This window comes from Pseudomonas sp. ASL8, assembly GCF_056680355.1.
This window is the reverse complement of record NZ_CM155278.1, coordinates 3,261,777-3,319,447: the sequence shown is the minus strand read 5'-3', so window position 1 is coordinate 3,319,447 and position 57,671 is coordinate 3,261,777. Positions and strand designations below refer to the sequence as shown.

The following is a 57,671-nucleotide window of genomic DNA, read 5'->3' as shown; positions in this document are numbered from 1 at the left end:
TCAACGGTGAAGATCGCATCCGCTACAGCGGCTCGCCGATCCCGCTATCGTTTTCGGAAATCGGCTATCAGCATCAGATTCTCGAAATCAATTGCGACGGCGATCAACTGATCAGCGTCGAACCCTGCCTGATTCCTCGCGCAGTCAATCTGCAACGCGTCGGTCCGGCACCGCTGGCCGAGTTATTGGTGCAACTGGCGTCCTTGCCAAATATCGATCTGCTGGCTGACATAGAACGCCAACCCTGGCTGGAAGTTCGGGTGCGCCTCGACGAGCCACAGCCCGATCTGCGCCAGCAAATCGAAACCGTCCTGCAAGGCAAGGCCGTACGTCTGGTGCGCATCGCCACCGAATATGCGGGCAACGGCGGTGCCGGGGGCGATGACAGCGGCAATGGCCTGATCGACCTTGACCAACTCAGCCCGCTGGAACTGTTCAGCCGCGCCTGGCAGGACAGCTATGGCAGCGAGGTCGACGAACAAACCCTCAAGGATTTCGCCACGCTCTTGCAGGACGTGCAACTGGAGAGCGAACAGCCATGAAAATTCTCGCCATTCGCCTGAAAAACCTCGCCTCCCTCGCCGGTCCGTTCGAGCTGGATTTCACCGCTGAACCGCTGGCCAGTGCTGGCTTGTTCGCCATCACCGGGCCGACCGGGGCCGGCAAAAGCACCTTGCTCGACGCGCTGTGCCTGGCGTTATTCGGCGCCATCCCACGGCTGAGCAATGTCGGTCAGTCCAAAGTGCCGGAGATCGATGGCGATATCAGCACCAACGACCCGCGCACCTTGCTGCGGCGTGGCACCGGCAGCGGTTATGCCGAAGTGGATTTCATCGGCATCGACAGCCGTCGTTACCGTGCCCGTTGGGAAACCAACCGCGCACGGGACAACGCCAGCAAAAAACTCCAGGCCAGCCGCCAGACCCTGACCGATCTGGACAGCGAACAGGTGTTGAGCAGCCAGAACAAAACCGAATACAAAGCCATGCTCGAAGCGCGCCTGGGCCTGAACTTCGAACAGTTCACCCGCGCCGTCATGCTGGCGCAAAGCGAGTTCAGCGCCTTCCTCAAGGCCGATGACAAAGAGCGCAGCGAACTGCTGGAAAAGCTCACTGATACCGCGATCTACAGCCAACTGGGCCGCCGCGCGTACAGCAAGAGCAAGGAAGCGGAAAAGGTCCATGAAGATCTGAAAGCACTGGCCACCGGCGTAACACCGCTAACGCCAGAGGCCCGCGCCGAACTCGACCAGCGTTTCAACGAAGCCCAACAACAGCTGAAGACTCAGCAAGCGCAACTCAAGCAACTTGAGCTTCAGCAGCAATGGCTCAACGTCCTGCGTCAGTTGCAGGACGAACAGCAAAGCGCTGCCGAACAGGTGCAACAGGCCCAATTGCAGTGGGACGACCAGAGCGCCGAACGTCTGAAGCTGGCCCGGCTGGAACACCTGGCGCCGCAACGTCACCAGTTCGCTCGTCAGGCCGAGCTGAATGCCCAGCTCAGCCCGCTGGCGGCGCAGATTCAGCAACATCAACAGCAGCAGATCGAACGTCAGGCCCAGCAGGCGCAGCTCGAGAAAACCCAGGTCGATGCCCACGCAGCGTTGCTCAACGCTCAGCAGCAGCAGGCCGACGCCACGCCGCTGTTGCGTCAAGCCTTCGAAATCCAAAGCACTGTCGCACGCTTGATCGACGAGCTGAGCCAGGCGGCTGAACTCAAACAACAGGCCGAGCAACAATGCGCGCAGGGCCAAAGCGCCCTGCAAGGCCTGCTCGACCAGCAACGCCAGGTGGCCGAGCGGCTGGAACGAATTGCCGGACAGCTTGAGCAGAGCAGCACATTGGCCCCGCTCAGCGAAGCCTGGAATGCCTACCGCGAACGTCTGAAGCAAGTGATGCAGATCGGCAGCCGCTTGAAACAGGGCCAAATCGAGTTGCCACAGCTTGAGCAGCGTGCCGCCAGCGCCAGCCAACACCTCACCGAGCAACGCAACGCCCTGGAATTGCTGTACAGCGAAGCCGGTGCTGAAGCGCATGCCGTCGGTGAGCAAATCCAGATCCTTGGCAGCCTGCTGCAAGACAATCGAAAACAGCAACGCGCCTTCGAAGACCTTGCGCGCTTATGGACGGAGCAGCAGGAACTCGACACCCGTTCGCTGGCGCTTGCCCAGAAACAGCAGCATGCCCAACAACAGCGCGAGCACCTCAACCGTGAGGGGATTCAGGCCAAGGATGAACTCAAGGTCGCCGAGCAAACCCTGGCAGTCACCCAGCAACTGCTGGAGCGCCAACGCCTCGCCCGCAGCGCGAGTGTCGAGGAATTGCGCGAACAGTTGCAGGACGACCAACCGTGCCCGGTGTGTGGCAGTCACGAGCATCCGTACCATCAGCCTGAAGCCCTGCTGCAAAGCCTGACCCGGCATGACGAAAGCGAAGAAGCCAACGCCCTGAAAGCCGTAAATGTCCTGCGGGAAAAGCTGGTCGACCTGCGCGCCAGCGTCAGTGGGTTGATCGCTCAGCAAAAAGAATTCCTGCACCAACAGGAACAACTGTCCACACAGCAACACGCCTTGACCCCAAGTATCGAGGCTCATCCGCTCAGCGCCCGACTCCTGGAGCAGGACGTAGCCAAGCGCGATGGTTGGTTGAGCCAGCAGTTAAGTCAACTGTCTCAAAACATCACCCAGGATGAGCAACGCCAGAGCGCATTGCTTAAACTGCAACAAGACGCCGGGCGCCTGCAGCAACAACTGCAAAGCGCCACCGAGGCCAGCCAGACCGCCACGCAACATGTGGCCGAACAGCAGCGGCAACTGGCCAGCGACCATGAGCGCCTGGAAGAAGAACTGGCGGCGTTCACCCCACTGCTGCTCGCCGAGATTATCAATGGCTTGCGCAACGAAGCAGCAGCGACGGTCATGCAGCTCGATCAGCAAGTGACCCAGCGCCTGGACCAGTTGGAGCAGCAACGCGATGAGCTGCTTGAACAGAGTGGACGTCAGCAAAAAATCGAGCAGGAGCAGTTCCAGCAACACGCCCGCGCCAAGCACCTGGAAGACCTGCAACAACGTTTCGCCGCCCTCACGCAGCAGCAGCACACCAGCCAGCAAACGCTCGCTGAACTGCTGGGTGGCCAAGCCGGTGAACAGCGCAGCGCTGAACGCTGGCAGCAACAACTGGAACACGCCGTCGAGCAGGCGCGCCACGTCGAAAGCACTGCAGGCCAAGCGTTGCAGGACGTACGCAGCCAACTGATCCAACTCGCCGCCGAACTCAAAGCCAGGCAGGAACGCCTGCAAAGCCTGGAGCAAGAACGCAGCGAGCTGAGCGCCAGGATTGCCGAATGGCGCAGCCGCCATAGCGAGCTGGATGACAGTGCTCTGGAACAGTTACTGAGCATCGACGATGAACACGTCAGCCAACTGCGCCAACGCCTGCAGCACAGTGAAAAAGCCATCGAGCAAGCCAAGGTCCTGCTGCACGAGCGCGAACAGCGTCTGCAAAGCCATCAAGCGCAACACAACGGCAACCTTGACCCCGAGCAACTGGACAGCGCATTGAGCGAGCTGCAAGGTCTGTTCGCCGCCAATGAACACCTCAATGCCGACCTGCGCGCCCAAAAAGCCGACGATCAACGCCGCCAAGACGCCAATCAGGCGTTGGCGCAACAGATTGCCGACGCCTATGCTCAGTATCAACGCTGGGCGCGTCTGGCCACGCTGATCGGTTCGGCCGAAGGCGACAAATTTCGCAAGATCGCTCAGGCCTACAACCTTGACCTGCTGGTTCACCATGCCAACGCGCAACTGCGCCAACTGGTGCGCCGTTATCGCCTGAAGCGCGGCGGCAGCATGTTGGGCTTGCTGGTAATGGATACCGAAATGGGCGATGAACTGCGCTCGGTGCATTCGTTGTCCGGCGGCGAGACCTTCCTTGTGTCGTTGGCCCTGGCCCTGGGCCTGGCCTCAATGGCCTCGAGCACGCTGAAAATCGAATCCCTGTTCATCGACGAAGGCTTCGGCAGCCTCGACCCCGAATCCCTGCAACTGGCCATGGATGCCCTCGATGGCCTGCAAGCCCAAGGGCGTAAAGTGGGGGTGATTTCCCATGTGCAGGAAATGCACGAGCGAATCCCCGTACAGATTCAGGTACGGCGCCAGGGCAATGGTTTGAGTACGATTGAGGTCAGCAATTGATAAACCGACAGGCAGCCCCCATTTTCTGTGTCAGACAGAACTGCCAAGCGGAATTTCTGTACCCTACACACCCACGGCGCGACCCGTTGCGCCACCTCAAATGAGAAGGTAACTACCCGTGTCCAATTCAAAAGTATTTTTCGACATCACCGCAAACGACGAGCCAATGGGTCGCATCGTGATGGAACTTCGCGAAGACGTGGCACCGAAAACCGCTGAGAACTTCCGTGCCCTGTGCACCGGCGAGAAAGGCGACGGCCTGCACTACAAGGGCTCTTCGTTCCACCGCGTGATTAAAGACTTCATGCTGCAAGGCGGTGACTTCACCAACCACAACGGCACCGGCGGCAAGTCGATCTACGGCGAAAAGTTCAAGGACGAGAACTTCACCCTGAAGCACACCGAGCCAGGCGACCTGTCCATGGCCAACGCCGGCCCGAACACCAACGGCAGCCAGTTCTTCATCACCACCATCGTCACCAGTTGGCTGGATGGCAAGCACGTGGTATTCGGTAAAGTCATCGAAGGCATGGACGTCGTGCGAGCCATCGAAGCACTGGGCTCGCAATCAGGCAAAACCAGCAAAAAAGTCGTGATCGCCGACTGCGGTCAACTGACTGCCGAAGCGTAAAGAGACCCGTTGTCGAGCGCAGTGAACACCGCGACGCCGATTCTTTACTCTTTCCGGCGCTGCCCCTACGCCATGCGTGCGCGCATGGCGTTGTTTTACGCGGGCTGCGCACTGGACATTCGCGAAGTCAGCCTCAAAGAAAAGCAGCCGCACATGCTCGCCTGTTCACCCAAAGGCACTGTGCCCGTCCTGATCTGTGAGGGAGGACGCGTGATCGACGAGAGTCTGGGCATCATGCGCTGGGCACTGGCGCTCAACGACCCCGATGACTGGCTGCTGGCAAACGACCCGCAGGCCCAGAGAGACATCGGGGCATTGATCGAAGAAAACGATCACGTCTTCAAACGCCATCTGGATCACTACAAATACGCGGTCCGCCATCCTGAACACTCGCAGGAACACTACCGCGACCTGGGTGCGGTGTTTTTGCAAATGCTTGAAGAGCGCCTGCAACAACGGACCTTCCTCACCGCTGAGCACGTGACGCTGGCCGACATCGCTCTGGCGCCCTTTGTGCGGCAATTCTGCTACGTCGACCCCGACTGGTTCTGGCAAAGCCCCTACCCTCGCCTACGGGCCTGGTTACAGCGCTTTCTCGAGTCGGCGTTATTCATGAGCGTGATGACCAAGCCCTTACTTGGCCGATAAATAACGTTTCATGGTCTTCTGGGTAGTGACCTTTGCCATATAAGAGCACTCAGGGCACCAATGGCCATTACGTATGATTGCCAGGCTGGTATGCCAGCCATGCCCTCGTCCGCACAGCCAATGCATTTTTGTGTAGCAGTTCTCGTATTCGGTGGACAGGCATTCCCCGCCTCTCGCTCGCGCGGCCTGATGGGCATCGTCGAGGCTTAGCCTGCTCTTTGGGCACCGCTTGCACCAACCACCTTGTCGGATACCCCCCATCCGGGCAAGCCAGCGATGCCCGTTCTGGCATTGCCATTGAAGATTGATTTGGGCATTTACATACTCAGTGGACAGGCATTGTCCCCCTTTCGCCGCCGCGGCCCGATGCGCGTCATCAAGAGTGAGCGTCTTCGCCTTCAGGTGGCATTTCACACACCAGCTGCCATGCAAGGCGCTCGATCCCAACCTCGTCCACTCATGCCCGGCATCGCAACGAAAGCGATAGTGATGCTTTACGCCCAGGTATTCCTGGTCAAGGCAGACCCCGCCATGGCGTTCAGCCACTTCACGCAAACGTGCCAGTCCATCCACCCCCTTTTCATGGATAAGTCTGGGTTGAATCGCGCACTCATGGCACCACGCACCGCCCATGATATTGACGCCTAGAGACTCCCAGACGTGCCCTTGGGCACAGCGAAAACCATACCGTTGACGGGTACTGGTGTAAGCATCAGCCAAACATACCCCGCCGTGCTGCGCAGCGATCTGCTGCAAACGGGTCAGGCCGTTGGAGAACCCCTTGAGGTTTCTGGCCTTGTCGCGTTTGCAGACGCTGCAATCCGGGTGCAAGCCCATGGTCGAAGATTTACGCTGCCACGTGTGCCCCTGCGAACAACGAAAGTTATGGGGCACGCCATAACCCCGCCACTGCTCATCCAGCCAGGTCACCCCGGCTTCCAGGGCAATGGCGCGGACCCGCTCCGTAAAGCGATCCTGAATGCACTCCTGACAACTCTCCTGGCTTCGGCTCATCCGCCTCGGGGTCTTGAGAAAAACATGCCCTTTAGAACAGACAAAACGATGCAGCTCGTTCCAGCCCAGCCACGTACTTTCCAGGCACCCCAACTGCTGTCGGTTAGCGGCGGCACACAAGGGTTCGGTTTGATCGAGTACAGGGTGTTTGGCCGTTGACATGGCAGTGTGTCGCCCACAAAAAAGTTCGGAAGAACTGCAAGATGCGGCGACACAGGAGTGGTTTCAATAAGGTGGGCGCAGGTAGGGAGTTGTCTTGCGAAGTTTAAGGATGGGTCCTACGTGCGTTGACGTGGGAGTGTCCAGCGACCATTAATATCCGTACTTAGGCGGAAATCTCGACAGCGGCGGATGGGTTTTCGCCCACTCTTTGGCGTACGCCTTGCCGGCTTCGATTTGTTCGGAGGTCATTTTGGCTGCGACCCTTGGCAGTACTTGCCCTCCGTAGCCAGGCGATGACGGCCCTCTGCCGGGGTCCGCTTCTGCCATAAGCAGTGTCAGACCGTAGGCTTTTACCAGATCAAGCGGGTAGCCGACTTCGTCGGGCATATGCGCCGTCCACGCGGCATAGTCGGACATGGCGCCAAAGTCTCCGGCTTTGGCCGATTTCTCAATCCAATAAGCAAAACCTTGACGGTCTCCGCGCTTATTCAGCAGATCGGCGTAACTGTTCATACCGGGTGGATAGCCACTTTCCGCCGAGGCCTTGTACCATTTCTCTATTTCTTTTTTCCGGTTGCCGGGGATCAGAAAAGTGCCAACACCTTCTTTATATAAAGAGCCGAGCCATTCCTGCGCATCAGGGAAGCCGGACTCCGCTGCTTTGACTAACCAATCAAAATGACCGGTTATCATGAAAAGTTGCTGCATGGCCTCACCATCCCCCTGAGCGACTCTTTCTTTGGCCAGTGAGCGAGCGCTTTCCAGCCACTCTTGAGGTGTTTTTATATCCGCCGGGCAGTTCTCCATGATGTGGCAAAGGTCATCACCTTTATTGGACAATCGCATCATGGCGTAAATATCGCCTTTTTCGGCGGCGGCTTCGTACAGCTCCTGAGCTCTCGGCGTTATAATTTTTTGGTTCCGCCTAAGAATTTCAGCCAAGTAATACTGTGACTCCGTGTCCCCAGCCTCGGCTGATATTTCAAGAAAAGGGCTTGCCTTTGCACTCTTGATCATATTTAAGAAAAATAGACCTTGGCTGCGCGCCTCTTCTTGCTCTGGTGTTAATTGAGCCCATGCACAATTACTTAACAGAAATAATAGACCGGCTATTTTCACTGCGACAGTCAATATTTTGGCCATGGTGCCAGCTCCGTTCCTGCATCTGGGTCCCAGAATTTTGTCTGTGATGAAAAATCACAGACAGTGTCCATCGCCTCGCCCAATCGACGCCTCGCTTTTCTATAACGTTCTTGCATATTCCTATCTTGTTGTCGCTCACCAGCATTTGCCGCCATGAAATTACTCATCCGGTATACATTTTCACAGTAAATAAACTTGGGATTATCCGGCTTATTAAAGGATGAAAAACGCAGCACTGCTTTGCCAAACCGCTCTTGCGCCGAGGCCAGGCTTTCATAGCCGATCGTGTTATATGCGCTTGCCGTGGCAAGCTCATAGATGGAAGTTAAAATGATTTCGATCGCGTGCTGCTGCAATAAATGGCATTGCTGCGCTGTATACCTCACCGTCCTTGTGCCACCCATATCGCCCTGCGCTTCTACTTCAAACGCCCTTGGCCTTTGAAGTAGCGTATCCAGCAGCGACCCCAACCCCTCTGGCGTCAAGGTTGAATACCACCTTTTCAATTCCTGATCGTCTTGTTTATCAAAAATCTCATGAGCCATCGGCCCCGCCCGCCCCCCAGCCTTTATCGCGTCATACACCCGACTCACAACGTTATACCCCCGCAAGAACGCCCACTGCATGTCCACACCCAGCGCGCTAAGCAGTTGCAGTTTGCTGAAGTACGCGAAGGCCTCCGGTTGTACCCAGACCATTTTCTTATAGTTGTTTTCAACCAGGGCTTTATTGAAGATATCCAGGATCTGGATAATCGCCTTGTAGCCCACGACGAAGTTGAAAGCGCCTTGCACGCCAACACCGGCGACAGCGGAGGCGTTCATGCGCAGGATCACGTAGCCGTTTTGCAGGGACAGGTTAAGCCCGGCCTTGGTGCCGACACCTAATGCGGCGGAGGCGTCGATGCCCAGGGTGGCGAGTTCCAGCCAACCGTCGTTGTCGACGTGTTTCTTGAAGATCGGGTGGCGCAGGGTCAGCAGGTCGTCGGGCGGCGCCCAGAGCAGTGAGCCATTGATTTTGACCCCACCCTGTACGCCAGCGAACAGGTTGAACTGTCCGCCGAGGAGGTCGTCGTGGCGGATGTAGGGTCTCAGGCCGGTTTCTGCGCGGCTGAGGCGGCGCTCCGCGTCGCGGCCGGTGTCCAGGCCTAGGTCGTCGTTTTCCTGTTTGTTCGGGCCCACACGCAGGTTGGCGCTGAGCATCATTGAGGCGCCGGCGAAGCCCCAGGCCTTGATGCTGCCGGTCAGGCAAACCTTTCCGAACTTGACGATACCGTCTGCGACTTTCTGGCCCTGGTCGTCGTTCTCGTTTTTGTAGCTCAGTGTCATGTTTTCCGCGTCAGCCCGCCCAGGCAACTCAAACGAGGCCACCTCAATTTCGCCCTGCGCCAGATTGACATCCATTGTCACGTTGGCCGACGCGCCCAGGCCTTTTTTCAGGCTGACGCTGGGGGCGAGGACTTGGCTGGCGAGTTGCACGCTGCTTGGGGCCGGGGTCAAGCAGCGGATCAAGCGCGCTTGCGGGCTGTTATCGAACAAGCGCAACGGGCCGAGGGTGCTTTGCTTGAACAGTATCTGGCGCAGGTCTTCACCCCACGCGTCGAAGGTGGCGTCGTCGCGCAGGTTCTCGATGTAGATCTGTTCGTTCTTGATGTAGCGCTTGAACGTTTCAGGCTGGAAAAAGCCGTTGCGGTCGAACCAGCCGTCCTGGATTTCAATGGGCCGAGCGTCGTTCATTTTCAGCCAGGAGGTGAACAGGTCCGGGTCGGCACTCGTATTGCCCGCAGTCACTTTGACGGTGGGGTCTTTGGCTTGGGCCAGTGCTTTGTTCAGGTCTTCCTTGAGCAGGTCACGGGTGCGTTGGTTGAGGTGGTTGAGTACGTCGGTGAGGCTCAAGTGGCGCAGGCGTGTGCGCTCGGTAGGCACGCTGATTTCTCGCAACGGAAAGTGGGTACGCACCAGCCGTTGTTGCGGTTGTGGCGCGAAGGTCTCGGGGTTCCAGAGCAGATGACGCAGGGGTTTGGAATGTTTGACGAACGCTTCGGCCTTTTTCTTCAGCGCCTGCTCTTGGGCTTCAAGTGCCTGCCACTGCACGGCTTCCGTGGAGAACAGGCTGCTCGGAGGCTGTTGTTTGGCAACATTGACCCAATTGTCGAATGATTTTTCGACGTGTTGATCCAAGGCTGCTTTTTGCCTGAGCAAGGCGTGGTATTTCTCGTACGCCTCAAACCCTTGCTGAATCTCCCCGCTGTCGCCTTGCAGGGCGTACTCGGGCAAGGCCAGGCCGTAGGCGGCGGCTTCGAGAAGGGTTTTTGTGAATTCGGAATAGTGAAATTGCTTTCTATGTGTCAACAGCCACTGCTCGGCATCCAAACGTAGCGGCGCGTTTCGGTTGTAGGTGTATTTCAGATCGGCTTTTAGCGTGTCGTATTCCTTTTGAAACTCAGCTATTTGCTCCTGACTAAAGTGCGGCTTACCAAGATCCACCAGAATCTGGCGCTGTTTGAGGTAGCGCTGGATGATCTCGCGAGCGTTCATCGCCTCGGCGCTGTACAGATGACCGTCTTCAAAACTGTAGCCGCGTTCGCGGGCGATTTTATGGCCCTTGGCATCGAGTGCAGCGTGTTGCTGACGCAATGGCTGATAAGCACGCTGCCGTTCACCTACGTACTTGCGCTGTTCGCCCGACATGTTCGGCGTGTTATCGATATTCAGGCCGTTCTGCGCTTTGGCCTCTGCTTGTGTGCGTTCAATCTCGCCCCTGATCGTCGACAGCTCATGCTCGATTTCCAGATACCGCTGACTGTCCTGAGCATCGAGAAAGCTGCTGGTTTTGGGTTCAAGAAAGGGCTCCAGCAGACCCGCGTCATTCAGGGCGTTGATGCGTGAGTCGGGATCGGTGGTCAGCAGTTTTTTTTGCAGACCATCGGCAGCGGCGACCAGCGTATTCAGGGTGTGTTCGCGCAACAGCCAGAAGCGCTCCTGGCCGACTTCGTAAATAACGTCGGCGTAATGGGTGTCTCGCGTGCACGGCTGCTCGCCGCAGAAATTGACGGTGCAGTGTTCCGGCGGCGCGGCAACGGGATCGAGGTGCAACACCTCCAGGGCGCGGGTGTCTGGTGCGGGCGGCGGGCTGTCCGCCATGGGTGCGTCGGCGGTGTCCGGCACGTTCAGTGTCCAACCCGTGCGGATGTAGTTCGGGTTGTTGATAAAGGGATTGAGGCGCCGTAATTCGTCGACACTGCTGTTCAATCGCTGCGCGAGACCGCTGAGGGTGTCGTCTTCCTGGACGGTATAAATGTGAGTGGTCATGGCTGTAATCCCTGTAGCAACTGCTCGACCCGACGGTGTGGCCGCTCGCGCGAGGTAAGGATCGGGAGCAGGTCTTCGCGCTCACGCATGTCGCCGTGGGTGAGCAGCCCGGGATAGTTTAGAAACCGGATGATCGCGTCAGACATAAGCCATCCTTTGATAGGTCTGCCAGAAAGGGCGAAACATGCCGTGGATGACGAACGGGTTCAATGCGGGGAGATACGAAGGAGACGTTTCCGGGGTGGTTTGAGGATGAGTCCTACACATACGACGAGAGGGTAGGTAGCACCCGTAGCATTTGCTACCAGTCCGGAGGACTCTGCCGGGGACGGTTTGAACGGTGAAAGCGCCCGCCGGGGCGCTTCCTCAAGCCAGCCTTAAAAACCGCTTCAACTGGTCACTCTGGGCCAGGGCATCGCGTCGGCCCAGTTCGATCAACTCACTGCAATACCCGGTTTCGAACAGCAGGTAACTCAGCACGCCGGCGCCGCTGGTTTTAGTTGCGCCCGGCCCGCGCAAGAACATGCGCAAGGCGGCTGGCAACTCGTGCCGATGACGTGCAGCGATTTCGTCCAGCGGCTGACTGGGCGCAATCACCAGCACGTCGACCGGTGCCAGACCCAACGTGCGCACAGGCTGTTGCAGAGACAATAAATGACTCAACTCATTGAGCCGTTCCAGCAATTCAATGTCGCTTTCCAGGCTGTCGATAAAGGTGCTGTTGAGCATATGCCCGCCAATCTGAGCCAGACTCGGCTGCGCGCCCCGTGTTGGCCGGTGCAGCGGACCTTTTACTTCGACACTGCGCGGATTGCCGCTGACCCCAACCACCAGCACCCGATTCGCGCCCAAGTGCAGCGCCGGGCTGATAGGCGCTGATTGACGTACAGCTCCGTCGCCGAAATATTCCTGCTCGATCTTGATCGGTGCGAACAGCAAGGGGATCGCTGAGCTGGCCAGTAAATGATCGACCGTCAGTTGCGCCGGCAAGCCGATACGCCGATGACGCAGCCAGGAGTCGATGGAGTCCTTGCCTTGATAAAAGGTTACCGCTTGTCCAGACTCATAACCAAACGCTGTTACCGCCACGGCACGCAGGTGCCGGGCTTCGATGGCGTGGTCGATACCGCCAAGGTCCAGACGGGCGTTGAGCAGGTCGCGCAAGGGCGAGCTGTTGAGCAACGCCACGGGGACTCGCGAGCCAATGCCCATCAGATGGTGGCCGACGAAGCGGCCGGCTTGATGGACCACCCCCGCCCAATCGCTACGCAGCACCTGATGACTGCGAAAGCCCTGCCAGAATTCGGTCAATTGGTGAACGGCGGCGCAGAAGTGCGAAGCACCGCTGGCCAACTTCACGGCATTGATGGCGCCAGCCGAGGTGCCGACGATCACCGGGAACGGATTTGGAGCACCGGCAGGCAACAAATCAGCTATCCCGGCCAGTACGCCGACCTGATAAGCCGCCCGTGCACCGCCCCCGGAAAGAATCAGCCCGGTGATCGGCTCTGCGGAAGAGATCTCAGCGGCACTCATGACCGCCCTTCTATGACGCGTGAACGCATTTTTATTATTCAGCCTGTTTAGTGTCAGCCACGCTTCTTATACAGCTTCGGCTCGCCCGCTGGTCGGCTTTTAAAGCGTCGATGCGCCCATAAGTACTGAGACGGACACTCGATGATGGCGCGTTCGACCCACTGATTGATCCGCAGACAATCCGCCTCGTCGCTTTCGCCGGGGAAATCGCTCAGCGGTGGATGAATTACCAGTCGATAACCACTGCCGTCGGCAAGGCGTTGCTGGGTAAACGGCACCACTTGAGCACGACCCAGCTTAGCGAACTTGCTGGTGGCGGTCACGGTCGCCGCCTGAATCCCGAACAGCGGCACGAACACGCTCTGCTTGGCGCCATAATCCTGATCAGGCGCGTACCAGATGGCCCGGCCAGCGCGCAGCAGCTTGAGCATGCCACGCACGTCTTCACGCTCGATGGCGAGGGAATCCAGATTATGGCGTTCACGGCCGCGACGCTGAATGAAGTCGAACAGCGGGTTTTTGTGCTCGCGGTACATGCCATCAATGGTGTGCTGCTGGCCGAGCAAGGCCGCGCCGATTTCCAGCGTGGTGAAGTGCAGCGCCATGAGAATCACACCCTGCCCCTCCAACTGCGCCTGTTTGAGGTGCTGTAGGCCTTCGATATGGGCCAGTTTGGCCAACCGCTGGCGCGACCACCACCAACTCATGGCCATCTCGAAAAAAGCGATCCCGGTGGAAGCGAAATTTTCCTTGAGCAGCTGTTTGCGCTCGGCTTTCGACAGATGAGGGAAGCACAATTCCAGATTGCGCGACGCAATACGCCGACGGTCACCGGCAAAACGATACATCACCGCACCCAGCGTCCGACCAACGGCTATGAGTGTGCGAAACGGCAACTGAACGATCAGCCAGAGCAGCCCCAGCCCCAGCCATAGCGGCCAGAAACGTGGTAGAAGAAAACAAGCTCGAAAACGCGGGCGATCCATTACAGCTTCCGTAAAGATAAGGGCCGCGCATTCTACATCGGTTCGGCGACATCGGTTCGGCTTGGCTTGCGACAAGCGAGCGTTCTCGTTATAAGTCTCGGCACTTTTAGCGACAAGCTGCTTTGTGCCGACCATGAGCCAAATCGAATTGCAAGACCAGGATCCTGTGTTCCAGCTGAAGGGCAGCATGCTTGCCATTACCGTGCTTGAGCTGGCCCGAAACAATCTTGAAAGCCTTGATCGCCAGTTGGCGGCCAAGGTTGCCCTGGCACCGAACTTCTTCAGCAACACCCCGCTGGTGCTGGCCCTGGACAAGCTGCCCGCTGGCGAAGGCGCGGTCGATCTGCCTGCGTTGATGCGTGTGTGCCGGCAACACGGCCTGCGCACCCTGGCGATTCGTGCCAACCGCATCGAAGACATCGCTGCCGCCATCGCTATTGACCTGCCCGTCCTGCCCCCTTCGGGTGCACGGGAACGTCCGCTGGAACCGGTCGAAGGCGAAGCCGCGAAGAAAAAAGCGGAAAAGCCGCCTGAGCCGACCCTCAAACCGACCAAAATCATCACCTCCCCCGTGCGTGGTGGTCAGCAGATTTATGCCCAGGGCTGCGACCTGGTGGTCATCGCCCCGGTCAGTCCCGGTGCGGAACTTCTGGCCGATGGCAACATCCATGTATATGGCCCTATGCGCGGAAGAGCATTGGCCGGGATCAAAGGTGATACCAAGGCACGGATTTTTTGCCAGCAGTTGGGCGCCGAACTGGTCTCGATCGCCGGGCAATACAAGGTTTCCGAAGACCTGCGCAGAGATCCGCTGTGGGGGGCCGGGGTACAGGTCAGCCTGTCCGGTGAAGTGTTGAACATCACCCGTCTTTAACGGATACTGCCGCCATTTTAAAGCATCCCTGATTCGTCGCGAAAACGTAGCAAAAGAAGTCGGAAGTCGGAAAAGCCAAGGTTTCCCAACGGTTAAACCTCTGATTCAGGGGTTCTCGATTTCCAGTATTGCTCGACTGTTGTCGTTTCAAGGGATGCCCTTCAGGGACTAACCGTCCTTTTCCTCTAGGGGTGAAACACCTTGGCCAAGATTCTCGTGGTTACATCCGGCAAGGGTGGTGTGGGTAAGACCACCACCAGCGCCGCTATCGGTACCGGTCTCGCTTTGCGCGGCCACAGAACAGTGATCGTCGACTTCGACGTCGGCTTGCGTAATCTTGACTTGATCATGGGCTGCGAACGCCGCGTGGTTTACGACTTCGTCAACGTCGTGAACGGTGAAGCAACCCTCACCCAGGCACTGATCAAAGACAAACGCCTGGAAAATCTTTACGTGCTGGCCGCAAGCCAGACCCGTGATAAAGACGCCCTGACTCAGGACGGCGTTGAAAAGATTTTGATGGAACTCAAGGAAACCTTCGAATACGTGGTCTGCGATTCCCCTGCGGGCATCGAGAAAGGCGCGCATCTGGCGATGTATTTCGCCGACGAAGCGATCGTTGTGACCAACCCGGAAGTGTCTTCGGTACGTGACTCGGACCGCATGCTCGGCTTGCTGGCGAGCAAGTCCCGTCGTGCCGAGAAGGGTGAAGACCCGATCAAGGAACACCTGTTGCTGACCCGCTACAACCCAGAGCGTGTCACCAAGGGCGAAATGCTTGGCGTCGAAGACGTCGAAGAGATTCTTGCGATCCGTCTGCTGGGCGTGATTCCTGAGTCGCAGGCAGTCTTGAAAGCCTCTAACCAGGGTATCCCGGTCATCCTTGATGACCAGAGCGACGCCGGTCAGGCGTACAGCGATGCCGTGGATCGCTTGCTGGGCAAGGAAGTTGCACACCGTTTCATCGATGTGCAGAAAAAGGGATGGTTTCAGCGAGTCTTTGGAGGCCGTGAATGAATATTTTTGACTTCTTTCGTGACCGTAAGAAGGAAAGTACAGCTTCGGTAGCGAAAGAGCGTCTACAGATCATCGTGGCGCACGAACGCGGCCAACGCAGCACCCCGGATTACCTGCCGGCTTTGCAAAAAGAGCTGGTTGAAGTCATCCGTAAATACGTCAACATCGAGTCTGAACAAGTGCATGTCGCTCTGGAAAACCAGGGCAGCTGCTCGATCCTCGAACTCAATATCACCCTGCCAGATCGTTGATCCGGCGGGTGCCTGCGGCGGTATTTCGGACCTTTTGAACAGAAGGGTCTGAATACCGCCGTTGGCGTTTCCAGCGTTTCGAGGCCCGTTGCACATGCCGTTGTCGAACATCCGCATCATTCATCAGGACGCTGGCGTTCTGGTGGTCGATAAACCGACCCTGCTGCTTTCCGTTCCCGGCCGTGCCGAGGACAACAAGGATTGCCTGATTACCCGCCTGCAGGAAAACGGTTACCCCGAGGCCCGCATTGTCCATCGCCTGGACTGGGAAACCTCCGGCATCATCCTGCTGGCCCGCGACGCAGACACACACCGCGAGCTGTCACGGCAGTTTCACGACCGTGAAACTGAAAAAGCCTACACCGCCCTGTGCTGGGGCCAGCCGGAACTGGACAGTGGCAGCATCGATTTGCCTCTGCGCTATGACCCGCCTACCAAACCCCGGCACGTGGTCGATCACGAATTCGGCAAGCACGCACTGACATTCTGGAAAGTGCTGGAGCGCTGCGGTGATTACTCCCGTGTCGAGTTGACGCCGATTACCGGTCGCTCACACCAACTGCGCGTACACATGCTGTCCATCGGCCATCCGCTGTTGGGCGACGGGCTGTATGCACACCCGCAAGCGCTGGCTGCTTACCCACGCCTGTGTCTGCACGCCAGCATGCTCAGCTTCACTCACCCACAAACGGGTGAGCGGATGCGCTTCGAGTGCCCTGCGCCGTTTTGATTGCACGCAATCCGGACCGGACGCACATGCAAATCCCCACAAGGTCGGCGTCAGTCACAAGATACGGTAAACTCGCGCCACTGCTGTCTGGAGTAACCTAATGCGCGAAGAGTTGAACCAAGGCCTGATCGATTTCCTCAAGGCCTCCCCCACCCCCTTTCATGCCACCGCCAGCCTTGTTCAACGCCTGGAAGCGGCGGGTTATCTACGTTTGGATGAACGCGAAACATGGGCCACCGAGGCTGGCGGGCGCTATTACGTCACCCGCAATGATTCGTCGATTGTCGCCTTCAAGCTGGGCCGCCTATCGCCCTTGAACGGCGGCATCCGCCTGGTCGGTGCCCATACCGATAGCCCGTGCCTGCGGGTCAAGCCGCAGCCCGAGCTACAGCGCCAGGGTTTCTGGCAACTGGGTGTCGAGGTCTACGGCGGGGCATTGCTAGCGCCGTGGTTCGACCGTGATTTATCGTTGGCCGGGCGCGTGACCTTCCGCCGTGATGGCAAGGTCGAAAGCCAGCTGATCGATTTCAAACTGCCCATCGCCGTGATCCCGAATCTGGCGATCCACTTGAACCGCACGGCCAATGAAGGCTGGGCGATCAACGCCCAGAACGAGTTACCGCCCATTCTGGCGCAGGTGGCAGGCGATGAGCGTGTAGATTTCCGCGCCCTGCTGACTGATCAATTGGCCCGCGAACACGGCTTGAATGCTGATGTGGTGCTCGACTACGAGCTGAGCTTTTACGACACTCAAAGTGCTGCGATCGTCGGCCTGCACGGTGATTTCATCGCTGGCGCACGCCTCGATAACCTGCTGTCGTGCTTTGCCGGCGTACAAGCCCTGCTCACCGCCGAAACCGACGAAACCTGCCTGCTGATCTGCACTGATCACGAAGAAGTTGGCTCCAGCTCCGCGTGTGGTGCAGACGGTCCGATGCTGGAACAAATTCTTCAACGCCTGCTGCCTGAAGGCGATGACTATGTGCGCACCATTCAAAAATCGTTGCTGATCTCGGCCGACAACGCCCACGGCGTCCACCCGAACTACGCTGACAAGCACGACGCCAATCACGGTCCGAAACTCAACGCCGGCCCGGTGATCAAGGTCAACAGCAACCAGCGCTACGCGACCAACAGCGAAACCGCCGGTTTCTTCCGCCATCTGTGCATGGCCGAAGAAGTCCCGGTACAAAGTTTTGTGGTACGCAGCGACATGGCCTGTGGCTCGACCACCGGCCCGATTACAGCCAGCCACTTGGGTGTGCGCACCGTCGATATCGGCCTGCCTACCTTCGCCATGCACTCGATTCGCGAGCTGGCAGGCAGCCAGGATCTGGCGCATTTGGTGAAAGTGCTTACCGCGTTCTACGCCAGCCACGAACTGCCTTGATCCGGCAAATCGTCTTCGCGGGCTGGCCTGCGAAGACGATCACTTGGTCCGTCTGCAAAAACCCACCTAGACTGAGACTATCGAACCAGACAGGTGCAGTGCTCATGGATCCGTTCCACTCGATGCTAATACCGATAGTCACCGGCATGCTCATGCTGTGTGTGGGCTTCTCTTACCAGGAGCGCGGTGTCGGTGTGCTCTTGCTCTGGCTGGGCATGGTCTGCATCCTCGGGACGGTGGTTTACAAACTCCTCGACAAACTGGTGTAAGCCGCGAGGCGTGTGGCGTGCATCGCCACACGCCGTCTATACAATGCGCTCGCCAAGCCTAAGCGTCACTCGTACACTCGCCAGTCATTGCCTGATGACACCGGGCATTTTTGTGTTGATTTGAGGTTCACCGCCCAGTGCCTGTTTTTGTCCGACTGTTCGCTCTCCCGCGCCTGTTTCTGATCTGTCTGCTGGCCTTGATACCCATTGGTGCCGCTCAAGCCCTAAGCCTGCCGGGGTCGCTGGGTGGCTCGCAGAAAGGCCAGCCGCAAGCGCAGGAACCTCTTGGGCAATCGCTTGATGAAGTGATCAAAACGCTGGAAAACGATCAACAGCGCACCAAACTCCTCGACGACCTGAAAAAACTCCGCGACACCACCAAAAAAGCTCAACCAACCGCCGAAGAAGGCGTGCTCGGGCTAATCGGAAGCACCCTGTCCGGTTTCGAGAAGCAGTTCAGCGGGGATGACAGCCCGATTCAACGGTGGTCCGACGAGCTGAGCCTGGCGCAGGAAGAGCTGCGGGGGCTGATGCTGCCCGCCAACCAATGGCTGCCGGTCATCTTCGGTTTCGCCCTGGTGATACTGCTCTGGAGCCTGCTGGCTGCCGCGCTGATCTGGCTCAGCCATCGGGTGCGCCTGCGCTTTGGTCTGCCTGAAGAGCTGCCACAACACCCTCGCACCTGGGACATGCTGCGCTTTGCCCTGCGCAAACTGGGGCCGTGGCTGGTGGCCCTGGTGATCACGGTGTACTTGAGCTATTCCCTGCCCTCTTCGCTGGGCAAGGATTTGGCCATGGTGCTGGCGTATGCCTTGGTGGTCGGCACGCTGTTCTCGGCCATTTGCGTGATTGCCTTTTCCGTTGTCGATGGCCCTCATCGCCGCCGAGCCCTGTATATCCTGCGTCATCAGGCGTTTCGCCCGCTGTGGTTGATCGGCAGCTTTGCCGCCTTCGGCCAGGCGTTGAGCGACCCGCGCCTGATCGCCAGTCTGGGCGAGCACCTGGCGCACACCGCAGCAACCCTGGCCAACGTGCTGGCCGCGATCTCCACGGGGCTGTTCATCCTGCGATTCCGCCGCCCCATCGGCCACTTGATCCGCAACCAGCCGCTGTCCCGTCGCCTGACCCGTCGCGCCTTGAGCGACAGCCTCTATATCCTGGGTTCGTTCTGGTATGTACCGGCATTGATGCTGGTGGCGGTGTCACTGTTCGCCACGTTCTTCTCTGCTGGCGATACCAGTACTGCGCTGCGTCAGGCCTTGATCTGCGCGGTATTGCTGGTGCTGTGCATGGTCATCAATGGCCTGGTGCGCCGTCATGCGCAACGGCCATACCATGGGCAAAAACGTCATGCGCTGTATTCGGACAGACTGAGAAACTTCTTCTATACCCTGGCGCATCTGTTGGTCTGGTTGCTGTTCATCGAGCTCGGCCTTCGCGTGTGGGGCTTGTCGCTGATTCGTTTCGCCGAGGGTGACGGCCACGAAGTCAGCGTCAAGCTGTTCAGCCTGGGCGCGACATTGCTGTTCGCCTGGCTGGTGTGGATCCTCAGTGACACCGCCGTGCATCATGCCTTGACCCGGTCACGCAAAGGCCTGGCCAATGCCAGGGCGCAAACCATGATGCCGCTGATCCGCAACGTGCTGTTCGTGGCGATTTTCATCATCGCCTTGATCGTCGCACTGGCGAACATGGGCATGAACGTGACCCCTCTGCTGGCCGGTGCCGGGGTTATCGGCCTGGCCATCGGTTTCGGCGCACAGTCGTTGGTGGCGGATCTGATCACCGGCCTGTTCATCATCATCGAGGACTCATTGGCCATCGACGACTACGTGGACGTCGGCGGGCATTTGGGCACGGTCGAGGGTTTGACCATCCGCACGGTGCGCTTGAGGGATATCGATGGCATCGTCCACACCATTCCGTTCAGCGAGATCAAAAGCATCCAGAACTACTCGCGGGAATTCGGCTATGCGATTTTCCGCATTGCGATTCCGTTCAGCATGAACATCGACAACGCGATCAAACTGGTTCGTGAGGTCGGGCATAAAATGCACAGTGACCCGTTGGAGCGGCGCAACATATGGTCGCCGCTGGAGATTCAGGGGGTCGAAAGTTTCGAATCCGGCAGCGCAGTCCTGCGGGCGCGCTTCAAGACGGCGCCGATCAAACAGTGGGAAGTCTCGCGCGCCTTCAACTTGTCGCTTAAACGCCATCTGGATGAAGCCGGACTCGATTTGGCAACCCCACGCCTAAGCGTGCAGGTGAGCACCGGCGGCGGTAGCGTGATTGGCGTTGGAGCGGTCAAGGAAAGGCAATGATCGCTACCAGGCAAGGCGTGACGACATAATCGCGCCCTACCCCGGCACCACCGCGCTCACATGAATCGCATCATGGCGCCAATACTCAAGGTCGCAGTCGATCAAACGGCCTTGCTGATCATAGTTGACCCGGGCAATGCGCAAGCCCGGGCTGCCAACAGACACTTTCAATGCTGCTGCCGCCTCGACCTGCAAGGCCGTCGGCACCATCTCGAAACGCACCTGGCCATACCGCAAGCCGTAACGGCTGGCGTATAACTCGGTCAGCGACTGGCTCAAATCGACATCAAGTATCTGGGGAAAGAACTCCGGGTTGAGGTAGTGCTCAACGTACAACACCAGTCGTTGATCAATGCGCCGCGCGCGACATATCTGGATCACGCTGGATAACGCTGGCAGTTGCAACCAGGCACATACCGCCGCCGACGCGGGCTGCAGACGCGCTGAAATCACCTCCGTCGAAGGCACTCGTCCCTGAGCACTGACCATGGCGTGAAAATGGCTGCGGCGCATCAAGTCGTAAGCCAGACGCGGCGGCGAGATAAACCAGCCTCGTCGCTCCTCGCGATAAACCAGCCCCTGGGCCTCCAGCTGCAACAGCGCTTCACGCACGGTGATCCGCGTGGTGCCAAACAACTCGCTGAGTTTGCGCTCGGCAGGCAGCTTGCTACTGGCCGGCAACAAGCCATGCTCAATCTGTTCCTGCAAGGCCAGACCGATGGCTGTCACCGCCTTTGGTGCATCTTCGCGCATCAACGTTACCTATCTGGACTAGTCCAGCGCTGTTTATGAGCAGGACCGAGCATGAATATCGCTCCTGTGAGTATCGGTCAGCCTAGACAAAGCACATGACTGATCAATGACAAAGCTGCTGAGCCGCAGCCTGAGACGGTTGTTCCAGATTAACAAAACCGATGAATATCAATATTTTAGCCATGGTCTACGCTTACCTAGCACTGACCTGCCTTAGCTGATGGATACCCTTGCAGGAGTGATGCCGACATCAAAGTGTCATTCAGCAGGCTTAAATTGGCTCAGGTATTGCTGACCTAGACCAACCCAACCGCACTAACGTCGATAAAAACGTAGCGTTGAAAACGCCCAAAAGGAGCTTCGGATGAAACATCTTTTCCTGGCATCACTGTTAGGTTCGACCATTGCCCTGTGCACAGCAGCCATGGCTGCTGATACCGACTTGAAAACCCTGGAGGCCGCGGCTAAAGCGGAAGGTGCGGTCAACAGCGTCGGCATGCCCGATAACTGGGCCAACTGGAAAGGCACCTGGGACGACCTGCTGAAAAACTACGGCCTCACCCATATCGACACCGACATGAGTTCGGCCCAGGAAGTCGCTAAATTCGCTGCGGAGAAAGACAACGCCAGCGCGGACATCGGCGATGTGGGTGCAGCCTTCGGTCCTATCGCGGTAAAACAGGGCGTGACCCAGCCGTACAAGCCAAGCACCTGGGCTCAAATCCCGGATTGGGCGAAAGACAAAGACGGTAACTGGGCACTGGCCTATACCGGCACCATCGCGTTCATCATCAACAAGAAATTGCTCCATGGCTCCGACGCCCCCAAAACCTGGGCTGACCTGGAGAAAGGCAAGTACAAGGTCTCCATCGGTGACGTGAGCACCGCCGCCCAGGCCGCCAACGGCGTGCTGGCTGCTGCCATTTCCAAAGGTGGCGATGAAAAGAATATTGAACCAGCACTGTTGATGTTCGCTGAAATCGCCAAGCAGGGGCGCCTGTCGCTGTCCAACCCGACAATCGCCACAATGGAAAAAGGCGAAATCGAAGTGGGCGTGGTCTGGGACTTCAACGGCCTGAGCTACCGCGACAAGATGGTCAATCCTGACGATTATGAAGTGCTGATCCCCTCCGATGGCTCGGTGATTTCCGGCTATACCACCATCATCAACAAATACGCCAAACACCCGAACGCCGCCAAACTGGCGCGCGAATACATCTTCAGCGATGCCGGCCAGACCAACCTGGCGCGGGGCAATGCCCGTCCGATTCGTGCTGAGCACCTCACGCTGCCGGCTGAAGTACAAGCCAAGCTGCTGCCTAACGAGCAGTACAAACACGTGAAGCCGATTGCCGACGCAGATGCCTGGGAAAAAACCTCGAAAAGCCTGCCGAAAAAGTGGAACGAGCAAGTCATCATTGAAATGAAATAAGACGTCTGTTCGCAGGCAGGCCCGCCCCCACACGTGTAGGAGCGCGCTTGCCCGCGATGGCGGTTTGTCAGACGCAGAAGGTCCTACGGCCCTTATCGCGGGCAAGCGCGCTCCTACAGACAGCTGCATTCATGCGCTAATACACCCGCGAACCCGGAGCCTTGCCCATGAAACACAACGTCATCCTGGTCGTGCTCGATGGTCTTAACTACCAGGTCGCCCGACATGCCATGGGACACCTTCAGGCATACGCAGGTGCAGAACGCGCCGCCCTGTACAGACTGGAATGCGAACTACCGTCGCTGTCCCGACCGCTGTACGAGTGCATCCTTACCGGCGTGAAACCGATCGACAGCGGTATCGTGCACAACAACGTCTCACGCCTGTCGAATCAGCGCAGTGTGTTCCACTATGCCACCGACGCCGGCCTCAGCACTGCCGCCGCTGCTTATCACTGGGTCAGCGAACTGTATAACCGCTCACCGTTCGTTGCCGCTCGCGACCGCCACACTGACGACACACACCTGCCGATCCAGCACGGGCACTTCTACTACGCCGATCACTATCCGGATTCACACCTGTTCGCCGATGCCGAAAGCCTGCGCCTGCGCCACGCGCCGAACTTCATGCTGGTACACCCTATGAACATTGACGACGCCGGGCACAAGCACGGCCTCGATACCCCGCAATACCGCAACAGTGCGCGCTCTGCCGACATCATCCTCGCCGACTACCTGCAAGGCTGGCTAGACGCCGGCTACCAGGTGCTGGTGACCGCTGATCACGGCATGAACAACGACCGCTCGCACAATGGCCTGCTCCCGGAAGAACGCGAAGTCCCCCTGTTCATGCTCGGCGATGCCTTCAGTTTCGATAGCAATGCCCAACCGAAACAGACTGATCTGTGTGGCACGGTCTGCGAACTGCTCGGCGTCCCTCATGACAAGCCTGTATGCCGGGAGTTGTTAAAATGAACTCAATCACCCGAGGCAAATGGCTGGCGGCCCTGTGTCTGGTGCCCTTCGCCGTGTTTTTCATCGTATTCCAGATCGCCCCGCTGGCCTGGGTCGTGATCCACAGCCTGCAATCGGAAGACAACGGCTGGGGCCTGGCTAATTTTACTGAAGTGTTCAGCTCTAGGTTCTACCTGCAAGCGATCCAGCACAGCCTGGAGATCAGCTTCTGGTCCAGCGTGTTCGGGATCATCATCGCCGTGCTCGGCAGTTACTCGCTGCGCCGGGTCGACTCGCGACTGCGTAACTTCGTCAACGCCTTCGCCAACATGACCAGCAACTTCGCGGGTGTGCCGCTGGCCTTCGCCTTCATCATCCTGCTGGGGTTCAACGGCAGTATCACGATCATGCTCAAGCAAGCCGGAATCATCGAGGACTTCAACCTGTATTCCAAAACCGGGCTGATCATCCTCTACACCTACTTCCAGATTCCATTGGGAGTGCTGCTGCTCTACCCGGCCTTCGACGCCCTGCGCGAAGACTGGCGCGAATCCGCGGCCTTGCTCGGGGCCGACAGCTGGCAGTTCTGGCGGTATATCGGCCTGCCCGTGCTGACACCGGCGCTGATCGGTACTTTCGTGATTCTGCTGGCCAATGCCCTCGGCGCCTACGCCACCGTGTACGCCCTGACCACAGGCAACTTCAACGTGCTGCCCATCCGTATTGCCGCCATGGTTTCAGGCGACATCAGCCTCGATCCGAATATGGCCAGCGCCCTGGCCGTAGTGCTGGTGGGCCTGATGACCCTGGTGACCCTCGTGCATCAGTGGCTTTTGAAGAGGAGTTACCATGTCTCGCGCTGAACCGGGCTCCGCCGTCCTCTACCACCGCGTCGTGGTGTACCTGCTGTTCATCATTCTGTTGCTGCCCTTGGCAGGGACACTGATTTACTCGATTGCCACCAGTTGGTCGGCAACTATTCTGCCCAGCGGCTTTACCGTCAAATGGTATGTAGAGCTGTGGAGCGACCCGCGTTTCCTCCATGCATTCGGCCAGTCGCTGCTGGTATGTGTCGGCTCCCTGGTGCTGTCAGTGGTCCTGATCCTGCCGCTGCTGTTCGTCGTGCATTACCACTTCCCCAAGCTTGATGCGCTGATGAATATCCTGATCCTGCTGCCCTTCGCCGTGCCTCCCGTGGTGTCCTCCGTTGGCCTGTTGCAGCTCTATGGGTCCGGGCCTTTTGCGATGGTTGGCACGCCGTGGATTCTGATCGGCTGCTATTTCACCGTGGCGCTGCCGTTTATGTACCGGGCGATTACCAACAACCTGCAAGCGATTAACCTGCGCGACCTGATGGACGCCGCGCAACTGCTCGGTGCCAGCACCTGGCAGGCCGCGTTCCTGGTGGTGCTGCCAAACTTGCGCAAAGGCCTGATGGTCGCGTTGTTGCTGTCGTTCTCCTTCCTGTTCGGTGAGTTCGTGTTCGCCAACATCCTGGTCGGTACGCGCTACGAAACCCTGCAGGTCTACCTGAACAACATGCGCAACAGCAGCGGTCACTTCACCAGTGCGCTGGTGGTTTCCTACTTCTTCTTTGTGCTGGTGCTGACCTGGGCGGCCAATCTAATGAACAAGGACAAAAGCCAATGAGCTTCGTCAGCGTCGATCACCTGCAAAAGAGCTACGCCGGCACCGCCGTGTTCAGCGACATCAACTGCGACATCAAGAAAGGCGAGTTCGTGACCCTGCTCGGCCCTTCCGGGTGCGGCAAATCGACCCTGCTGCGCTGTATCGCCGGTCTGACGGCAGTTGATGGCGGCAAGATCCTGCTCGACGGCCAGGACATTGTCCCGCTCAGCCCGCAGAAGCGCGGCATCGGCATGGTGTTTCAGAGCTATGCGCTGTTCCCCAACATGACCGTCGAGCAAAACATCGCATTCGGTCTGCGCATGCAAAAGGTCAACGCCGACGACAGCCGCACGCGAGTCGCCGAAGTACTGAAACTGGTCGAACTGAACGACTTCGCCGCACGCTACCCGCACCAACTGTCAGGCGGCCAGTGCCAACGGGTTGCGCTGGCGCGTTCACTGGTGACCCGACCACGCCTGCTGCTGCTCGATGAGCCGCTGTCGGCGCTGGATGCACGGATTCGTAAACACCTGCGCGAACAAATTCGTCAGATCCAGCGTGAATTGGGGCTGACGACGATTTTCGTGACCCACGATCAGGAAGAGGCGCTGACCATGTCAGACCGGATTTTCCTGATGAACCAGGGCCGGATCGTGCAAAGCGGCGATGCTGAAACGCTGTACACCGCGCCGATCGACGTGTTTGCCGCCGGTTTTATAGGCAACTACAACCTGCTCGACGCCGACAGCGCCAGCCGCCTGCTGCAACGGCCGATCAACAGTCGACTGGCGATTCGCCCGGAAGCCATCGAGCTGAGCCTGACCGGCGACCTGGACGGCGAAGTGCGCAGCCACAGCCTGTTGGGCAACGTGATCCGGTACCGGATCGAAGCCCGAGGTGTAGAACTGGTGGTCGACGTACTGAACCGTTCAGCCGCCGACTTGCACCCAAATGGCCAACGAGTAGCCTTGGCTATCGATCCGTCGGCGCTGTGTGAAGTAGCCTAGCCAAAATATTCAGAGGACAGCAGTAATGGCTTTAGCGATTTTTGATTTGGACGAAACCTTGATCCACGGCGACTGTGCCAGCTTGTGGAGCGAACAAATGGGTCGCCTCGGCTGGGTGGACGCTGAGTCGTTCATGCGCCGTAACGATGAGCTGATGGCCGCGTACAGCGCAGGCGAACTGGCGATGGAGGAGTACATGACCTTCAGCCTGGAGCCCATGGCCGGGCGCACGCCGGAAGAGGTCGCGCACCTGGTAGGCCCTTGGGTCGAAGACGTGATCGAGCCGATCATCTTCAGCGAGGCCTGCCGGGCCATCGCCGCCCATCGAGCGGCCGGTGACCGGATTTTAGTGATCTCAGCGTCAGGCACGCACCTGGTCAAACCCATCGCCGAACGGCTGGGCATTGACGAAATACTGGGGATCGAACTGGAGGTCAAACATGGCGTCTACAGCGGTGCAACATTGGGCGTACTGACCTACCGCGAAGGCAAGGTCACGCGCTTGCTGGAGTGGCTGCAAAACGAAGGCGAGACGCTGGAAGGCGCCAGTTTCTACTCTGACTCACGCAACGACATGGCGCTGCTGCTCAAGGTCCAATACCCCCGTGTCGTCAACCCGGACCCTGTACTGCGCGAGCATGCAGAAAAGGCCGGCTGGCCGATTCATAGCTGGAAGTGATAGCTGAATAAGCGGCCTGGCAGGCAGGCCGCTTAAGCGAATGACTTCACACGCTGTATCAGACCAGACTTTCGTCGATCACCAACACCAGTTTGCCTGACACCTGATTGGTCGCCAGCTCGGCGAAGGCCGCTTCGGCGTCTTTGATCGGGAACGTCCTGGCCAGTTGCGGCTTGAGGCGTCCTTCGACAAACAACGGCCACACGTGCTGACTCAGATCACTGAGCAAATCCGCTTTGAATTGATCATCACGGCTACGCAGGGTCGATCCCAGTATCTGCACACGCTTGACCAGCACTTGCGCCAGGTCCAGTTGCGCTTCGCGCCCGCCCATCAGACCGATCAGTACCAATCGCCCGTCAAGGTTCAGCACTTTGATGTTCAAGGCCGCGTAGTTGGCGCCCACCGGATCGAGAATGACGTCGAACGGGCCGAGGTCTTTCAAGCTTTCCAGGTTGTCGCTGCGCACGACCCCGCCCTGGGCCCCCAACGCTTCGCAATACGCCAGACGCTCGGCAGAGCCGACGCTCACCCAGACCGGGTTGCCGAATGCCTTGCAAAGCTGAATGCCAGCTGAACCAACACCACTTGCTCCGGCGTGCAGCAATACCTTTTCACCCGGCTTCAATGCAGCCAGTTGAAACAGATTCAGCCACGCAGTGGCATACACCTCGGGGATACCCGCCGCTTCCGGCAACGACATGCCCTCGGGAACCGGCAGCACATGCCGTCCGTCGACTACGACCTCTTCAGCCATGCCTCCGCCTGCGAGCAGCGCGCAGACTCTGTCCCCCACGTGCCAGGACGAACCCGAGCCGACTTCGCTGATCACCCCGGAGCACTCCATCCCGAGGGTTTTACTGGCTCCCGGCGGTGGCGGATACAGCCCGGCCCGCTGCAATAGATCCGCGCGATTGAGACCCGCCGCAGCGATCCGAATGCGTACTTGCCCTACATCACATGTCAGGTCGGGTTGTTCTACCCATTCCACATGTCCGTCAACGCCTTGCAATGCCTTCACAGTGCCTCCATAGTAAGTCTGGACTGAGCCGGTGCTATAGACGCACGGGCTTTTTGCATTATGCGACCGGATCCGACGGAACCGGCGACTTCAAAGACGGCCTAATATGCGTTATCAATTGTCCCCGCGTCGAATCAGCATGAAGCATTTTTTCCCCAGCACAGCGCTTGCCTTTTTCATTGGCCTCAGCGTGTTGCCGCTGTCCGCCAATACGTTCGCAGCCAATAGCTGGGATAACCTTCAGCCAGATCGCGAAGAGGTCATTGCCAGTCTTAACGTTGTAGAGTTGCTCAAAAGGCATCACTACAGCAAGCCGCCGCTGGACGATAAGCGTTCGGTCATCATCTACGAGAGCTATCTGAAGCTGCTGGATCCGTCCCGTAGCTACTTCATGGCCGGTGATATTACCGAATTCGACAAATGGCGCACGCAGTTCGACGACTTTCTCAAGAGCGGCGACCTGAATCCCGGCTTCACCATCTACAAGCGCTATCTGGATCGCGTCAAATCGCGCCTGAATTTTGCCTTGGCGGAACTGGACAAGGGCGTCGGCAAGTTCGACTTCACTGCTCAGGAAACCTTGCTCGTAGAACGCAAAGATGCCCCGTGGGCCAAAAATACTGCCGAGCTGGACGATCTGTGGCGCAAACGCGTCAAGGATGAAGTCCTGCGGTTGAGGATTGCCGGCAAGGAACCCAAAGCGATTCAAGAGCTGCTGACCAAGCGCTACAAGAATCAGCTGTCGCGTCTGGAGCAGACCCGCAGCGAAGATGTGTTCCAGGCCTACATCAACACCTTCGCCATGTCTTACGATCCGCACACCAACTACCTGTCGCCCGACAGCGCGGAAAACTTCGACATCAACATGAGCCTGTCGCTGGAAGGCATCGGCGCCGTGTTGCAGAGCGATAACGACAACGTCAAGATCGTGCGCCTGGTTCCGGCTGGCCCTGCCGCCAAAACCAAGCAAGTCGCCCCGGCGGACAAGATAATCGGCGTTGCCCAGGCCGACAAAGAGATGGTCGACGTGATCGGCTGGCGTCTGGACGAAGTGGTCAAACTGATTCGCGGGCCTAAAGGCTCGGTCGTGCGCCTGGAAGTGATTCCAGCCAGCAATGCACCGAATGACCAGACCAGCAAAATCGTCGCGATCACCCGCGAAGCGGTCAAGCTTGAAGAACAGGCGGCGAAGAAGTCGATCCTCAACCTCAAGCAGGATGGCCACGACTACAAACTCGGCGTCATCGAAATTCCGGCGTTCTATCTGGACTTCAAGGCCTATCGTGCTGGCGATCCGGAATACAAGAGCACCACGCGTGACGTGAAAAAACTGCTGACTGAACTGCAAGCCGACAAAGTCGATGGCGTGGTCATCGACCTGCGTAACAACGGCGGCGGCTCGTTGCAGGAAGCCACGGAATTGACCAGCCTGTTCATCGACAAGGGCCCTACCGTGCTGGTTCGCAACAGCGACGGCAAGGTCGATGTCCTTGAAGACGAAGCCAAAGGCGCGTTCTACAAAGGCCCGATGGCGTTGCTGGTCAACCGTCTGTCTGCCTCGGCCTCGGAGATTTTCGCCGGCGCCATGCAGGACTATCACCGCGCATTGATCATCGGCGGCCAGACCTTCGGTAAAGGCACCGTGCAAACCATTCAGCCGCTCAACCATGGCGAACTGAAACTGACGCTGGCCAAGTTCTACCGGGTTTCCGGCCAGAGCACCCAGCACCAGGGTGTACTGCCAGACATCGCGTACCCGTCGATCATCGACACCAAGGAAATCGGCGAGAGCGCCCTGCCCGAGGCCATGTCGTACGACACCATCAGACCGGCCATCAAGCCTGTTGTCGATCCGTTCAAACCGTTCCTTGCACAACTCAAGACGCGGCATGATGAGCGCTCGTCCAAGGACCCTGAGTTCATCTTTATCGAGAACCGTCTGGACCTGGCGCAGAAGCTGATGGCAGAGAAAACGGTTAGCCTCAACGAAGCTGAACGTCGCGCTCAACACGCCGACATCGAAGGCAAGCAGCTGGTTCTGGAAAACACCCGCCGCAAGGCCAAAGGTGAAGAGCCGCTCAAAGAGCTGAAGAAAGAAGATGAAGACGCGCTGCCGGTAGAAGACAAGACCAAACCCGAGGATGACGCCTACCTGGCCGAAACCGGGCGCATCCTGCTCGACTACCTGAGTTTGAACGCCGCTATCGCAAAGAAGTAAAAAGACAGGATGGGTGATCGTAAAATGCTGGCCATTTAGTTTTCTCTAGTGGCGTTCAGTCATCAAACAGTCATCAATCTGTCGTGAAATAGAGGGGCTGAGCGCTAGTGCGCTCAGCCCCTTTTTTTTTGCGCAGAGATCACCATGACCGTCACTGAACAGCTGAGCGCACTGAGTTCAATCCTGGCTCACCGCGATTTGCACAGCTTGTTCCAACCGATACTGTCGCTATCGGACCGCCGGATTCTCGGCTATGAAGCCTTGACCCGAGGCCCGTCCAACAGTCCCCTGCATTCGCCCATCAGCCTGTTCGCAGTGGCCCGCCAAGCTGGGCGGCTCAGCGAGCTGGAGCTGGCCGCGCGCGAATGTGCCTGTCGGCGTTTCAGCGAGCAGAAACTTGAAGGCAAGCTGTTCCTCAACGTTTCGCCTGAGTCGCTGCTGGAACCGGCTCACCCGCCAGGTCGCACCTTGGAATTGCTGAACGCCTACGGCATTTCTCCCAGCCAGGTGGTGATCGAGCTGACCGAGCAGACACCCACTGAAGATTTCGAGCTGCTGTACAACGCACTGCATCACTATCGGGATATGGGTTTTTCCATCGCTATGGACGACTTGGGCGCGGGATATTCCAGCCTGCGCCTATGGTCGGAACTGCGCCCGGACTACGTAAAAATCGATCGACACTTTATCGACGGCATTCATCAGGATGCGGTCAAGCGCGAGTTCGTCGGTTCCATGCTGCAAATGGCCAGGGCCTCCAGAGCGATTGTGATCGCCGAAGGCATTGAGCTGCCGGAAGAGCTCGCGGTGCTGATCGACATGGGCGTGGATCTGGTTCAGGGCTATCTGCTCTGCCGTCCGCAAGAACATCCGCCGCGTGATGCCCGCGCTCTGCTGCCCAAGCTCGATCCAACGGCACCGGCGCTGAACGAAGACGCCTGCGACCTAAGCGCCCTGCTCAACGAACAACCCGCAGTCAATCAGTCCACACCGACTGCCGCCGTCCTCGAATACTTTCGCAAGCAAGCCAACCTCAACTCCTTGGCGGTGCTGGACGAGCACTCGCAACCTTGCGGCATCGTGCATCGGCACTCGCTGTCCGAGGCCCTGCTAAAGCCTTTCGCTACAGACCTGTTCGCACGCAAACCGATCAGCCGCCTGATGAGCGACGACTTTCTTGCTGTCGAGCTGAACCAGTCCTTGCAGCAAGTCAGCCGCCTGCTGACCAGTCGCGCCCGGCAGCGTATCGAAGAGGATTTCATCATCACCCTCAATGGCTGCTACCTGGGTCTGGGGCGGGTGATTGATGTGCTGAAACTGATCACTGAACTGAAAATACAGCAAGCCCGCTACGCCAACCCGCTGACCTTGTTGCCCGGAAACGTGCCGATCCAGCAGTGCCTGACCCGCCTGCTGCAACAGGGCCATGAGTCAATGATCTGCTACGTGGATATCGACAGTTTCAAGCCGTTCAACGATATCTATGGCTACGGACGTGGCGACGAAGTATTGCTCTGCCTGGCGCAGTGCCTGAACGACCGGATCGACCCGAGCCGCGACTTTGTCGGACACATCGGCGGAGATGACTTCTTGATGGTGCTGGGCTCCGAAGACTGGCGCAAACGCCTGAATCTTTTGCTCGAAGATTTTCAGAATCAGTGTCGGCGCTTCTACCGGGCCGAGCATCTGGAGTCGGGCTGTTTCACGGCCCTCAATCGTCAGGGCCAGCGTCAGGACTTCGCACTGTTATCACTGTCCATTGGCGTCGTCCACTTGCACCCCGGTGCCTGTGCGAATCTGGATGCCAGTCAACTCGCGGAAATGGCGTCACAAGCCAAGCACCACGCAAAGAACGTGGCGGGTGCCAGCGTGCACGTTATCGACACAATGGACTGCGGCGCACTCCTGGCAAGCTAAAGACCCAACTGCCGGGTATGGGCCTGAACCGCTTTGGCGCGCTCCAGATCAGGGGGTAAGCCGGGGCCGCCCTGTTGGTACAACTGCGACAGTTTGATGGCCGCCAGTGGATGCCTGGCCTCGACTGCCATGCCCCACCATTGGGCGGCATCGACAGCATCAGGGGCCTTGCGTGTGTCACCCGCCAGGCTCAACACGCCGAGCTGGTAAGCCGACTTGCCATCTCCCCCCAACGCCGCCAGACGCAACAGACGCACGCCTTCCTCGCGAGCACCCAAACCTTGACCGCGAAACGTCAGGATATGGCCGTAGAAGCTCTGAGCGCCAACATCTCCCAGATTCGCCATACGCGAGAATTGACCTTCGAGCCATTGCCAGCCTCGAGGTTGTTGCACGAACCACGACCAATGGAATAACCGTCGAGCCAGCAAGTAGCTCAATCGTGCTCGTAAACGCCACAGACTTGGTTTCACACGCTCTCCGGATAGCTGTACTCAAAGACCCGCGCCACTTCAGACGCATGCCATGACGCTGCGGCCACGCCGTCGGAAGGGCCCGAGAATCGTCCAAGCCGTTCGACGCATTCAAAGAAGCCGGTACGCGGCAAACGACTCGCACCCTGACTGATGACCAATGAACTGCGCAACGGCTGTTCGGCGCGAGCATCCAGCGCTGCCAAGTGCTCAAGTGCGGCAGTGAGGGTGAGCATCGCGGGACTGGGAAGTTGCAACCGCTCAAGTAAAGCACGGTAGGTCAACAGGTGCCGTTGCCGGCGCGCCTGGTCCAACTCAGTCAGCAGCCCTTCCCAGTGCAGACGACTGATGCGCACACTCATGACTCACCTCCCCAGCCAGGGACACCCAATTCCCAGGCCAGGCTTCGGCGAATGGCCGCATCCGGCAGTCGCTCGCCACTTTCGATCAAGTCCAGGTACGACGGACTGATCCCCACTGCACGCGCCAACTGCGCAACCTCCAGGCCTTTGGCGGCGCGCAAGGCACCCAGTTGATCAAAGCCGGGATGATCGACAGGCGCGGCCTCAGGCGGTTGCGGCGGGTGTTGAGTGATTGTGTCCGAGATCCCGGCCGCTTTGAGCAGAGCCTGATACTGAGCCCAAGGCAAAACTGCGTACTCTGGCTCTCCATCACGTGTAATTATCTGAAGATCCATACAACCCCCTGTAGGACTACAACACTTTGCGAGTAGGCTTTTTCCCTGTGTTGATATCTTAACAGCGGACAGAGGCACCTTGCGTCCTCTGAATCGACAGACGATCACTCAAAACGACGATTACGCCAATAAATCCGGGTGTTTCAGGGTTTCTGATGCTCTAGCGCAAGGAGCTCCGGTGTTGCTGGCAATCGTTCGACGACGGCAAGTTTCTCCGGTGCCTGCCTGGCTCGCCACGCCCGAAAGGCATTCAGCTCACTTTCCAGGCTTTTCATGACCCAGGCCAGCACTGCGATGTCGTCGAGCATGCCGATCCCGGGTATCCAGTCCGGCACGGCATCGAACGGGCTGAGGAAATACATCAACCCCGCCACCACCGAGAGCATCGTCTTGGTGCTGACGGCTCGGTACTCACCGCGCCAATAGGCCAGGCACAGAGCCTGCAGCAAGCGCAGGTCATCCTTGAGCTTGCCCAAACGGTCACCCTGCCCGGCGCCCTTGCGTGCGACAGCAAAGATCAAGGCTGGCAAACGCCCACGGCTTAGCAAGCGCTGAGCCATGGGCAAAAAACGAATCAAATTCCACGGTGTTTTCATGATCGCTCCCAACGGAGGTTGCAACAGGTGTCACCACTATGCTGTACAAAATGTTATCCACACAAGTTGTGGATAACCTTGTGAACAGAGCCTGTTTTCAGGCCTGAGACGCCCGCCCTATAGGGCTTTGGCTCAAATCGGGCGTTTTTTACTCACATTAAAAATACGACAAATTCGTTGACTTGGGGCCTGACTGAAGTTACCCCCACCCTATTGCAGTGGGTCGCAATCGATCGTCCTACAATCTACCCGCGATTGCCAATCAGCCAACGGTATTACGACTGCGTCAAAGGGGATCCGTTCGTTTCCAAACGCCACAAACAACAACGCCCCGTCAATGCGGGGCGTTGTGCTCAAACCAGTGCGCTCAATTACTTGGCGGCTGGCTCTTCAGGAGCTTCTGCAGCTGCAGCGGCAGGATCCTTGATCGCCAACAGTTCCAGATCGAAGACCAGAACGGAGTTGGCAGGGATCGTCGGGCTTGGGCTTTGCGCGCCGTAGGCCAGGTCGCTAGGGATGTAGAGTTTGATTTTCTCGCCAACGTGCATCAGTTGCAGGCCTTCAACCCAGCCAGGGATCACGCCGCTTACCGGCAGATCAATCGGGCTGCCGCGTTCAACGGAGCTGTCGAAGACTTTGCCGTCAGTCAGCTTGCCTTCGTAGTGAACAGTCACTACGTCGGTCGGCTTAGGCTGAGGGCCATCGGCTTTCTTGATGATTTCGTATTGCAGGCCAGAAGCGGTGGTGGTCACTTCTTTACGCTTGCCGTTCTCAGCGAGGAATTTCTTGCCGGCGGCTGCCGACTCTTCGCTCATTTTGGCCATACGCTCTTCAGCGCGCTTTTGCAGGGCAGCAAAGGCTTCGACCAGCTCATCATCCTTGAGCTTCTGTTCTTTCTTGCCGACGGCGTCTTCGATGCCTTGGGCTACCGCTTTGGAGTCCAGATCATCCATACCTTCCTGAGCCAGGCTTTTGCCCATGTTCAAGCCGATACCGTAAGAAGCTTTTTGCGCCGGGGTTTTCAGCTCTACGTTGGTATGCGAGTCACAACCCGCGAGTACCAGACCTACCAGGGCTACCGCCGCCGCCAACCGATGCTGTTTCATACTAATTCCTTGTTCATGCGCCAATAGGGCAAACGAGTAAAGCCGCGAGCTTATCAGGCTGCCGCGATCAGTGGCTACCGGCATGAGAGGCAGAAAAGTCAGATAAGTTCAGGTATCCAAACGTTTTCTTGCGCCGCATGCATGTCGTACAGCGTTGGTTCAGCTGCGTAACAAGAGCCCATACGGCCAGGCTGATTATTTCGTGATCTACAGCGTAGACGATGCTGTAAACCAGACTTTGTTGATTCCAGGCTTTATTCAAACGAGATCGCCCCTGACTCGCACTGTTTCAGACCCTCTTGAGCCCCCCTTGAACAACCCTCAACACTAACCAGGTCAACGCTCTCTCTAAATTTTCACATCTTTTTCACAGGCCACCTACCTGGCCTGCTCTAGATTTCTCCGATCATGAAGGCGCTAACCCGTCTCGCAGTTGTTTCGCATCGAATACTAATAATCCCGGAGCAACAAGATGCAGGAAAGCACAACCACGCCTGTCGTTACACCCACGCCAGCAAAGCCCAAGGCTAAAACCCGGCGAAAGAAGCAGGTGCTGTGGGCTGTGGTCGCCCTCGCGGTGCTGCTGATTGCAGGCTTTGGAGTGTGGCAAAAATCGCCCACTAACCTGGGCAAAGGCGACAACATGAAAGCCGCCGGGGTCTATGCCCGCTGGGATGCAGGCGACGTGGTGGTGTTGGTTCGGCATGCCGAGCGCTGCGACAGGTCCAGCAACCCGTGCCTCGGGCCTGCAGACGGGATCACCCGATTGGGTAGCGATACCGCTGCCGAGCTGGGTAAAGCGTTCATGACCATGGGCATGAGCAACGCTGACGTATTCAGCAGCCCATTGACCCGCACGGCACAGACTTCACTTTATATGTTCGGTAAAGCCAGTGCCGAACAGGACTGGCTGGTCAACTGCGAGACATCCATGCTTCAGGATGTGATCGCGCACAAAACGCCCCATCGCAACCTGGTATTGGTTACCCATAGCGGATGCATCAGCAAATTTGAACATCAACTGGGGTTTAAGCATGCCGCGACCAGTGAATACAGCAGTGCGCTGTTTGTGTCGGTCGGCACTGATGGCAAGCCCAACGTGCTAGGCATTGTGAATGTTCAGGACTGGCCATCTGTACTGAACAAAAAACCGTAACGCCCACATCACTTCATTGCGGTATCTAGAGTGCCGGCGGCGCACTCATAGATACTTGGAGCCGTGACCTCAGTCAGATGAGGCCACTAAATTTTGAACAAAAAAAAGCGACCCTAAGGTCGCTTTCTGTTGCTTCAAGGAGTTCAAGGGCCTTGGAGCTTAATATGGCGCAGCGGACGGGACTCGAACCCGCGACCCCCGGCGTGACAGGCCGGTATTCTAACCGACTGAACTACCGCTGCGCGTAACACTGAGAAGGATTGGTGGGTGATGACGGGATCGAACCGCCGACCCGCTGCTTGTAAGGCAGCTGCTCTCCCAGCTGAGCTAATCACCCTTCACTCTCGGTGTGGCGCGCATTCTATATAGCGACCCTATCTCTGGCAAGCACTTTTTTAAATAATTTTTATAATCCTGCCAAAGGCTTAGCACAGGGTTGGCCGCAGAGGCCGAGGAGCGAATAATGCCCCCACTTTGTACAAAGGAGAGATTCACCCCATGTGGTTCAAAAACCTGCTTATCTATCGCCTGACCCAAGATCTGCCTTTTGATGCCGAGGCGCTGGAAACCGCATTGGCGACCAAACAGGCGCGCCCTTGTGCCAGCCAGGAGTTGACCACTTACGGTTTCGTCGCACCGTTCGGTAAAGGTGAGGACGCTCCTCTGGTTCACGTCAGTCAGGACTTCCTGCTGATTGCCGCACGCAAGGAAGAACGCATTCTGCCTGGCAGCGTGGTGCGTGATGCATTAAAGGAAAAGATCGAAGAGATCGAAGCCGAACAAATGCGCAAGGTCTATAAGAAGGAACGTGATCAGATCAAGGATGAAATCATCCAGGCCTTTCTGCCCCGCGCCTTTATTCGTCGCTCGGCGACCTTTGCTGCCATCGCGCCGAAACAGGGCCTGATCCTGGTTAACGCCTCCAGCCCGAAACGCGCCGAAGACCTGCTCTCCACCCTGCGCGAAGTGATCGGTTCGCTGCCGGTACGCCCTCTGACGGTGAAAGTCGCGCCAAGCGCAACCATGACCGAATGGGTCAAGTCCCAGAAAGCAGCTGACCACTTCTTCGTCCTCGACGAGTGCGAGCTGCGTGACACCCATGAAGACGGCGGCATCGTGCGCTGCAAGCGTCAGGATTTGACCAGCGATGAAATCCAGCTGCACTTGAGCACCGGCAAGGTGGTCACTCAGCTGTCATTGGCCTGGCAGGACAAACTGTCCTTCGTGCTGGACGACAAGATGGTGGTCAAACGCCTGAAGTTCGAAGACCTGCTGCAAGATCAGGCCGAACAGGACGGTGGCGAGGAAGCCCTCGGCCAACTGGACGCCAGCTTCACCTTGATGATGCTGACCTTCGGCGAATTCCTGCCTGAGTTGTTTGAAGCGCTGGGCGGCGAAGAGCTGCCACAGGGCATCTAAGCCATCTGCTGTTATGCGCTACCGGCTGCGGTAGCGCATTTCTCCTCTAATAAAAAAGGAACAAGCCATGCGTGCGCTGGCTGCGTTGAGTCGTTTTGTCGGGAATACCTTCGCCTATTGGGTGCTGCTGTTTGCAGTGTTGGCGTTTGCGCTGCCCGATTGGTTTATCGGTTTGAAAAGCGCCATCGTGCCGCTCTTGGGCCTGGTGATGTTCGGCATGGGCCTGACGCTCAAGCTCGATGATTTTTCTGAAGTCGCTCGCCATCCTTGGCGTGTGGCCTTAGGGGTGGTCGCGCATTTCGTGATCATGCCCGGCGTCGCCTGGCTGCTGTGCCAGGCGTTTCATCTGCCCGCGGAGATCGCTGTGGGCGTGATTCTGGTGGGTTGCTGCCCGAGCGGCACGTCCTCCAACGTCATGACCTGGCTGGCCCGTGGCGACCTGGCGTTGTCAGTGGCTATTGCCGCAGTGACCACCCTCCTTGCCCCGCTGCTGACACCCGCGCTGATCTGGTTGCTGGCCTCGGCCTGGTTGCCGGTGTCTTTCATGGACATGTTCTGGTCGATTCTGCAGTTGGTCTTGCTCCCAATCGTGCTCGGCGTCGTCGCGCAACGCGTGCTCGGCCATCGAGTAAAAGCAGCGGTAGACGTATTGCCACTGGTGTCGGTGGTCAGCATCGTATTGATCGTCGCCGCGGTGGTTGCCGCCAGCCAGGCGAAAATCGCCGAGTCAGGCTTGTTGATCATGGCAGTGGTGATGCTGCACAACAGCTTCGGTTTTGTGCTCGGCTACTTCACCGGCAAGCTGTTCAAGCTGCCGCTGGCGCAGCGCAAATCCCTGGCACTGGAAGTCGGCATGCAGAACTCCGGGCTGGGCGCCGCATTGGCCAGTGCCCACTTCTCGCCACTGGCCGCCGTGCCCAGCGCGCTGTTCAGCGTCTGGCACAACATTTCCGGCGCGTTGCTTTCGACGTATTTCCGGCGCATGAGTGAACAAGCGGACCGCGAACTCGCCACTCGATCCGTTACCGACTAGCCGCTTTGTCGATACCCTGACTTGCCCCCGAATCGTTTTGTGTGCACTATACTGCGCACAGTCGGGACGACCTGACTGATCCATCAGGAAAAACGATTCGGGGACGACCCCTTTTATAGGAGGTCATCATGTCCTGGATTATTCTGTTTTTCGCCGGTCTGTTCGAAGTCGGTTGGGCCGTCGGCCTGAAATACACCGAAGGCTTCACCCGCCCCCTGCCTACAGCCCTCACCGTCGCAGCCATGCTGGTCAGCCTGGGCTTGCTGGGCGTGGCCATGAAAGAACTGCCGCTGGGCACTGCCTACGCAATATGGACCGGTGTCGGTGCGGTAGGCACCGTGATCGCCGGGATCATCCTGTTCGGTGAATCCGCGGCGCTGTTTCGGCTGGTCAGCGTGGGCTTGATTCTGTGTGGATTGGCAGGGCTCAAGCTGAGTGCTTGAGGCAGCCACACGCCGCATTAAACTAATCGCGGGCAAGCCCGCTCCTACGGCCTGGCGGCCAGAAGCAGCTCATATTGTAGGAGCGCGCTTGCCCGCGAAAAGGTCGGCACGGCCTTCCGGGGCCCGTGAAACCAACCATTTTCATCACCGCGACGCAGTCGATCACGGAGCATCCACAGGGCGCTGTGTACTACCGGACGGTGCCCCGCAACTCCGCCACTCGCGCCTGCAAACTCGCCGGTAACGCCGCATCCATTGCCACGGCGGGCCCGGCCACCACGGTGATGCGCGACCACAGCCGACGAAAAATCCCCTTGTTCGGATCACGGCTGAAAAAACTACCCCACAAGCCTTGCAAGGCCAGCGGAATCACTGGCACCGGGGTCTCTTGCAGAATCCGGTTCAAGCCACCTTTGAACTCGTTGATCTCCCCGTCAGCGGTCAGCTTGCCTTCGGGGAAGATGCACACCAACTCACCGTCTTTCAGGTATCCAGCAATTTTCTTGAAGGCCTGATCGTAGATCGCCAGGTCTTCGTTGCGCCCGGCAATCGGGATGGTGCCAGCGGTGCGGAAAATGAAGTTGAGCACCGGCAGGTTGTAGATTTTGTAATACATCACGAACCGAATCGGCCGCCGCACAGCCCCGCCAATCAACAGCGCATCGACAAAGGACACATGGTTGCAAACCAGCAGCGCCGCACCTTCGTCCGGAATCAGCTCCAGGTTGCGATGCTCGACACGGTACATGGAATGGCCGAGCAGCCAGATCATGAAGCGCATGGTGAACTCGGGCACGATCTTGAAGATGTAGGCATTCACCGCGATGTTCATCAGCGAAATCACCAGAAACAGCTGCGGAATCGACAGCTTGACCACGCTGAGGAGCACGATCGAGACGATGGCCGACACCACCATGAACAGCGCATTGAGGATGTTGTTGGATGCGATGACCCGCGAACGCTCGTTCTCGGCGGTGCGCGACTGGATCAGCGCGTACAGCGGCACGATATAGAAGCCGCCAAAAATACCAATGCCCAGCACATCGCTCAGCACCCACCACGCCTGACCATAAGACAGCACCGTCAGCCAGTCATTGGCCTGAACGTTTTGCGGAAAGCCGCCCGAATGCCACCACAGCAGCAGCCCGAACACGGTCAGGCCCATCGAGCCGAACGGCACCAGGCCGATCTCGACCTTGCGCCCGGACAACCGCTCGCACAGCATCGAACCCAGGGCGATGCCGATGGAGAACACGGTGAGAATCAGCGTGACCACAGTCTCGTCGCCATACAGCCACTCTTTGGCGTAAGCCGGAATCTGCGTCAGGTAAATTGCGCCGACGAACCAGAACCAGGAGTTGCCGACAATCGAGCGTGACACGGCGGGCGTCTGACCCAGCCCCAGACGCAAGGTGGCCCAGGATTGACTGAAAATATTCCAGTTCAGGCGCATTTCCGGCGAGGCGGCCGCTGCACGCGGGATGCTGCGACTGGCGATATAACCCAGGCACGCCACCAGCAAGATCGCTGTCGCGACAATGGGCGCGTAGTGCGCGGAAGACATCATGATCCCGGCGCCGATGGTACCGGCCAGAATCGCCAGGAAGGTGCCCATTTCCACCAACCCGTTGCCACCGACCAATTCATCCTCGTGCAAGTGCTGCGGCAGAATCGAGTACTTCACCGGCCCGAACAACGCCGAGTGCGTCCCCATGGCGAACAACGCCAGCAACATCATCCACAGGTGGTTGAGCATGAACCCCGCCGCGCCCACCAGCATGATCGCGATCTCGCCCAGTTTGATCAGACGGATCAATGCATCCTTGGCGTATTTCTCGCCAAACTGACCCGCCAGTGCCGAGAACAAAAAGAACGGCAGAATGAACAACAGTGCACACAGATTGACCCAAATCGAGCGATCACCGTCGATGCTCAGCTTGTAGAGGATGGCGAGGATCAGCGATTGCTTGAGGATATTGTCGTTGAAGGCCCCGAGGGACTGGGTGATGAAAAACGGCAGAAACCGGCGTTTTCCCAGCAAACTGAATTGCGACTGACTCATCGTCCGTGTACTCGAATAGCGCCGGGGTCGGCTTTTTAATTGGAGTGTCTATGTCGACTCCGAGCCACATTGGAAACGTTACGCAAGCAGATGTCGATAGGACGCGTCTGGTTTGATCGTCTCCCACGTCTTTAATACTCACTTGCCCCCGGCACCCACCCCCGCGATACAGGGTGAAACGAACAGCTCTCCTTTATAGGCACCGCGCGCGGTCCGGCTCATGACGATCAGCCACAATATCGTCAGACAGCACACCAACGCACAACCGGCCAGCGAGAAGAATGTCAGGTGCAGCCTTGCTGCAAGCTTCAGGGTCGCCAACGCGTAGACGCCCAATGGAAAGGTAAACCCCCACCAGCCGAGGTTGAACGGGATGCCGGTGCGCAGGTAGCGCACAGTGATAAGCACAGCCATCAGCATCCACCACAAGCCGAAGCCCCAGAGTGTGATACCTGCCACCAGACCTATGCCGTCAGCGATTTCACCGAGCTTGGGCAAACCATTGGCCGCAAAAATCGCCGGGGCGTCTTCGCCCATCAACAACATGCCCAACGCTCCGGTGCCAATCGGCCCCAGCGCCAGCCAACTCGAAGCAGCCATGTTTTCGTGGGGCAATTTATGCAGGGCCATGCGCAACAACAGAATGGACAGGATGCTGAACGCTACGGGTACCGAGAACGCCCACAACACGTAGCTGGTGATCAGCACGCTGAATTGCGCGGAGGCGTCGGCCAGATGCGGTGCCAGCAGACCACCGCTCGCCGCCGCCACCTCAGCCGCAACCACGGGCAACAACCACACGGCCGTCATCTGGTCGATACTGTGTTCCTGGCGTGTGAACATCATGAACGGAATGGCCACCCCGCACGCCAGCGCGATGGCCACGTCCAGCCACCAGAGAGTCTCGGCAATGGGCACGACAGCCCCGCCCCATCGAGGCAGGCCGAAGAATAGAAAGCCGTTGATGATGGTCGCCAGCCCCATGGGGATGGTGCCGAAAAACATCGAGACCGTAGAGTGCCCAAACACCCGCCGCGCCTCATTGAAAAACAGCACCCAGCGCGCCATATACACCATGCTGAAGAGCACGAACAAACCTATATTGAACAGCCACAGCCCCTCGGCCAGCAGGTGCAAACCCGGGATCTGCACGGGCAGTTGCCCCAGTGTCAGGGCCAGAATGCCGGTGCCCATGGTCGCAGCGAACCAATTCGGGGTGAACTGACGAATCGCTTCTCGCGGATGACTCAGCGTGCTCAACGGCAGATTACGTTGGTTGGCAACGGTGTGTGGCGCAGGCGTATCAGGGCAAGGCATGCTCTTCTCCAGTCCTCCGATGAGGTGAAATGAGCTTATAGTTCGATTGCATATCTATATAACGGGTAATTTCTCTATAGGTCATCTGCTTTACCTATATGCAACACCGCAGACCTCGTACTGCGGCACCAGGCCGCGCCAAGACCTTGGTCGGCACTGACGAACCCTGAACATCATGCGAGACTGTCCAGCCGGAGCAGGATCGCTTCTGGTCGGTCATTTTTTAACGAGCGCTGTTGAGAGCTATCTAGCGCTATCTGGAGTTTTACATGTCGCTGTCCAGTGGGCTGATTGCTGCCGTCGCCCTGACCTATATGGCCGTTATGTTCGCCATCGCCTTTTATGGCGATCGACGCAGTGCGCCTCTATCGCCACGCCTGCGGGCTTGGGTCTACAGCCTGTCGCTGGCGGTGTACTGCACCAGCTGGACATTTTTTGGCGCAGTGGGCCAGGCGGCCGAACAACTCTGGTCGTTCCTGCCGATCTATCTGGGCCCGATATTGCTGCTGATGCTGGCGCCTTGGGTGCTGCAGAAGATGGTGATGATCAGCAAACAAGAGAACATCACGTCTATCGCTGACTTCATCGCCGCGCGCTATGGCAAGTCGCAATCGTTGGCGGTGGTGGTTGCACTGATCTGTCTGGTCGGCGTTTTACCGTACATTGCCTTGCAGCTCAAAGGCATCGTCCTCGGGGTGAACCTGCTGATCGGTGCCGTCGCCGAATCCACGGGCACCCGCGCCCAGGACACCGCACTCATCGTCTCGCTGATCCTGGCACTGTTCACCATCCTGTTCGGCACTCGCAACCTCGACGCTACCGAACACCACCGCGGCATGGTGCTGGCAATTGCCTTCGAAGCGCTGGTCAAACTGTTCGCGTTTCTCGCAGTGGGCGCGTTCGTCACCTTCGGCCTGTACGACGGTTTCGATGACCTGTTCAGTCAGGCGATGATCGCCCCTCGCCTGGATGAATACTGGAAGGAAACCGTCAACTGGCCGTCGATGGTGGTTCAAACCGGCGTGGCAATGATGGCAATGGTCTGCCTGCCACGGCAGTTTCACGTGACCGTGGTCGAGAACATCGAGCCGCAGGATCTCAGGCTCGCCCGGTGGGTTTTTCCGACGTACCTGGCCCTGGCGGCGCTGTTTGTAGTGCCCATCGCCCTGGCCGGCCAAATGCTGCTGCCCAGTTCGGTGCTGCCCGATTCGTTCGTGATCAGCCTGCCGTTGGCCCAGGCGCACCCGGCGCTGGCCCTGCTGGCGTTTATCGGTGGTGCCTCGGCGGCCACCGGCATGGTGATCGTCGCCAGCGTTGCGCTGTCGACCATGGTCTCCAACGACATGCTGCTGCCGTGGCTGTTGCGCCGCAAAACCGCAGAGCGTCCCTTTGAGGTGTTCCGCCACTGGATGCTGTCGGTACGTCGGATTAGCATCGTGGCGATCCTGTTGCTGGCTTACGTCTGCTACCGGTTGCTCGGTTCAACGGCGAGCCTGGCAACCATCGGCCAAATCGCCTTCGCCGCCATCACTCAACTGGCCCCGGCCATGCTCGGCGCGCTGTATTGGAAACAAGCCAACCGCCGAGGCGTATTCGCTGGCCTGGCAGCTGGCACCTTTATTTGGTTTTACACCCTGGTGCTGCCCATTGCGGCCAACAGCCTAGGCTGGGCGCTCACCCTGTTCCCGGGGCTGGCCTGGCTGCACGGTAACCCATTGCATTTACCGATTACCCCGCTGACCCAAGGCGTGGTGCTGTCGCTTGCCGGTAACTTCACCCTGTTCGCTTGGGTGTCGGTGCTGTCACGCACACGGGTCTCCGAACACTGGCAGGCCGGACGTTTCATCGGCCAGGAAATCAGTGCGCGCCCCAGCAACCGTTCGTTGCTGGCGGTGCAGATCGAGGACTTATTGAGCCTGTCGGCGCGCTTCGTGGGTGAGGAGCGCGCGCGGCAGAGTTTTATTCGCTTCGCCTATCGTCAGGGCAAGGGCTTCAGCCCGAACCAGAACGCCGATGGTGAGTGGATAGCCCACACCGAGCGCTTGCTGGCCGGTGTGCTCGGCGCGTCCTCGACCCGAGCAGTGGTCAAGGCCGCCATCGAAGGACGGGAGATGCAGCTCGAAGACGTGGTGCGCATCGCCGACGAAGCCTCCGAGGTGCTGCAATTCAACCGGGCGCTGTTGCAAGGGGCCATTGAAAACATCACCCAAGGCATCAGCGTGGTCGATCAATCGCTGAAACTTGTGGCCTGGAATCATCGTTATCTGGAACTGTTCAATTACCCGGACGGCCTGATCAGCGTTGGCCGGCCGATCGCCGACATCATCCGCTATAACGCCGAACGCGGCCTGTGCGGCCCCGGTGAAGCTGAAGTGCATGTGGCGCGCCGGCTGCACTGGATGCGCCAGGGTCGAGCGCATACCTCAGAGCGGTTGTTCCCCAATGGACGCGTCATCGAGCTGATCGGCAACCCGATGCCCGGCGGCGGTTTCGTCATGAGTTTCACCGACATCACCGCGTTCCGGGAAGCCGAGCAGGCGCTCAAAGGCGCCAACGAAAGCCTTGAACAACGCGTTGCCGAGCGTACCCATGAGCTGTCACAACTGAACGTGGCGCTGACCGAGGCCAAGGGTACTGCGGAAACCGCCAACCAGTCGAAAACCCGCTTTCTTGCAGCGGTCAGCCATGACCTGATGCAACCGCTGAATGCGGCGCGACTGTTCTCGGCAGCCCTGTCCCACCAGGAAGACGAGATTTCCAGCGAGGCCCAGCAACTGGTGCACCACCTGGACAGTTCGCTGCGCTCCGCAGAAGACCTGATCAGCGACCTGCTGGACATTTCTCGCCTGGAAAACGGCAAGATCACACCCAATCCCCAGCCGTTCCCCCTGAGTGCGCTGTTCGACACCCTCGGCGCCGAGTTCAAGGCACTGGCCCAGGAACAAGGCTTGAAATTCCGGGTACGCGGCAGCAACCTGCGGATCGACAGCGACATAAAGTTATTGCGGCGGATTCTGCAAAACTTCCTGACCAACGCGTTCCGCTACGGCAAGGGCCCGGTACTGCTGGGCGTAAGGCGTCGGGGCGCGAAACTGTGCCTCGAAGTCTGGGACCGTGGCCCAGGTATTCCGGAAGACAAACGTCAGGTGATTTTCGAGGAGTTCAAACGCCTCGACAGCCATCAGACCCGCGCCGAAAAAGGTCTGGGCCTCGGGCTGGCCATTGCCGACGGGCTTTGCCGCGTATTGGGTCATGAACTGCAAGTGCGCTCCTGGCCTGGCAAAGGCAGTGTGTTCAGCGTCACTGTGCCCCTGGCCGCTCATCAAATGCCATTGGCCGCCAGTCCAGCCGAGCCCAAGTCCCAGCCACTGAGCGGTACCCAAGTACTGTGCGTCGACAACGAGGACAGCATTCTGATCGGTATGAACAGCTTGCTCACGCGTTGGGGATGCCAGGTGTGGACGGCACGCAATCGCAGTGAGTGCGAAGCCCTGCTGGGCAAAGGCGTGCATCCGCAGCTGGCGCTGGTGGACTATCACCTGGATGAAGGTGATACCGGCGCCGCACTGATGGCCTGGTTGCGCACGCGCCTGGGTGAGCCGGTACCCGGCGTGGTCATCAGCGCGGACGGTCGACCTGAGCTGATCGCGCAGATCCACGCTGCCGGCCTCGATTACCTGTCGAAACCGGTCAAACCGGCGGCGCTGCGGGCATTGTTGAGTCGGCATGTCAGTTTGAGCTGAATCAGAAAAGAGGGGGCAGCGTAATCTGCCTGACACAGGATGGCGGACACCCGCTATTCTTTGCCTACCCCTTTGTCAGGCGAGTGACTTCATGCTTCAGGTGCAAGGCGTATTCAAGAGCTATGCGACGCCACAAGGCCCGCTGGCGGTGTTACAGGGGGTCGATTTACAGCTCGAACACGGCAGCAGTCTGGCGCTGATGGGGGAATCGGGCAGCGGTAAAAGCACCCTGCTGCACCTGGTGGCCGGGCTGGACCAGATCGATCGCGGCAGTATCCGCGCCGGCAGACATCGCCTGGATCAGATGAGCGAAGCACAGCTTGCCCATTGGCGGCGCACCGAGATCGGCCTGGTGTTTCAACAGTTCAACCTGATCAGCAGTCTGCCCGTCGAAGACAATCTGGCGTTTCAGGCGCGCCTGGCCGGACGTTATGATCCGTCCTGGCAAGCACAGTTGATCGAGCGGCTGGGACTCGGCGCGCTGCTCAAGCGCTACCCGGAACAACTGTCAGGCGGCCAGCAACAGCGCGTCGCCATCGGCCGCGCGCTGGCCTCGCGCCCCGGCCTGCTGTTGGCCGATGAGCCCACGGGCAATCTGGACGAAGCCACCAGCGATGACGTCCTGCAACTGCTCCTGGATCTGCTGAAAAACACCCCGACCAGTTTGTTGATGGTCACCCATAGCCCGCGAGTCGCGGCTCGACTGGCAACCAGAGTGGTACTGCATTGCGGGCGACTGGCTGACGCCAGCGAGCGCTGAGATGCGCGTATTTTATTGGACATTACGCGCCCTGCTCAGCCATTGGCGTCAGCATCCGGTGCAGTTTTTCAGCGTGCTGACCGGGCTGTGGCTGGCGACCAGCCTGTTGACCGGCGTGCAAGCGCTGAACAGTCAGGCGCGGGAAAGTTACGCCCGTGCCAGCCAACTGATCGGCGGCGAACCCCAGGCCAGTCTGAGCGCGCCGAATGGCGCACCCTTCTCTCAGGATGTGTTTGTCAGCCTGCGCCGCGCGGGTTGGCCGGTGTCTCCGGTGCTGCAAGCGCGCCTCTCGCTCAAGGGGCATGACGATCAGCGCCTGCAATTAATGGGCATCGAACCGGTGTCGCTGCCGGGCGGTTCGGCGGTGGCCGGGCAAGCTCTGGACATGGCGCAGATCGTTGGATTTTTCAGCCCACCGGGCAGCACTTGGATCGCCCCGCAAACCTTGCAGGCCTTGGGTTATCACGAAGGAGAACAACCGCTGACCGAGAATGGACACGCCTTGCCACCGCTGCACAGTAAGGCCGACATGGCCCCGGGTTTGCTGCTGGTGGATATCGGCTTTGCCCAACACCTGCTGGGCATGCCCAACCAGGTCTCGCGACTATTGTTGCCTAAAGACTTTGCGGCCACACAACCGGCATTGCCTGCCGAACTGGTCGGACAACTGGTGCTCAAGAGCAGCGGTGAAGAAAATAACTTGTCGCGCCTGACCGAGAGTTTTCATTTGAACCTCGATGCGCTGGGCTTTCTGTCGTTCGTGGTCGGTTTATTTATCGTGCATGCCGCCATTGGCCTGGCACTCGAGCAGCGGCGCGGACTGCTCAGGACCCTGCGCGCCTGCGGTGTCAGCGCCCGTATGTTAATTCTCAGCCTGGGCGTGGAGCTGGGTGGCCTGGCCTTGCTGGGTGGCGTCGCCGGGGTCGTCAGTGGTTACTGCCTGGCCAGCCTGTTGTTACCCGATGTCGCCGCCAGCCTGCGGGGCCTCTACGGCGCCGAAGTGGCCGGGAAATTGAGCTTGAGCCCCCTGTGGTGGGCCAGTGGTGTGGGTTTGAGTCTATTCGGTGCATTGCTGGCCGGCACCAGCAGCTTGTTGCGTGCAGCGCGGTTGCCGCTGCTGGCCCTGGCCAACGCACAAGCCTGGCATCAGGCCCATGCTCGCTGGTTACGACGCCAGGCGTGGGTGGCGGGCATCGCAGGCGTGACGGCGTTATTGGCCTTGTTATTGGGTGACAGCCTGGCCAGCGGCTTTGTGCTGATGGCCGCCCTGATGCTGGGCGCTGCGCTGAGCCTGCCGGTGCTCCTCAATGCGCTGCTTGAAGCCTTGCTGGGCCGTAGTCGCTCGGTATTGGGCCAATGGTTTCTTGCCGATTGCCGCCAGCAGTTACCGGCGTTGAGCCTGGCGCTGATGGCGCTGTTGTTGGCCCTGGCCGCCAATATTGGCGCGGGCAGCATGACCTCGGGATTTCGCCAGACATTCAATAACTGGCTGGAACAACGGCTGACCGCAGAGCTGTACCTCAACCCACAGAACCCGGCCCAGGCACGCAGTCTTCAGACCTGGCTCAACGAGCAGCCACAGGTCCAGGCCGTGTTACCCACCTGGCAGGTCTCGATCCAGCTACAGGGCTGGCCTGCGGATGTGGTCGGCGTTATCGATCATCCGACCTACCGTCAGCACTGGCCGCTGCTGGACGCTCAGGCGGGCGATCCCTGGGATCAACTGGCACGGGAAGACACCCTGATGCTCAGTGAGCAACTGGCACGCAGGCTCAAGGTTCAGGTCGGCGATCAGTTGACGATTCCCACCCCACAAGGTCAGTGGTCGCCGCGCATCGTCGCGATCTACGCCGACTACGGCAATCCCAAGGGCCATCTGCTGGTCAATGCTCAGCACCTGCTGCGCTATTGGCCGCAGCTGTCGCCCAATCGCTTCAATCTGCGCATCGCCCCTGCGTCGGTGCCGCCGCTGGTGCGCGAACTTCAGTCGCGCTTTGCCCTGGAAGACAGTCGCATCGTCGATCAAAGTCGACTCAAGGGCTGGTCCACACAGGTCTTCGAACGCACCTTCGCCGCCACCGCCGCGCTCAATAGCCTGACGTTGGGGGTCGCGGGAGTGGCGCTGTTCATCAGCCTGCTGACCCAAAGCCAGAGTCGGCTCGGACAACTGGCGCCGCTATGGGCGCTGGGCGTGACCCGGCACCAACTGATGCTGCTCAATCTTGGACAAACCTGGCTGCTGGCGGTGCTGACGCTGTTGTTCGCCCTGCCATTGGGCCTCCTGCTGGCCTGGTGCCTGGACGCGGTGATCAATGTGCAGGCCTTTGGCTGGCGCTTGCCGTTGCAGGTGTTCCCTGCCCAACTGGTGCAGTTGATGGCGCTGGCCCTGCTGGCGACCTTGCTGGCCTCGGCGTGGCCGTTGATCAAACTGTATCGCAGTCGCCCGGCCGACCTGCTGAGGACCTTTGCCAATGAGGATTAGATGGCTGCTGCTCTTGCTGGGCACCCTGCTATTGAGTGCCTGCGATGATCAAAAACCACCTGCCGATGGTTTTGCCGGGCTGGGTAACGAGGCCACTACGTTTGCCCAGGTCGTCCCAGGCAAGGTGTTCAGTTTCCCGCAGGATCACGGCGCCCACGACGGCTTCCGCATCGAGTGGTGGTACGTCACCGCCAACCTCAAGGATGACCAGGGCCGGACCTTCGGCGTGCAATGGACGTTGTTCCGCAACGCGCTGCAAGCCGACACCCAGGCGCAGGGTTGGAGCAATCAGACGATCTGGATGGGCCATGCCGCAGTGACCTCGGCCAACCAGCACTATGCCGCCGAACGCTATGCCCGTGGCGGCGTCGAGCAGGCCGGGGTTAACGCCTCGCCGTTCAAGGCGTGGATCGATGACTGGACGTTCGACAGCCAGTCAAGCGCTGAAAACCCGCTGGCGAACATGCAACTGCACGCCCGTGGACAGGCGTTCAGTTATCGACTGCAACTGACGTCCAGCCAACCGCTGGTGCTGCAAGGCGAGCAAGGCTTCAGTCAAAAGTCAGAACAGGGCCAGGCTTCGTATTACTACAGCCAGCCGTATTTCCAGGCAAAAGGCACCGTCGAAATAGACGGCAAGACGTATCAGGTAGCAGGCCCGGCCTGGCTGGACCGCGAGTGGAGCAGCCAGCCACTGACAGCCAGTCAAACTGGCTGGGACTGGTTTTCCATGCACCTGGACAGCGGCGAACAACTGATGCTGTACCGCATGCGGCAGAAAAACGGCGAGCCGTATCTGACAGGCACCTGGATCAGCGCTGACGGCCAGACACAGGTATTGAAGGGGCAAGAGATCCAGCTCACGCCACTGACCTCAAGTGACATCGCCGGGCACGCGCTGCCAACCCGCTGGGCAGTGAAAATCCCCGGTAAACACCTCGACATCACCACGACCGCGCTAAACCCCAATGCCTGGATGAACCTGCGCATCCCGTACTGGGAAGGTCCAGTGCAGTTGAGCGGAAGTCATTCGGGCACAGGGTACCTGGAAATGACCGGGTATTAAGTCGAACGGGGCTCACACCCGACACAGCCCGACAGCCGAATGCACTTCGGCTGTCGGGCACTCTGCGGGAAACGATCAAATGACCGTGATCAAATGCCTTCCAACGTCCACCGCTCCAATAGGGTCAACTCGCTCAACACGCGTTTTTCTTCCTCCTCTCGCTCCTGGCGCAAGGCATTTATCTGATTGAGATACTCACCCTCCATTGCCGGGGGTGACGCTGTAAGGTCTTCGAGTCGCTCATCGAACGAAGTCAGCCTTTCCTCGAACCGAGCTGCATAGTGCTGGTGCAAGTAATCGCTCCAGAAGCGCTTTTGGATCATGGAGTCAACGTACTCAAGCGCCTGCTCGCGCTGCAAGACGGTGCCTTCGGCGCTGATGATCGCATCCTCGCTCACCCCCGCTATTCGCCTGAAATTCATGCCGTGGGGCTGTGCAGGCAAACCCAGCCGGTCAGCCAGATCCGTTCGATAAGCCAAACGTACCTCGGCTTCATCGACGAGCAATCTCATGCTCTTCCTGGTGGCGATATCTTTCTCGGCGATTGCTTCGATGGCCTCGAGACGAAACAGACTCTTGCCCAGCTTGAACAAAACGCCGCCTTTTCCTTCCTCGGGCACGTTCAACAGGGCATTTCGGCTGTAGACCTCTACCTGAACATCGCTGAACAGCAAGCGCGCACCGTCCGTGCAGGTTTCACAGCCTTGTGCCGCTCTCGCATTCAGCGTGCCTCGCAACTCAGCGTCTTCTGCCACGGCCTCCAGCACCCCAAGTACTTCAATGGTCAGTTCTTCATGGACCCGGCGGAAGTCTTCGCTGCCTTGCAATTGTTGAATCAGCGATAGCAGATAGGGGGCATCGTTGGCCTCCTCAACCCGTTGCCAGGCGAGCTCGATTCGACTGTTCAGTGAATCGTTTCCCGGTACCTGCCAGAGATGCACACCCTCCGCGGCCTGTGGATCTGGAGTCGATGGCTCCGAGTCTGAAGATTCAGGAGAGGAAAATAGACTGTCCGAAGCCTCAGAGTCCGAGGACGACGCACGCCGCGAGGGGAGCCGCCTGATGTCGCCCGGGTAATCCGCAAGCAACGAATAGCGCTGATTCCAGCCACTGTCATTGACCCATGCGGTCTGCAGATCGTCATGGGAAATCGGATTCCCATACGCCCTGACAGTCAAATGTTGGTCGCTGGAGCGTTGGTTCTGCACAATGTGATCGGGTAAATGCACGATCTGGTTATCGGATATGTCGAGTTCCTGCAGTGGAATGTCCTCGACCCACTGCGGCCATTCGGCCAACCCCATCGACTCAAGGGCCAACGTGTCCAGCCTCAACCCGCTGCTACCGACAAAACTGCCCAGTGTATTGCCCGACAGATCCAGCGTCAGCAACCGGGGCATCGCAATGAATACGTCCATGGCCTGCTGGTCAATCACCATGTCCTGACAGGCAATAGACACATAATTCAGTTGGGTGAATCCGGCCAGCCCTGGGGGTACACGTGAAAGTCCGCCGTTAGTAATAGACAGTTCTTTTAGCCCTGTAAATTTGCTCAAGAACACATCGAGTTGCCCGGCGTCAGCCGTCACATTGCTCAGGATGATTTCTTTAATTTTGCTGTAGTAATCCGGCAGATCCGGCAGATCCGAGAGGTCAGGCAAGGTAAAGGAATCGAGACTAAACGTGGTTCGCGGCTCTGGCATGACGGCTATCACATGCTCGCTGTAGCGCCAGGCACGAGAAAGTTCGTCTGCGATTCGCCCTCTTGTTTGACGTTCCAGCGCAGTCAGCAGCGGATTGGACTCCGAAATATCGACCCAGCCATCCAGTGCATTGCGCAAGGTGCCGAATGCTTGAATCTGCTCATTCAAACGCTCGCTGACCCGCGCTACATCTCGGCCGGCCAACCGGTCGATGTGGCCCGCATCAGCGCTTTCAGGATAAAACGTGCGCAGTCTTTCACTGAGTGCCTCTACGCTCTCTTGCTGATACACAACAGCCGCTGCCATCGCCCCACGCCCACTCAACGGATAGCCGATTCGGCTATTGGACAGACGGGACGGCAGAGTGAATATCTGTCTGACGCGCGATTGGCCGAGAACCCTGGCAGCTTCATCGCGCTGACCCATGGCGACCGTGGCCAGGCGTTCTTTGAACTGCCTGACGTTCCAGACGTCGGGTACGCCGATAGACTCACGGACCGAGTCAGGCAACGCCTGCATAACCGCAGTAAAAAAATCAGAAGGCGCGTGTAGCTCGTTGCCCTCGCTGTCATGAGCCTGATAAGTCTTGCCACGCTTGACCAGCGTTTTAACCTGGGACGCCGTCGGGCTGCCGACACGATTCAGCAACTGACCACTCGTGGAGCCCTGTCGGACCTCTATCGTCAGGTCCGCCAGCCAGCCCGGCAGCTTTTCAAACGAGACCAGCGCGAGCTTGAGGGTGTCTGGGTGAGCACTGCCCGAAGCAAGGAAAAACCCTTCATAGGCACGGTTCAGTTGTGTTTCCCGCACATAGACACGGGCCTGTCCTGCCAGACGCACGGGTATGCGTTGCTGTCCGGTCATCTGCGCAACTTCGGCGGCACTGGCCTCGGCTACAATCTCCTTGGCGGCTGCCGTTGTAATGCTCGGAAAGTCTCGTTTGATCACGTTGACGAGCGGATCGGCGGAGGCCTCGCTGGCCTGATACTGCGCGTTGAATACCGCGGGCAAGTCCTCGTGCGTACCGGACTGCACCAACGCCTGGTCCAGTCGAAACCGCTTTATGGTGTCAGCCAACTGTGGTGTCGGGGCCTGGTTTCCCAGGTGGATCCTGCGCAGCCGCGTTTCATCAGTCCCTGTGAGTGCCAGAATGTGCTCGGCTGTTTTTTCGGAAAGGGAATCTACCGAATGCCCCAACCGCTTGAATAGCGTTTTGATCTGCCAGCTGTGCGGGCTTTCGCCCTCGACCCGCCATGCGCCTGCGCCGTTATGTTCAAGGAGGGGCGAATACGTTTCGGTATAGACCGGGGGTTTGATCCGCCAGGCGTTGATCGCCGGATCAAGCGCTATCCGATAGAGTTTGTCGTTCAATGGCAGGTAGTCCTTGCCCTCATGAGTGACGCGCCCTTCGGCATCCGCCGCGACCCAATCAGGCAGCAGTACGTCAGATTCAAACGGCTTGAGGTCGAGCTTCCACAGGCGGCTCTGACCATTGGCCAGTTTCACTTCGATCAGCGAGTCGATAAAGGCCGAACCTTCGACGGCTGGCATTTGGGACGCCCCGCTTGCCCCCAACGCAATGATCAAGGCCGCATTAGTTGCCACACCAAAAAGGTGCGCCAGCGTTTCCTCCATTTCAGCGTGATTCCAGGCCTCGATACCTTCGAAGAACTCATTGAACAACTGCGCGCCGGCCACCACCATCATGATTTCGCCCACACCCGGAACGAAAAAAGCCGCGAGATTCAGGACACTCAAACCAATGCCCAGAAACTCATCGTAGAAGGCCAGGCTGCTCTTGAAATCCTCATCGTCGGTGCGCACCGCCAAGTAGCGCGCATCATCGAGCACTTGTTGCAGTTGCTGACGGTAAAGCGTCACGAACAGGTTACCCACCAGTGCTGTTTCACCGAAGCTCAGGGTGGCATTTTTATCCAGTGTTTGCGTCCAGACGGCTCTCGGACTGGGGAACAGTCTTTTGATCAAGGACGTATCAGCAGCGCCCTTCTGCAGAACAGGGTCTGGTGTGAAGGCGCGGTAAGGCAGCGAAGGAAAAAGCCGCGAGTTCAGGGCTTTGAAAAAAGCAGGCCGTTGCCGTTGAGTGATAAAGCGACTGAAGAACTGCTGATAATCCGCTGACCCTAAACGCTCGGTCAGCGCCTTGGCGAAATCAGCAGTTGAGGCGTACTCCTTCAATGGGTGCAGAGGGTCTCCCGGGATATACGCCACGCAGGGCAACGCCTTTCCATCCTCATGGCTTCGATCCGCGCTGATCACCACTATTTTATGGATCGGCGTCTCGAACAGGGTTAATCGTACGACACTCGCCAGTGAAGTCTCCGAGCGCTGAGCGGCCACCTGCAACATCATCTGATAGGCGCTTTCGCTGATATCCCCCTTGATGCGTGCGACAGTGATTTCCACCGATAGCGCATCCTTCTCACTGACCAGGAACAGCGCTCGACGATTAGCGCGTACCGCTGCGGGATTTTCATCCAGCCCGGTGTAGGGTTGAAATACCGAATCAAGGTGATCCTGATAAAGCTGCCCCAGGTTCAGATTGCGACAAGCACGGGCAAACTGTTCAGGGGTAATGGGCAGACGCTCTCCAGAGTGCTCATTGAGAAACACGCCAGAGCCTGTTTTGAAGCCACCATCGTTACCCTCGTGCGCTTCGAAGTTTTGCAGCGCAGCCTCCAGCAGACTGCTGCTGGACCTTCTGTAGTCGACGTTGCGGTTAAAGAACATCGCGGTGCGCACATCCACCTTCACGTTGAACCAGTCGTGCAACGCCTTGGTCAACAACGGCTCGGCGAAAGTGTCGATGCTCTGCAGTTCCTTAAGCACCTCGGCAACCCGCTTTCTCGAAAAACTACTGACTGCCATTTGCACCCGCAGGGTTTCACGCAGCGTGGGGTTTGCCTCCTTTAGCCAGGCGGGGATCTTGCTCTTGATGAAATCGAGGTTGGGTTGAACCGGTTTTTTAGCGTTTGAACGGGGTGAGACAGTCATAAAATACAACCTGCTGACATGAATAGGACTGACCACGTTATGTATTCGGAGGGTTCAACTGAGGTAAACAGTTAGCACCGACGAGGTCAGCCCTTCTGCTTTGAACAGCAAGGTGTGGATTTGCGGGCCGCCAAGGGATAAACAATGGCTTACTCTCTTAGCGGCACAACCATTGGGGTGCGTGCACAGCATCCAGCCAAAAGGAAATAACACGCTGTGGATGATTTCGACAGTATTGCCAATTTCGCCGCCGCCCTGGGCATTGGTCTATGGGTGGGGTTGGAGCGCGAGCGCAGGAAAGGCCAGGGCAAGGACCGTAGCTTTGCCGGCCTGCGGACATTCACCATTACCTCATTGCTTGGCTACGTCAGCATGCTGTTGGGTGGGGAGCTGTTGCTTGCCATTACGCTGCTTGGCGTGACCGTACTGGCGGCCATTGCCTATTTCAAAGCCCGCAGTCAGGACCCTGGCTTGACCACAGAGATTGCCCTGCTATTGGTTCTGGTGCTGGGCGGGCTGTGCTCAATCGATCCTGCTCTGGCCATTGCCTTCGGCGTCGTCCTGTCACTGTTGCTCACCTATCGTCAGGGCCTGCATCACTTTGTCCGCACGCAGTTGTCCGAGAGAGAGGTCCGTGACGGTCTGATCCTGGCCACCGCCGCGCTGGTCATAATGCCCCTTGTGCCTGATCGATTTATCGGTCCGTTCGCTGCGATCAACTTGCGCACAGTCTGGACACTCACCGTCTTGATAATGGCGGTTGGAGCCGCCGGTCATGTGGCCATGCGCTTGCTCGGCACACGCAATGGACTCGCCATCACCGGCATCGCTTCGGGCTTCGCTTCAAGCGCTGCGACCATCGCGGTCATGGGAAGTCGTGCGCGTAAAGAACCGGCACTGATGCTGCCGGCCAGCACCGCCGCCATTCTGTCCTCGCTCGCCACCCTCGTACAAATGAGCCTGGTCCTGGCCGCAGTCAGCCTCCCGACCCTCGAACTGATGTGGCTGCCCCTGTCCCTGGGATTCACGACCACCCTGGTCTATGCCCTGATATTCATTTATTTGGGGAGAAACACCGAAAGCAGTCCTGCCGATGATGTCGGTGGTGCTTTCAGCATCAAGCTGGCGCTGCTGGTCGCCGTGAGTATCGCGGGCATCTCGCTAATGTCTGCAGCGCTATTGGCCTGGTTCGGTCAAGGCGGCGTGTTTATTGCCACGGTTCTGGGTGGCTTTGCCGACACCCACGCCCCTTCTGCCTCTGTCGCCTCGTTGGTAGCCGCCGGTCAACTGCCGGCGGCCAGTGCTGTTCTGCCGATTCTAGCGGCCATGAGCAGCAATGCCTGCACAAAATGCCTGGTCGCGTGGACCAGTGGCGGGGCAACGTTTTCCCGGCACGTGATACCGGGCCAAATACTGCTGCTGTGTGCTCTGTGGGGCGGCGCTTTCATCCAGCGATGAAAAGGGGGCAAATCGCAGATCGAGACATGGCGCCTCCGTCGATCCTGCGTTTACACTTCGACACTTATCCATTCGCGTAGATCAACGTCCATGTCTGAAGGCTTCGAAGTCCCCAGCCCGCACGAACATCATCTGGAACACGTCAACAAACACGCCCATGCCAGCGGCGACAATTTCGCGGGCAAGATAGCGGTGATGACGGCGATTATGGCGACCCTCGGCGCATTGCTCAGCTATCAGGCCGGCTCCACGGAGAGCGAAGCCGCAATGGACAAGAACAACGCCGCGATCAAAAAAACCGAAGCGTCCAACCTGTGGAATTACTACCAGGCTAAATCCAGTCGGCAAAACCTTTCTGAACTGGCGATCCATATCCCCGGCCTGGATGCCGCGCATTACACCGCCGAAGCCCTGCGCTATAAAAATGAAAAAGAAACCGTGCGCAAGAACGCTGAAGCCCTTGAGACAGAGGCGCGAGCGTGGGATGAAAAGTCAGAGTTGGCACTGCATCAGCATCACCGCTGGGCGCAGGCGATGACGGCAATTCAGATCGCTATTTCGCTGGCGGCGATTACCTTGTTGACGCGCAAAGAGTGGCTCAAAAAGGTGGCGTACAGTGCGGTGGGTGTCAGCGTCGTGCTGGGCACACTGGCGTGGTTACATATTTAAGCCAGACCGGGGCCCCCTCTTGTCGTCGGCCACGGAAAAGGCCGATTCAATCATCGAGCCGTCCAGCAGGGACCCCGCCAGCAAGCACAGCTGCTGGCGGCATGAGCACTGTCATCAAGCGTTCAGTTTCAGCGACTAAGCCAAGTGAACGCGAGATTGATGCCGTGTCGCAAGGCCTCGCCAAAGGTGCGCCACTCGCCCATTTCCTCGCCGAGTTTTACGCTGTCATTGCCAGCCCTGAGCCAAATAGTAATTCCGATAGGCGCCATACTTTTTGGATCCCCCCAAATGAAGTCGATCTTTGCTTGCTCTCCGTTTGGATGGATGTAGTCCACGGGATAAGGTCTTTCCACAACCAAATGCATGGCAATCTCCTTGAGCCGGCCCCG

At 58.5% G+C, this 57,671-nt stretch carries 46 protein-coding genes and 2 tRNA genes (1 of these 48 only partly in view); 29 read left to right on the top strand and 19 right to left on the bottom strand.

Going from position 1 to position 57,671, the window contains the following annotated elements:
• The 4 genes from AC1MEA_RS15340 to AC1MEA_RS15325 all read left to right on the top strand — a co-directional run.
• Positions 1 to 542, top strand: the 3' portion of a protein-coding gene (locus AC1MEA_RS15340; protein ID WP_480416665.1) for an exonuclease SbcCD subunit D C-terminal domain-containing protein. The gene continues 703 nt to the left of window position 1, outside the view; only the last 542 of its 1,245 coding nucleotides appear in the window; the start codon falls outside the window, past its left edge; the stop codon is at positions 540 to 542.
• Positions 539 to 4,195 carry an AAA family ATPase gene (locus AC1MEA_RS15335; RefSeq protein WP_480416664.1) on the top strand — a complete coding sequence of 1,219 codons (3,657 nt, stop codon included), beginning with the start codon at positions 539 to 541 and terminating at the stop codon, positions 4,193 to 4,195. The genes AC1MEA_RS15340 and AC1MEA_RS15335 overlap by 4 nt, the downstream gene beginning before the upstream one ends.
• A gap of 118 nt (positions 4,196 to 4,313) precedes the next feature.
• On the top strand, positions 4,314 to 4,826 hold the full coding sequence (locus tag AC1MEA_RS15330) for a peptidylprolyl isomerase (protein ID WP_219061514.1): 513 nt from the start codon (positions 4,314 to 4,316) through the stop codon (positions 4,824 to 4,826).
• 72 nt (positions 4,827 to 4,898) lie between these two features.
• Positions 4,899 to 5,474, top strand: a complete 576-nt coding sequence (locus tag AC1MEA_RS15325; protein ID WP_480918151.1) for a glutathione S-transferase — start codon at positions 4,899 to 4,901, stop codon at positions 5,472 to 5,474.
• On the opposite strand, the gene AC1MEA_RS15320 is transcribed toward AC1MEA_RS15325, so the two are convergent.
• The 6 genes from AC1MEA_RS15320 to AC1MEA_RS15295 form a co-directional block, all read right to left on the bottom strand.
• Entirely contained in the window at positions 5,460 to 6,650 is a 1,191-nt protein-coding gene (locus tag AC1MEA_RS15320) for a hypothetical protein (RefSeq protein ID WP_480416663.1), read from the bottom strand. The genes AC1MEA_RS15325 and AC1MEA_RS15320 overlap by 15 nt on opposite strands.
• A 150-nt stretch (positions 6,651 to 6,800) precedes the next feature.
• A complete protein-coding gene (locus tag AC1MEA_RS15315; protein ID WP_480416662.1) occupies positions 6,801 to 7,793 on the bottom strand; it encodes a tetratricopeptide repeat protein in 993 nt (330 codons plus the stop codon).
• A complete protein-coding gene (locus AC1MEA_RS15310; RefSeq protein WP_480416661.1) occupies positions 7,778 to 11,104 on the bottom strand; it encodes a LysM peptidoglycan-binding domain-containing protein in 3,327 nt (1,108 codons plus the stop codon). The genes AC1MEA_RS15315 and AC1MEA_RS15310 overlap by 16 nt, the downstream gene beginning before the upstream one ends.
• Positions 11,101 to 11,250 (bottom strand): hypothetical protein, encoded by a 150-nt coding sequence (locus tag AC1MEA_RS15305; RefSeq protein ID WP_480416660.1) that lies wholly within the window; start codon positions 11,248 to 11,250, stop codon positions 11,101 to 11,103. Before AC1MEA_RS15305 ends, AC1MEA_RS15310 begins: the two co-directional genes overlap by 4 nt.
• A 220-nt stretch (positions 11,251 to 11,470) precedes the next feature.
• A complete protein-coding gene (locus AC1MEA_RS15300; protein WP_480416659.1) occupies positions 11,471 to 12,640 on the bottom strand; it encodes a patatin-like phospholipase family protein in 1,170 nt (389 codons plus the stop codon).
• Positions 12,641 to 12,693: 53 nt separating this feature from the next.
• Positions 12,694 to 13,626: a lipid A biosynthesis lauroyl acyltransferase gene (locus AC1MEA_RS15295; protein WP_480416658.1), complete on the bottom strand. Its 933-nt coding sequence runs from the start codon at positions 13,624 to 13,626 to the stop codon at positions 12,694 to 12,696.
• 133 nt (positions 13,627 to 13,759) lie between these two features.
• On the opposite strand from AC1MEA_RS15295, the gene minC reads away from it, so the two are divergent.
• The 7 genes from minC to AC1MEA_RS15260 all read left to right on the top strand — a co-directional run bounded on the left by minC (position 13,760) and on the right by AC1MEA_RS15260 (position 20,478).
• Complete coding sequence (minC, locus tag AC1MEA_RS15290) at positions 13,760 to 14,500, top strand: septum site-determining protein MinC (protein WP_219061519.1); 741 nt, start codon at positions 13,760 to 13,762, stop codon at positions 14,498 to 14,500.
• Positions 14,501 to 14,701: 201 nt separating this feature from the next.
• Positions 14,702 to 15,517 (top strand): septum site-determining protein MinD, encoded by an 816-nt coding sequence (gene minD, locus AC1MEA_RS15285; protein ID WP_219061520.1) that lies wholly within the window; start codon positions 14,702 to 14,704, stop codon positions 15,515 to 15,517.
• A complete protein-coding gene (minE, locus tag AC1MEA_RS15280) occupies positions 15,514 to 15,768 on the top strand; it encodes a cell division topological specificity factor MinE (RefSeq protein ID WP_219061521.1) in 255 nt (84 codons plus the stop codon). Before minD ends, minE begins: the two co-directional genes overlap by 4 nt.
• 94 nt (positions 15,769 to 15,862) lie before the next feature.
• Positions 15,863 to 16,498, top strand: coding sequence for an RluA family pseudouridine synthase (locus tag AC1MEA_RS15275; RefSeq protein ID WP_219061522.1), 636 nt, complete (start codon positions 15,863 to 15,865; stop codon positions 16,496 to 16,498).
• A gap of 100 nt (positions 16,499 to 16,598) precedes the next feature.
• A complete protein-coding gene (locus AC1MEA_RS15270; protein WP_219061523.1) occupies positions 16,599 to 17,888 on the top strand; it encodes a M18 family aminopeptidase in 1,290 nt (429 codons plus the stop codon).
• 104 nt (positions 17,889 to 17,992) lie between these two features.
• Positions 17,993 to 18,157, top strand: a complete 165-nt coding sequence (locus AC1MEA_RS15265; protein WP_480416657.1) for a hypothetical protein — start codon at positions 17,993 to 17,995, stop codon at positions 18,155 to 18,157.
• Positions 18,158 to 18,294: 137 nt separating this feature from the next.
• Positions 18,295 to 20,478, top strand: coding sequence for a mechanosensitive ion channel domain-containing protein (locus AC1MEA_RS15260; RefSeq protein ID WP_480416656.1), 2,184 nt, complete (start codon positions 18,295 to 18,297; stop codon positions 20,476 to 20,478).
• Between the two features lie 36 nt (positions 20,479 to 20,514).
• Here the strand turns inward: AC1MEA_RS15260 and AC1MEA_RS15255 are convergent, their stop codons facing one another.
• Positions 20,515 to 21,231: a UTRA domain-containing protein gene (locus tag AC1MEA_RS15255; protein WP_219061526.1), complete on the bottom strand. Its 717-nt coding sequence runs from the start codon at positions 21,229 to 21,231 to the stop codon at positions 20,515 to 20,517.
• 364 nt (positions 21,232 to 21,595) lie between these two features.
• On the opposite strand from AC1MEA_RS15255, the gene AC1MEA_RS15250 reads away from it, so the two are divergent.
• The 6 genes from AC1MEA_RS15250 to AC1MEA_RS15225 all read left to right on the top strand — a co-directional run bounded on the left by AC1MEA_RS15250 (position 21,596) and on the right by AC1MEA_RS15225 (position 26,931).
• Positions 21,596 to 22,663, top strand: coding sequence for an ABC transporter substrate-binding protein (locus AC1MEA_RS15250; RefSeq protein WP_219061527.1), 1,068 nt, complete (start codon positions 21,596 to 21,598; stop codon positions 22,661 to 22,663).
• 167 nt (positions 22,664 to 22,830) lie between these two features.
• Positions 22,831 to 23,637: an alkaline phosphatase family protein gene (locus AC1MEA_RS15245; protein WP_480416655.1), complete on the top strand. Its 807-nt coding sequence runs from the start codon at positions 22,831 to 22,833 to the stop codon at positions 23,635 to 23,637.
• Complete coding sequence (locus AC1MEA_RS15240) at positions 23,634 to 24,479, top strand: ABC transporter permease (RefSeq protein WP_449634916.1); 846 nt, start codon at positions 23,634 to 23,636, stop codon at positions 24,477 to 24,479. Before AC1MEA_RS15245 ends, AC1MEA_RS15240 begins: the two co-directional genes overlap by 4 nt.
• Positions 24,466 to 25,266, top strand: coding sequence for an ABC transporter permease (locus AC1MEA_RS15235; protein ID WP_219061530.1), 801 nt, complete (start codon positions 24,466 to 24,468; stop codon positions 25,264 to 25,266). The genes AC1MEA_RS15240 and AC1MEA_RS15235 overlap by 14 nt, the downstream gene beginning before the upstream one ends.
• Positions 25,263 to 26,252 carry an ABC transporter ATP-binding protein gene (locus AC1MEA_RS15230; RefSeq protein ID WP_480416654.1) on the top strand — a complete coding sequence of 330 codons (990 nt, stop codon included), beginning with the start codon at positions 25,263 to 25,265 and terminating at the stop codon, positions 26,250 to 26,252. Before AC1MEA_RS15235 ends, AC1MEA_RS15230 begins: the two co-directional genes overlap by 4 nt.
• 25 nt (positions 26,253 to 26,277) lie before the next feature.
• Positions 26,278 to 26,931 (top strand): HAD family hydrolase, encoded by a 654-nt coding sequence (locus AC1MEA_RS15225; RefSeq protein WP_219061532.1) that lies wholly within the window; start codon positions 26,278 to 26,280, stop codon positions 26,929 to 26,931.
• Positions 26,932 to 26,989: 58 nt separating this feature from the next.
• On the opposite strand, the gene AC1MEA_RS15220 is transcribed toward AC1MEA_RS15225, so the two are convergent.
• Positions 26,990 to 27,952 carry a zinc-binding dehydrogenase gene (locus AC1MEA_RS15220; RefSeq protein WP_219061533.1) on the bottom strand — a complete coding sequence of 321 codons (963 nt, stop codon included), beginning with the start codon at positions 27,950 to 27,952 and terminating at the stop codon, positions 26,990 to 26,992.
• Between the two features lie 139 nt (positions 27,953 to 28,091).
• Here AC1MEA_RS15220 and AC1MEA_RS15215 point away from each other — a divergent pair, with 139 nt between their 5' ends.
• Both AC1MEA_RS15215 and AC1MEA_RS15210 read left to right on the top strand, forming a co-directional pair.
• The gene (locus AC1MEA_RS15215) at positions 28,092 to 30,170 is read left to right on the top strand and encodes a carboxy terminal-processing peptidase (protein ID WP_480416653.1); all 2,079 of its coding nucleotides are present in this window, start codon (positions 28,092 to 28,094) and stop codon (positions 30,168 to 30,170) included.
• Between the two features lie 144 nt (positions 30,171 to 30,314).
• A complete protein-coding gene (locus AC1MEA_RS15210; protein WP_480416652.1) occupies positions 30,315 to 32,087 on the top strand; it encodes a bifunctional diguanylate cyclase/phosphodiesterase in 1,773 nt (590 codons plus the stop codon).
• Here AC1MEA_RS15210 and AC1MEA_RS15205 read toward each other — a convergent pair.
• The 5 genes from AC1MEA_RS15205 to bamJ form a co-directional block, all read right to left on the bottom strand.
• On the bottom strand, positions 32,084 to 32,560 hold the full coding sequence (locus AC1MEA_RS15205) for an SEL1-like repeat protein (protein ID WP_449634911.1): 477 nt from the start codon (positions 32,558 to 32,560) through the stop codon (positions 32,084 to 32,086). The genes AC1MEA_RS15210 and AC1MEA_RS15205 overlap by 4 nt on opposite strands.
• Positions 32,557 to 32,922 carry a hypothetical protein gene (locus AC1MEA_RS15200; protein WP_219061537.1) on the bottom strand — a complete coding sequence of 122 codons (366 nt, stop codon included), beginning with the start codon at positions 32,920 to 32,922 and terminating at the stop codon, positions 32,557 to 32,559. The genes AC1MEA_RS15205 and AC1MEA_RS15200 overlap by 4 nt, the downstream gene beginning before the upstream one ends.
• Positions 32,919 to 33,257, bottom strand: coding sequence for a helix-turn-helix domain-containing protein (locus tag AC1MEA_RS15195; RefSeq protein WP_480416651.1), 339 nt, complete (start codon positions 33,255 to 33,257; stop codon positions 32,919 to 32,921). The genes AC1MEA_RS15200 and AC1MEA_RS15195 overlap by 4 nt, the downstream gene beginning before the upstream one ends.
• 143 nt (positions 33,258 to 33,400) lie before the next feature.
• Entirely contained in the window at positions 33,401 to 33,853 is a 453-nt protein-coding gene (locus tag AC1MEA_RS15190) for a YkvA family protein (RefSeq protein ID WP_219061539.1), read from the bottom strand.
• 371 nt (positions 33,854 to 34,224) lie between these two features.
• Entirely contained in the window at positions 34,225 to 34,959 is a 735-nt protein-coding gene (gene bamJ / locus AC1MEA_RS15185; protein ID WP_219061540.1) for a BamJ family beta-barrel-assembly machinery protein, read from the bottom strand.
• Positions 34,960 to 35,431: 472 nt separating this feature from the next.
• Between bamJ and pmrG the strand changes: the two genes are divergently transcribed.
• Positions 35,432 to 36,115 (top strand): lipopolysaccharide core heptose(II)-phosphate phosphatase PmrG, encoded by a 684-nt coding sequence (gene pmrG / locus AC1MEA_RS15180; protein WP_219061541.1) that lies wholly within the window; start codon positions 35,432 to 35,434, stop codon positions 36,113 to 36,115.
• A gap of 165 nt (positions 36,116 to 36,280) precedes the next feature.
• Here pmrG and AC1MEA_RS15175 read toward each other — a convergent pair.
• Positions 36,281 to 36,357 (bottom strand) — tRNA-Asp (locus tag AC1MEA_RS15175).
• Positions 36,358 to 36,376: 19 nt separating this feature from the next.
• A tRNA-Val gene (locus AC1MEA_RS15170) sits at positions 36,377 to 36,452 on the bottom strand.
• Between the two features lie 161 nt (positions 36,453 to 36,613).
• Here AC1MEA_RS15170 and rdgC point away from each other — a divergent pair.
• From rdgC to sugE, 3 genes are all read left to right on the top strand, one after another.
• Positions 36,614 to 37,534, top strand: a complete 921-nt coding sequence (gene rdgC, locus AC1MEA_RS15165) for a recombination-associated protein RdgC (RefSeq protein WP_219061542.1) — start codon at positions 36,614 to 36,616, stop codon at positions 37,532 to 37,534.
• Positions 37,535 to 37,601: 67 nt separating this feature from the next.
• Entirely contained in the window at positions 37,602 to 38,567 is a 966-nt protein-coding gene (locus AC1MEA_RS15160; RefSeq protein WP_480416650.1) for a bile acid:sodium symporter family protein, read from the top strand.
• Between the two features lie 128 nt (positions 38,568 to 38,695).
• Positions 38,696 to 39,010, top strand: coding sequence for a quaternary ammonium compound efflux SMR transporter SugE (sugE, locus tag AC1MEA_RS15155; RefSeq protein ID WP_219061544.1), 315 nt, complete (start codon positions 38,696 to 38,698; stop codon positions 39,008 to 39,010).
• A 190-nt stretch (positions 39,011 to 39,200) separates the two neighbouring features.
• Here the strand turns inward: sugE and AC1MEA_RS15150 are convergent, their stop codons facing one another.
• Positions 39,201 to 41,072, bottom strand: a complete 1,872-nt coding sequence (locus AC1MEA_RS15150; RefSeq protein ID WP_480416649.1) for an MFS transporter — start codon at positions 41,070 to 41,072, stop codon at positions 39,201 to 39,203.
• 138 nt (positions 41,073 to 41,210) lie between these two features.
• The gene (locus AC1MEA_RS15145; protein ID WP_480416648.1) at positions 41,211 to 42,389 is read right to left on the bottom strand and encodes a TDT family transporter; all 1,179 of its coding nucleotides are present in this window, start codon (positions 42,387 to 42,389) and stop codon (positions 41,211 to 41,213) included.
• 269 nt (positions 42,390 to 42,658) lie between these two features.
• On the opposite strand from AC1MEA_RS15145, the gene AC1MEA_RS15140 reads away from it, so the two are divergent.
• The 4 genes from AC1MEA_RS15140 (at position 42,659) to AC1MEA_RS15125 (ending at position 50,440) form a co-directional block, all read left to right on the top strand.
• Positions 42,659 to 46,132, top strand: coding sequence for a hybrid sensor histidine kinase/response regulator (locus AC1MEA_RS15140; protein ID WP_480416647.1), 3,474 nt, complete (start codon positions 42,659 to 42,661; stop codon positions 46,130 to 46,132).
• Between the two features lie 91 nt (positions 46,133 to 46,223).
• Positions 46,224 to 46,892 carry an ABC transporter ATP-binding protein gene (locus tag AC1MEA_RS15135; RefSeq protein WP_480416646.1) on the top strand — a complete coding sequence of 223 codons (669 nt, stop codon included), beginning with the start codon at positions 46,224 to 46,226 and terminating at the stop codon, positions 46,890 to 46,892.
• Between the two features lies 1 nt (position 46,893).
• Positions 46,894 to 49,374 carry an ABC transporter permease gene (locus AC1MEA_RS15130; RefSeq protein WP_480416645.1) on the top strand — a complete coding sequence of 827 codons (2,481 nt, stop codon included), beginning with the start codon at positions 46,894 to 46,896 and terminating at the stop codon, positions 49,372 to 49,374.
• Complete coding sequence (locus AC1MEA_RS15125; protein ID WP_480416644.1) at positions 49,364 to 50,440, top strand: lipocalin-like domain-containing protein; 1,077 nt, start codon at positions 49,364 to 49,366, stop codon at positions 50,438 to 50,440. Before AC1MEA_RS15130 ends, AC1MEA_RS15125 begins: the two co-directional genes overlap by 11 nt.
• Positions 50,441 to 50,529: 89 nt before the next feature.
• Here the strand turns inward: AC1MEA_RS15125 and AC1MEA_RS15120 are convergent, their stop codons facing one another.
• A complete protein-coding gene (locus AC1MEA_RS15120; RefSeq protein WP_480416643.1) occupies positions 50,530 to 55,155 on the bottom strand; it encodes an NEL-type E3 ubiquitin ligase domain-containing protein in 4,626 nt (1,541 codons plus the stop codon).
• 216 nt (positions 55,156 to 55,371) lie between these two features.
• Here AC1MEA_RS15120 and AC1MEA_RS15115 point away from each other — a divergent pair, with 216 nt between their 5' ends.
• Both AC1MEA_RS15115 and AC1MEA_RS15110 read left to right on the top strand, forming a co-directional pair.
• Positions 55,372 to 56,613 carry an MgtC/SapB family protein gene (locus AC1MEA_RS15115; RefSeq protein WP_480416642.1) on the top strand — a complete coding sequence of 414 codons (1,242 nt, stop codon included), beginning with the start codon at positions 55,372 to 55,374 and terminating at the stop codon, positions 56,611 to 56,613.
• A 90-nt stretch (positions 56,614 to 56,703) separates the two neighbouring features.
• Entirely contained in the window at positions 56,704 to 57,282 is a 579-nt protein-coding gene (locus AC1MEA_RS15110; protein ID WP_219061553.1) for a DUF4337 domain-containing protein, read from the top strand.
• A gap of 128 nt (positions 57,283 to 57,410) precedes the next feature.
• Here the strand turns inward: AC1MEA_RS15110 and AC1MEA_RS15105 are convergent, their stop codons facing one another.
• A complete protein-coding gene (locus tag AC1MEA_RS15105) occupies positions 57,411 to 57,647 on the bottom strand; it encodes a hypothetical protein (protein ID WP_219061554.1) in 237 nt (78 codons plus the stop codon).
• Positions 57,648 to 57,671: the final 24 nt, after the last annotated feature.

Bases quoted from the DNA above. Each gene is read 5' to 3' on its own strand.
- sugE (WP_219061544.1), top strand. From the start codon at position 38,696: ATGTCCTGGATTATTCTGTTTTTCGCCGGTCTGTTCGAAGTCGGTTGG.
- AC1MEA_RS15200 (WP_219061537.1), bottom strand. From the start codon at position 32,922: ATGAGTGTGCGCATCAGTCGTCTGCACTGGGAAGGGCTGCTGACTGAG.
- rdgC (WP_219061542.1), top strand. From the start codon at position 36,614: ATGTGGTTCAAAAACCTGCTTATCTATCGCCTGACCCAAGATCTGCCT.
- AC1MEA_RS15270 (WP_219061523.1), top strand. From the start codon at position 16,599: ATGCGCGAAGAGTTGAACCAAGGCCTGATCGATTTCCTCAAGGCCTCC.
- AC1MEA_RS15140 (WP_480416647.1), top strand. From the start codon at position 42,659: ATGTCGCTGTCCAGTGGGCTGATTGCTGCCGTCGCCCTGACCTATATG.
- AC1MEA_RS15190 (WP_219061539.1), bottom strand. From the start codon at position 33,853: ATGAAAACACCGTGGAATTTGATTCGTTTTTTGCCCATGGCTCAGCGC.
- AC1MEA_RS15210 (WP_480416652.1), top strand. From the start codon at position 30,315: ATGACCGTCACTGAACAGCTGAGCGCACTGAGTTCAATCCTGGCTCAC.
- AC1MEA_RS15230 (WP_480416654.1), top strand. From the start codon at position 25,263: ATGAGCTTCGTCAGCGTCGATCACCTGCAAAAGAGCTACGCCGGCACC.
- AC1MEA_RS15275 (WP_219061522.1), top strand. From the start codon at position 15,863: ATGCCGTTGTCGAACATCCGCATCATTCATCAGGACGCTGGCGTTCTG.
- AC1MEA_RS15120 (WP_480416643.1), bottom strand. From the start codon at position 55,155: ATGACTGTCTCACCCCGTTCAAACGCTAAAAAACCGGTTCAACCCAAC.
- AC1MEA_RS15110 (WP_219061553.1), top strand. From the start codon at position 56,704: ATGTCTGAAGGCTTCGAAGTCCCCAGCCCGCACGAACATCATCTGGAA.
- AC1MEA_RS15105 (WP_219061554.1), bottom strand. From the start codon at position 57,647: ATGCATTTGGTTGTGGAAAGACCTTATCCCGTGGACTACATCCATCCA.
- AC1MEA_RS15305 (WP_480416660.1), bottom strand. From the start codon at position 11,250: ATGTCTGACGCGATCATCCGGTTTCTAAACTATCCCGGGCTGCTCACC.
- AC1MEA_RS15245 (WP_480416655.1), top strand. From the start codon at position 22,831: ATGAAACACAACGTCATCCTGGTCGTGCTCGATGGTCTTAACTACCAG.
- AC1MEA_RS15130 (WP_480416645.1), top strand. From the start codon at position 46,894: ATGCGCGTATTTTATTGGACATTACGCGCCCTGCTCAGCCATTGGCGT.
- AC1MEA_RS15300 (WP_480416659.1), bottom strand. From the start codon at position 12,640: ATGAGTGCCGCTGAGATCTCTTCCGCAGAGCCGATCACCGGGCTGATT.
- bamJ (WP_219061540.1), bottom strand. From the start codon at position 34,959: ATGAAACAGCATCGGTTGGCGGCGGCGGTAGCCCTGGTAGGTCTGGTA.
- AC1MEA_RS15160 (WP_480416650.1), top strand. From the start codon at position 37,602: ATGCGTGCGCTGGCTGCGTTGAGTCGTTTTGTCGGGAATACCTTCGCC.
- AC1MEA_RS15310 (WP_480416661.1), bottom strand. From the start codon at position 11,104: ATGACCACTCACATTTATACCGTCCAGGAAGACGACACCCTCAGCGGT.
- AC1MEA_RS15145 (WP_480416648.1), bottom strand. From the start codon at position 42,389: ATGCCTTGCCCTGATACGCCTGCGCCACACACCGTTGCCAACCAACGT.
- AC1MEA_RS15150 (WP_480416649.1), bottom strand. From the start codon at position 41,072: ATGAGTCAGTCGCAATTCAGTTTGCTGGGAAAACGCCGGTTTCTGCCG.
- AC1MEA_RS15255 (WP_219061526.1), bottom strand. From the start codon at position 21,231: ATGCGCGAAGATGCACCAAAGGCGGTGACAGCCATCGGTCTGGCCTTG.
- minC (WP_219061519.1), top strand. From the start codon at position 13,760: ATGAGCCAAATCGAATTGCAAGACCAGGATCCTGTGTTCCAGCTGAAG.
- AC1MEA_RS15320 (WP_480416663.1), bottom strand. From the start codon at position 6,650: ATGTCAACGGCCAAACACCCTGTACTCGATCAAACCGAACCCTTGTGT.
- AC1MEA_RS15215 (WP_480416653.1), top strand. From the start codon at position 28,092: ATGAAGCATTTTTTCCCCAGCACAGCGCTTGCCTTTTTCATTGGCCTC.
- AC1MEA_RS15195 (WP_480416651.1), bottom strand. From the start codon at position 33,257: ATGGATCTTCAGATAATTACACGTGATGGAGAGCCAGAGTACGCAGTT.
- AC1MEA_RS15225 (WP_219061532.1), top strand. From the start codon at position 26,278: ATGGCTTTAGCGATTTTTGATTTGGACGAAACCTTGATCCACGGCGAC.
- AC1MEA_RS15135 (WP_480416646.1), top strand. From the start codon at position 46,224: ATGCTTCAGGTGCAAGGCGTATTCAAGAGCTATGCGACGCCACAAGGC.
- AC1MEA_RS15325 (WP_480918151.1), top strand. From the start codon at position 4,899: ATGCGTGCGCGCATGGCGTTGTTTTACGCGGGCTGCGCACTGGACATT.
- AC1MEA_RS15295 (WP_480416658.1), bottom strand. From the start codon at position 13,626: ATGGATCGCCCGCGTTTTCGAGCTTGTTTTCTTCTACCACGTTTCTGG.
- AC1MEA_RS15240 (WP_449634916.1), top strand. From the start codon at position 23,634: ATGAACTCAATCACCCGAGGCAAATGGCTGGCGGCCCTGTGTCTGGTG.
- AC1MEA_RS15235 (WP_219061530.1), top strand. From the start codon at position 24,466: ATGTCTCGCGCTGAACCGGGCTCCGCCGTCCTCTACCACCGCGTCGTG.
- minE (WP_219061521.1), top strand. From the start codon at position 15,514: ATGAATATTTTTGACTTCTTTCGTGACCGTAAGAAGGAAAGTACAGCT.
- AC1MEA_RS15265 (WP_480416657.1), top strand. From the start codon at position 17,993: ATGGATCCGTTCCACTCGATGCTAATACCGATAGTCACCGGCATGCTC.
- pmrG (WP_219061541.1), top strand. From the start codon at position 35,432: ATGCAGGAAAGCACAACCACGCCTGTCGTTACACCCACGCCAGCAAAG.
- AC1MEA_RS15335 (WP_480416664.1), top strand. From the start codon at position 539: ATGAAAATTCTCGCCATTCGCCTGAAAAACCTCGCCTCCCTCGCCGGT.
- AC1MEA_RS15125 (WP_480416644.1), top strand. From the start codon at position 49,364: ATGAGGATTAGATGGCTGCTGCTCTTGCTGGGCACCCTGCTATTGAGT.
- AC1MEA_RS15250 (WP_219061527.1), top strand. From the start codon at position 21,596: ATGAAACATCTTTTCCTGGCATCACTGTTAGGTTCGACCATTGCCCTG.
- AC1MEA_RS15315 (WP_480416662.1), bottom strand. From the start codon at position 7,793: ATGGCCAAAATATTGACTGTCGCAGTGAAAATAGCCGGTCTATTATTT.